The following is a 57,671-nucleotide window of genomic DNA, read 5'->3' on the forward strand; positions in this document are numbered from 1 at the left end:
GGTGGATACATCGTCGCTCCTCCATCGCGCCATTGGACGGGCGCCAGATACTGTTTTGCCGATCCGGACGTGCCCATCGGCGTTGCGCCGGACTGGCTGCTGGCGCGCGCCCTGGCGCCGCCACCTCAGAACCGGGAACGCAAACAACCTAACTCACTCCCAAAGGAGCGACGAGGGTTCTCTGGCTTCGATCACGCTACGGATAATGGATGGGACCGCCTGACCGCTGCGGACGCCGAAGAGGCGCTCAGGTGCCTGAACCCAGATACCGGTTACGATGAATGGGTCGGAATCGGGATGGCGCTCCATCACGGCGACTTTGCATTCGATCTCTGGGACAGTTGGTCCACTCGAGGCAACAAATACAAGCCCAATGAGTGCCGTCAGAAGTGGGACAGCTTTTCGCCCGATGGCGGCATCACCATGGGGACACTTATCCACCTCGCCAAGAACTGCGGATGGGACTATCAGCCGCGTTCCAAGCTTGCCTCAGTGTCCGTGCCCCCCGCCTTCCCAAAAGTCTCTGGAACGGCGGACGAAGCTCATCGAACGATCAGACATGCAATCGGCGGATTCTGGTCGGTCGTCGCGAACCACTGGCAACACGAGACAGATCGGTTGGCCGGTGTAAGGTTCGCGGTCAATGGCGTCGAGACCGAGGTACCATTGCCTGAGGCGATCGCGCCGATCCACGTGATCCAAGGTGCACTTGCCTCTGGAAAGTCGCACGCTATTCGTGAAGAGGCCGTCGACTATCTATCCACAAACAGAGATGCGATTGGCGTCATCGCCGTGCCGGCACACAAGTTGCTCGACGAATACGAGGAACGGCTGGCCATGGCAAAAACAAGGAGCGTTCGCGTCGCCGTCTTTCGTGGCATCGAACGGCCGGACCCTCAGCAGCCAGGCTTGACGATGTGTTGGCGTCTCGACGCTGCCAGGACCTGGACGGCGTGCGGCGCGCCGCTTAAGCAGCTCTGCAAGAATTGCCCCTCAAACGGCAAATGCGGGACATCCAAACAACGTGAAAGAGAAGCCGACTTATGGCTCATGCCTTCCAATATGATCTTTGGCGGGCTGCCGGAGACGATCCACAGAGAACGTTTGAAATGGCTCGTGGTCGACGAAGATCCATCTCCCTTCGCGGTCAGGGGTGTAGCACGGGCTGGCACAGGCGACGGCGACCCAGACAACCGTGAATTGCTTGTCGCATCGGAGGCGCTCGAAGCTAGGCAGATCCCAAACGACGACGGCGAGGGAATAAATCCCATTGCGTCCCTGGAATACGCGGCTGCGGCAAAGGCCCTTGAGAAGGTAATGGGACCGAAACGCCTCAGCGTCCATGCGCTTCGCCAGGCAGGGATGACTGAAGACCTTGCTGCAGCGGCAGTAGGGTACACTTGGCGACTTCGATCCCGACCCCAAGCTGACGGTGGACTTGATGATGAGGTCATCATCGCTGTAGCGCGAGCCGTCGAGCACGACAACGCTACAGTTCGGAAATTGGGTGCCCTCTGGATGGCGATAAGACGGGCCTTGGCTGAAGACCTGACCAATGTGCCTGGTGTGCACTTGACCAAAATTCAAACCGAAGGTGGCAAGGTGCCAGCCCTCGAGTTGTCTGTCCGCCGGAATATCGGCCGCGGCTGGCTGGTCCCTACTCTATTGTTGGACGCAACCGCCGACCCCGAAATCGTCGAAGCCGCTTTTCAGGCTCGGCCAACTTCGTGGGCGGTGGCAGTGGCTGCCTTGCCTGAGAGCGTCTCGGTACGGCAGATATCCGATACCTCGTTCGGAAAATCGATGCTTTTTCCGGACACCTCAATGGGCCGCTCAGCGGTCAATGCGGCGACGAACAATGTTCAGAAGCTCCTTTGGTACATCGAGGCTCGAGCAGGCGTGTTTCGGGGCATGGGCGCCCAGCTCGAAGATGGTATGCGGCCGGATGTCCTTGTGGTCGGTCAGAAGGAACTGGTTCGTCGACTGCGATGCCAGAACCTGCCAGAGAATGTCGAGACAGCTCACTTCGGCAACCTGGCGGGCCTCGATCGATGGAAGGGTGTTCGATGCCTCATTGTTGTGGGCCGTCGAATGATCCCGCCCAATGAGGTCGAGAAGCTCGCCGAAGTTCTTGGAACACGTGATGTTGTCCCCAACGAGCGTTGGTACCCAACGAGGCCGCTCGGCCTGCGTCGACGGGCTTCCGATATCGGCACGGCGGAAAAGGTCGAGCGTCATTCAGACAAGCTCGCGGAGGCGCTTCGCTTTCGCGCGGCCGAGGGAGAGATCATCCAGGCGATCGGTCGGGCGCGAGGCATTCGCCGCAACGCTGCCACCCCTCTCCAGATCGACATTCTGGGACGTGCGCCTCTACCTGGAATCGAAGTGGATGAGGTACTGCATTGGACCGAAGCGCTGCCCACTGTTGCCGAGCATCTCTGGGCACGATGTTGTCTTCGGATCGATCGCCAAGCCTATCACGGCAAGGCCGATCTTGTAGCGGCCCTGCTACCCGACCGTTTCACGGATGCAAAGGCAGTCAGAAGCTGGTGTTCTGAGCATCGTGACCGCTCACTGTCGGAATCCTCTATAGATACTATTATAGAGAAATCTGACAGTGAGAGGCGTTGGTACGGGCAACTCAGGTTGCCCGGTACCAGATATGCTGTGAAGGCTTGTCGATACTCTGGTGGACATGACTTGCCGGTCCCAATGGTGGTGCAGCGTTCAGAGCGGAGAGGAAAGACCATTCTAACGCGCGGAAACTGGATCGTAGAGTCGGAGTGTTGACGGCGGTGTTTTGTCTGTCTGCCGATCAGCTTTTTTTGGGGCTATCGGACATGCCACTGTGACGTCGGGTGCAATATGACATCATTCTAGCGGATAATTGTTCAACGATAACAATCCCCTATACAGACACGGGAAAAAGCGAGACGCGCCCAAGAAGGTTAATTATTAATAGCGCTGTGTGACATGGGCATGCATCAGTGATGGACGAGATCACCAAATATCTGAAACAGAGCGGGCCGAGCCTTAGCAGCGAGGTCAGCGATCACCTTGCCAAGACGCTTCGGATCAGCGGCGACGCAGCGCGAAAGCGCGTCTCGCGCTTGCCGGAAGGCGTCAAGCGCCTTGGCTTCATCATGTTCCCGCGTAAGGCCCGATTCATCTATCACGAGCAGCAGTTCAGGTCGGAGCTGTATTGGGAACGGCTGATCGCAGCGCTCCAGCAAACCAACTCCGCCTATGGTTATGCGATCGCCGGCCTGCGGCTCCGCAGCGGCATCGTGCCGGAGGCGCACTTCAAGATCATGTGCGGCGCTCCGGTCCGACAGGCAAAGCACCTCTCACCAGAGACGGTTTTTGAACGTTTGGACAAAGCGGGTCTGCTCCAAAAAATCGATGTGCCGGGGCTCGGTTCTTGCATCTGCTTGGCACAATACGACGGCCGCTATGATGAGCTCGCGCTTCGCGTGCGCGCGCGCCTTATCACCGAGGGCATCCTTCTTACCGCTATTCGCGGTTGGGTCCGGAAGCTCGGCCTCGTTAGCTACGAGCGGGTCGCCACACGCGATAATGCGAGCGTACCGATGGTTGGTACCTTCGCGTGGGACATGACCGCGCCGTCGTATCTCGGCCCGATGTCGCGCATCGGTCGAGATGGCGCGGTGAAGCCGGGATTTCTGGCGTGCGATGTGTTGCTGGAAAGTGAAGTCGATAAGGCGGGCATCGCTCCCTTCGTCCGCAAATGCGTCACGTTGCGCAAGCTGCGCAATGTGGGTCCATGCCTCCAAATGTTCGTAGCGGAACGCTACTCAAACGACGCATTCCTAGCCCTCAAGCGAAACGGCATCATACCGGCAACGCCGCGCACCCTATTTGGTGACGAGGTGGCGGAAGCCCTGTCGCAGGTCAGGTCAGTCCTAATCGAAGCCGCCCGGTATGCGATCGATCCGGTAAAGCTCGACGAACTGTTCAAACGCCTCGGAAAGATTGAGGGTGCTGCGATCCAGTTACGCGGTACGCTGCTGGAATTCATGGCGGCGGGATATTTTAACCGGCTCGTCGACCACGTGTGGATGAACCGGATCTTCAAGATCGAAGGGCAATCGGCCGAGGCGGATGTCGTTGCCGTCGCTGAGGGCGAGTCTGTCACCTTCGTGGAGTGCAAGGGGTATAGCCCTTACGCCACGATACCCGACGCGCTTGTAAAGAAATGGCTCCAGAAGAGCATTCCGATATTCTATAAGTCGGCGCTTGCGCACCCCGATTGGCGGGGTCTTGATATAAAGTTCGAGTTCTGGGTCACCGGCCAGCTGTCACCTGAAGCGGAGGCGATGCTTGCCAAGGCCGCAGCCACCATCAAGAAGAGCCGTTACAAAGTGCAGCTTCTTCGGGCGGATGACATCTTGACCAACTTCAAATCGCCCAGGGATCGTTCGCTAGCTGTGGCGTTGCGAAACCACTTCATGCGACCGCCAGCCGAGGACGAATATGTCGAGTTGGCGTCTCCACCACAGGATGAAGACTGGTCATTCATCATCGAGCGGATCCAATAGTGGATCCCGTGACCGACGCTACAAACAAGATGAGGAAGACACCTCTCGCAGCGCGATTCACGAAGCAGCTCATTCGGGTGAACGACCAGATTTGCTTTGCTGCGCTCCAGCAGTGGGACTCAGCGAACCGGCTTGAGACGCTTGCGAAGGACCGCCCGAAGGCTTTTTCAACGGAAGTCTTCGAGGACAATCCTTACGCGAAGTCGATCTATCGCCGTGCCATGGACCTTCCAGAGCTATCGCGTGACGCTCAGGCAATGGCTCTGCAAACCGGTGTTGTGGCCTCCGTCGAGTACGTCCTTGCCTACATGCAGGACGTGCAGGATCTCCGGGAAGTTCTGGTCGGCGAAACGGGAGAACCCATCCACGAGGATGCTAAAGAGGAGCAACTGCGCCAAAAGATTGAACGATGGCGAGGGAAGCCGCCTACCAGCAATTACTTCCGAACGCTGGGTTACTTTCGGCATCTGCGAAACCACTACGCGCATGTGAACGAGAAGCCGACTCAGGCATTCCAGACCTACATCAGGTCATACGGCACGCCGCTGAATACCTTCTGGGACAATAGCGTGACCGACCTTCACGGGGTAGACTTCAAGTCCCTTGCAATGACCGACCTCACGCCGGAGCTCGCCTTCGGGATCATGAACCTTCTGCGTGTTTGCCTGCGTCACGTGGACGACATGGTCGCCGATACCGTGTCTCTTGCCGACACAGTGCGGTGTATTGTCATGCAGATTCGGTTGGAACCGCGCAACCGCGAGCTACCGCGTGCTCGGCTTGTTTCTAAAGTGACGGCCCGCCTGAAGATGGATTGGGGCCGTGAGGGCGATGCAATTCAGATCGAAAAAGCTATTGAGACAGTTCTCGCCGACCTCAAAACCTAGCCATCCTTGGAGTGGAGGATGGGTTCGTCAGCGTTCTCGCTCTTGGTCGATGCGGTCCGTGTCAGGGCGTAACGTCCACTATTGGCACACCTCCGCACGCCCGTCCCCTGCGGGCAATGGCAACCGACCCTTGAAGCGGTCACTTCACCGGTGAGCATCGGCTCTCGACGCGCCCGGGCATCCGCGAGTTCCCGCCTCGGCAACCACCGATGGCCCACAGCAGGCACTCAGCTGCTACTTTGATCTCTGGATCTGGTGCCAGTTGATTTATTTTGTTGAGGGTCATAGGGGTCGGGGAAGCTGCCAATGTACTTGCAGAATGTGAAGCTCGCGAACTTCCGTTCGTTTGATCAATGTGAGATCGAACTTCAAAAGGATCTGACTGTTTTCGTCGGAGAGAATAACGGGGGTAAGAGCAACGCTATCGACTCGATCCGATTGGTGACGGCCCCGCTCGGTGGCCGGCGCGAGATCTACTGCGAAACAACAGACGTGCGTTTCCAGAGCGCGAACGACCAATTCGAGCTAGAAGCGCATTTTTCAGACCTATCGACCGGTCAGCAGGGTCGTTTTATCAGCGCTGCCACAAACGCAACGCTGAGTCGGGCATCGTTCGGATTGCGCTTCGACGGAAGCCAGGACGGTGCGAGGCCTGTATTCTGGGCCGGCAAGGAAGGCAATGCTCCGGAGCCAGGCTGCCATGACATGGTGCGACATGTCTATTTGCCGCCGCTGCGCGACGCGAAGCGGGCACTGGCATCAGGCAACCCGACAAGGATCATGGCGCTGCTGAAGCACTTTCTAGGTGACACGACCCCGAACGATCTCGCCAAAGAACTCGCGCGGACGCAAGCTCACGACGTGCTCACGAAGGTAGACAGTGCTGTCGAGAAGGGGCTTACAGAACTCACCTCCGGGATACGTCGTCAGACGGCTTCATTGGGCTTTGCAACCGACGAAGCGCTTATCGAGATTGCGCGAGACCTGCGCTTCAAACTCGCCGACCACGGCGTCAATCCGGAGGATTTGCGTTATTCCGGCCTCGGGTACGCCAATCTGCTGTTCATGGCGATCACTGCTGTTGAACTGGAAGAGGTCCGTACTGCCGATCTGACGCTTTTCCTAGTAGAGGAACCTGAGTCGCATCTGCATCCCCAGCTTCAGGCTGCAGTTCTCGGCTTTCTGCGTGACCGGGCCGAAGACTCACGAAAGCACGCGCCTGCTGATCACGGACCCGCTGGCGAACTACAGGTAGTTGTGGCCACGCATTCTCCCAACTTGTCGGCATGGGTCAGCAGTGATCGGCTCGTGGTTTTCCGATCACACATGGCGGAAGCTGGGGAGGTTTCGGAGGGAGACGTGCCGGCCGAACCATATGCCGCCGATGCCACAGTGTTTGAAAAGGCCCAAAGGCCAGACTATTCCGCCACTGAGGACGACGAGGCGGAGAGCATACCGGCCACTGGTACCGCCGCCCTCCCACTGCGTCGCTCGACCCACTGTATCGCGCTAGCGCGGATGGATCTCGACCTGCTTGAGCGGCGCAAGGTGGACCGCTATCTCGACGTGACGAGAGCGGCGCTGTTGTTCGGGGGACGAGTCTTCCTTGTGGAGGGCATAGCAGAAGCTCTTTTGCTGCCTGCCATCGCAGAACATCGCACACTCAAGGGCCAGCCCGATAAGCTGCGGCTATTCCGCTCGACAGTCTTTGTGCCGATCGACGGCGTGGATTTCAGCCCCTACGCGACCCTTTTGCTCACGGCTGTAAATGATGTGCGGGTTGCCGATCAAGTCGTCATCATGACTGATGGCGATAAGGGTATCGGTGCTGAAGAGGAGAAACAGGAAGAGGCTGTGAAAACCCAGGACGGGGGTGGTGACGATGGCGAACCGAGGCAGGCTAGCTTTGAACCAGATCCACTACCCGCCGCCACTGGCGAGGAGGAAATGCCGCCGACGTCCCCAGCGATTCCCGGCGAACGGCGCAAGGCAGAGCTTAAGGCGCTGGCAAAACGCCTAGGTGCCGAACAGCATCTCGCGGTGCTGACCAGCACTTATTCGCTGGAGACGGAGTTGCTGGAGGCTGGCAACGAGGCGATCTTGCGCAAAGCCTACCTGACCTTGCACCAGCGCTCCGCGAGTAAATGGGACAGCGCTGTCGCGCTCTCAGGCGACGAGCGGGCAACCGCAATCCATGATATATTCAAGACAACACGCAAGGGCGATTTTGCACAAGTGCTCGCGAGGCTGATCGAGGACGGCGAAGACTTTTCGGTTCCTCGCTATATCGCGGATGCCATCGAAGCAGTGGTGGTGCCGTGACCGCCCCGTACATGCCAACCGACCAGCAACGCGACGTAATTGGCCACCAAGGTTCTGCCTTCGTGACAGCATGCCCGGGCGCAGGCAAGACGCGGACTATGGTTGAACGGGCGCGCCGACTGACCGACAGCCCGGAAGACAGGCGCGGCGTAGCCTTTCTATCCTTCACAAACGCAGCCATTGACGAACTTGAGGAGCGCCTCCGCGCTTTCGGCTCACTGCCGTCGCCCTTGTTCCCAAGCTTCATCGGAACCTTCGACCGTTTTCTATGGCAGTTCCTGATTGCTCCGTTTGGCATTCCAGGTAGCACGGCGACTCCGCGCCTGGTGCCTGACAAGGACGATTGGGAAGTGAAGCCGTACGGCAAGGCACAATCCCTGCATCTGAAATGCTTCGATCGGGCGACCGGCAGTGTGGTTGCTGCATTTGCCAAGGGTGAAGGCTTCGATGTCTCAGCGCGCGACATCAGCCCCTATGAGACGCGCGCGCGCAACATTATCAGTGTTGCGCGTGCAATAGGGCATGTCGATTTTGAGGATGTACGCATTTGCGTCCGGGAACACCTTGCGGACCCGGCCTTCTCCGCGCGCGTCGGCGCCGCCCTTGGCGCGCGATTCCGGGAGATCGTTGTCGATGAGGCGCAGGACTGCAATCCCGCTGATCTCGCGATTGTTAGCTGGTTGCGAAAATCGAGCATTGTCGTGAAGGTGATATGTGACCCGCACCAGTCGATTTATAAGTTCCGCGGCGGCGTGACGGATGAGCTGCTGAGGTTCGCCGATACATTTGTCGCGGAAGATCGGCTGCCAATGAGCGGGAATTTCAGATCGACGCCAGCGATATGCGCTGCAATCGCCGCGCTTCGTCCGCCCGGCGCTCGTACTGAACCCGACAAACCCCTTGGCCGGTATAAGGAGGATCGAACGCCGGTTCACTTGCTCTCCTACAGCGGAAGCGGGGTGTCCGCCAGAATCGGCCCCAAATTCAGCGAACTGGTGCGACCGTTTGGAATACCGTTTGATCAGACACCAGTCCTAGCTTCGACACGGGCGAGTGCCGCTAAGGCGATAGGTCAGCCCACCTTGAAGGCGACTACCCACAAGACACTGCTGCTGGCGCAAGTCGCTATGAACTATCATTTCGCGTTCGCGGCCGGAAACCGCCGCGAGGCCTTGATTGCGCTTCACCGGATTACTTTGGTGGTGCAAGGGCACATCAATAGCGCTGGCGACTATCATACTTACATCGCGGACAATGGGTTGGAGGACGGGCGGTGGCGACCGGCTATCATTGCCGTAGCAAATGGACTTCGTTTTGATCCTGCGGACGCGCCTGATCAATGGCTGGCGAAAGCGCGCGCTTTGGTGGGACGGGATGTCGTCAAAGGTCTGAACATTAACCAGCGTTTGAAGTCACACGGAGATCTTGCCGCAGCTTTGTCGGGGGCACCGCCGGAAGCGTCGCCTCCGCGCACGATTCACTCGGCGAAGGGGGCGGAGTTCCCCGCGGTCTGCGTGGTGATGACGAGCCAGACTGCTGGCAAAATCATGGACTATCTTGAGGGAAGGACGACAAATAGCGCGGACGAGGATGCGCGGAAGATCTACGTGGCCGCCTCACGTGCCGAGCGTCTTCTTGCGCTTGCTGTTCCTAGAAGCAGTGCCTCCCGGATGCGGGCACTCCTCGCCGGTACGGGCTGTAAAGTTCAATTACACGAAATCTAGCTGCTAACGACAGTTTTGCGCGGCGCCGTTTTCACGTTCCGGCTCGAAGTAGACCAATACTGCAGGGAACATCCGCTCCTGACGCTATGCGGTCCATCTTATCCGGCCCTACACATCGACCCCATAGTGTCTTCCCCCCTCGGTGATCTGCGCCACCGCGTCCCGCTTGAAATCGTCGCTGAAATTGGCTTTGCCCATCATGGCCTCCTTGCCTCAAAATTAGGGAAGAAGGCGTCTACGAATCCAGGGGCTATCCAAGCCCCCGTCGGACTCAAGCCAGGATATGATGAGGCCAGAGGCAAAGCTGATGCCGCCCAACCAGCCGTACATCTTCCTTACGCGCCAATTCCATCGCATCTTCCGTGAAGCCGAATGCGTTCGTAATCACGACGAGCTGGGGGTTTGGCTTCCCCCATTCATAGCGTGCGCGAACGACCTGCCGAACAGCCTGCGCCCCGATAAGCTTGACCGGGCTGGTCGTATGCTTGGCCTGCGCGATGGCCCAGTTGTCCTTCCGGACGCGATGCTCAAGCATCACGTCTGCGCCACCTTCCATCGATCGGTGTGTCAGGCTGGCGTGCCATTCCTTGCCGTTCTTGGCTTGGTCCTGAACCCAGTACTCGAACATCTGCCAGTCCCGATCATCGACTACCGGATAGTCGACTGCGTCGGTCCCGTCGATACCGGATAGCAGGGCGCCGAGGTCGTTGTCGTCCTGTGTCGGTGGCCAGATAATCGCGCGCGAGAGCGACATCTTCCGCTTCATCAACTCGTTGAGTACGCAATCGAAAGACTGGTTCTGGCGAGCGGGGTGAACTGCCAGCGGGAGGTGCACTGTTACGTCACGCGACTGTCCGATGCGATAGATCCTGTCATTACACTGCTCCTCGACGGCCGGATTCCACCAGCGACTGAGGTGGATCACATGCGTGGCTGCCGTGAGCGTGAGTCCGACACCAGCGGCCTTCGGTCCGAGCACCATCACATCGAAGCCTTCATCCTTCACCAGATGATGCTGGAACGCCTCCACATTACGCTGTCGTCTGGCCACTGGAGTCTGGCCATTGATGATCCGGACCTCGCGCAGGCCATACCGGGCACGCAGCAATTCGGCGACGAAGTACTGCATTTCATGGTCTTCGATGAAGATGAGCGCGCGCTCGCCGTCGTTATGAATACTGTCGAGAATCTCGAGCGCCGTCTTCAAGCGCGCGGACTCGCCGACGTAGGCGTCCGGGTCCGCAGAAGCCGCTCGCGGCGACCTTGGGTGAAGCGAGACCCCACGAATATGGTGCAGTAGCTTAAGCGCATTGCCACGCGCGCCGTCCCGCAACTTCTCGCGCGCCTCTTCGTAGACCTCCGCCTGGATATCGGGCATTTCCCCAGGGTAGAGGCGATAGTCCTTGCGCGGCAGGTCGCCGATGCAGTCTTCCTTTACCCGTCGTAGACCCAAAGGTGGAAGCTCGCGAGCTTCCCTCGTTCGAATCGGCCTGAACAGCCTTGCGTGGAGCTCTGTCATCGCCTCTTTGGTGATCGTCCTGTAGCTAGCTGCGAACTGCTTCATCGAGCCAAGGCGCAAGGGGGCCAGCACGTCGACAATGGCCCAGAGGTCCAGGATATGGTTCTCGATTGGCGTGCCAGTCAGGCCGATACGGAAATCGGCCTTCACCGCCCTGGCCGCGTTGGCGTTGATGGTCTGAACGTTCTTGATCTTCTGGATTTCGTCAAAGATCACGACCGAGAAGGGCAATGCATGAAAGCTGTGCTGGTAGTTCGCCAAAGTCTCATAGCTGGTCAGGATCCACCAACGGTCTCCATGGCCCTTGGCAATGTCAGCATTGATTGCGGCAAAATCGAGCTTCCCGACGCCATCCGTCAGGTCGGTCCCGGACAGCCCCCCCTTCTTTAAATGCCGCAAGGAACTGCCATAGGCCGGCATGAGCATGCCGAGCGTGTCGCTGGCCAAGTGAGTCGCTGCCTCCCGCTCCCAGGTGCGCAAAAGGCCGGTCGGCGCGACCACCAGGATGGGTAGTCGCCGCCCGCCCGGCCCCCTTCGTTGAACCGACCGCAACCATGCGAGGAACGCCAAAGTCTGGAAGGTCTTGCCTAGCCCCTGATCGTCTGCGTTGAGAATGCCCGGCATACCGGCGCGCCACGCGGCGATCTGCCAGGCGATGCCTTCCACCTGGTGGACCATCGGTGAGGTTAGAACGGTTTCCGGCAGACCGTCTCCGTCGGGCGCGTGGCGTGGCGGTGTTGCCGGCGACCAGTCCTCCTCGACGAAGTTCTCGTGTACCTTAACGACGATCTTGTCCGATGGCGTCGGAGACGGGGGTTCCGGGCGCGGTTGCGACTCCGGAGGCATCTCGCGTTCGCGCACCTGCCGCTCGAGATCTTCGATGGACTGTTGTGTGGCAGGCACCGCCTTGCCATCGATCTCGACGCTGGCGCGCCCTTCGTCGATCGCCGCTTGCAGCTTCTTCCGCTCGGCAGGGGCACTGGACTCAGTGACATTAACCCAGGTACCGGCGAGATTGACGGCAAAGGATTCAGGCAGCCAGACATTCGAGACCTTGGGAAGGAACTCCAGCTCCGGCTTCGTCCACGCGCCAGATCCGATGGCCCTGTCCGCGTATTCCAGAGTCTCCTGAAACAGGCCATCCATGGCTGTTTCAACGCTCTCGTCGATCTGCATCGCGGTAGTCGGATCGTCGTCGTTGGCTTCTCGTTTCGACCCCAGCGCCTCACGGATTGCAGGTTTGGGATTGGCGAAGAAGGCCTTTCGCTCCTCCACGGGCGCTTCCTGCTTGTCGCGAACCACCTGAAGAACCGACGCCAGGTCGTCGTCCAGCAGAACGTACTGGCCGCGCCCGACCACATATGTGCGCTTTACCCGGTCAAAGGCCCTGAAGCCGCGTTCGGGATCGCTCCGGAACGCACCCGCCTGTTCCACGCCAAGAAGGCCGTCCCGCTCGCTGATCTCCAGTCCTGTCTCGCGCCGGGCATCGATCGTGGCGGTGTCGAACAGCACCGGATCGAACTGGAACTCCTCATCGCCTGAGCGCAGAGAAAGTGAGAATGCGGCAGCGGTGTAAATCCGGGCTTCCTGAAGTGCCGCTGCCATGCGCACGTGATCGGCGGCGCTCGGTTCTATCGCGATGTCGCCGCTGGTTTCCGGATCGAGCGTCGCCCGAAACCGCGCCAGTGCGGCCCAGTGTTCCGGCAGGTCGAGCGCACCTGCCTCGAAACTGTCGCATAGCTCAAGTGCCGAGAAGATCGGCTCCGGGATCCGAAAGGTCCCGCCTGCGGCCGTCAGGAAGGCACCGTTTCGGCGCGTCGTGACAAGCCGGCCGCCCTCCATCCAGTCCCCAACCAGACGAAAGCTGTCCTTGCCGATTACGCCGCGGGTGTCGGCATGGAAAGCGTACGGTACCGTTTCAGGCAGTCCTAGCTGGCGCGCCGCATTGACACCCAAGGCAGCAATCGCGGCATGATCGGCAACGATACGGTCATCTTCGAACCGGACAGCGCCATCCCGCTCCTCGCCGATGTGGCGCAGTTCGGCGATGGCCGTCGCCAGTGCGTGGTCTTCGTAGGTCCAGCTGTCAGTCGGCAGGACAATCGGTTCGTCCCGGCGAATCCTGAACCAACGCTTCGCCCCTTCGGTGCGAGCCATGAAGACAACGGGATCGGTCAGACTTGCTGCTACTTGGACCATTCAGCAATCCTTCTCCCAACCTTGTATTGCCAGGGGCCGCGATGAACGATCGCTTCAACGTTCCGGCGATCTCTCTGAGTCCGCCGAATTTCATCGCAATCGTATGCCTCCTGATATGGGGCTACAGGATCACCAGAATCCCTCGAAAAAATATGTACCTTGAAATTGTGCGAACCTTCTACAATCCACAGGCCACTGTCCTTGACAAAGAGAAGGCATTTTTCCTTGTCACTTGAGTTTCGAGACTTGTTTTCTGCCCACGCAAGCGAGATCTCTCCTCTACTCTCTGCATCAAGTCTATTTGCAACAGTTTCGCCCAATGGGCTGAGCGCGAACCACGCTTCCTGAATGTAGCCCTTCTCCAGCCGATCCAGCCAGAATGGCCCTCGATCCTTCCACATGTGACTGCCAGCGACCTGATCGATGATCCGGAAGAAGGTTCGGATCGTCTTGCCGGTAAGCCAGCGCAACATGACGTCGCTGGCGCGCTCCGAAATTCGGCTACAGGCTCCCCAGGCACCAGCTCTCAGGATTCGTGGATCTTGGAAAGCCTCGACGAGCCGATGTTCCAGAAGATCCCGGACTTCTGCCGGAGGTTCCTGCTCGATCCAAGGCGTCAGCATTGCAGCAATGGCTTCTCCGGCCCCGGTCAGCATCGGCTCCCTGCCCTCAGGCGCGATCCAGTCAAGCAACAAGCGATAGGCTTCTACGTCACCAGCCTGCAGCCTTCGATCCAGATGACGAATGAAGTCCCTGTGCACCTCTTGCATAAGACTGAGACCATGTGGGGCCGGCATGCCGAGGCCGCGAATTGTCTCGTAGGGGCTGTCGCTCTCAATCAGGGCGGCGCGAAGCCTTCCGACGACCTCGTCAGGATTGAACAGGGCGTAGGTCGTGGCGAGCTCGTGGAACCAGTCTTGCGGCACCGTCTTCCGTTGCAAGAGACGGTGGCCCAGCTCGACGGTGAATGTGGAATCTCGGTCCCAGCTGTCAACATAGGCCCGGGCTGCCGCGGCGATGAAGATCGGCTGTTCTCCGCGCCGAACCTCCTGGAAGAGGAGGTCGAGAACGGGCCTGTATTGCGTCTGCTTCCAGAATGATTTTCGCGTGTCACCGATGGCACGGATACCATCGCAAAGGTCGCTCCAGTAGCAGTCTCTCCAGTCGTCTCGCTCGATGCGCGCGAGCAGCCCTCGTACAATGTCTTCCGGGTCGCCGGGGAGATCGCGTCCAGCCACATCGGGCCATCGGTCGCGAATGGCTTTCGCCGCCCGGTTCACGGCCACCGGCTCAGATGCGATCCTGGGTAGTGCTACGGTTCGCCGGACGGAATCAAGGAGGACTTCCGACAGGTGAGTCTCCTTATTCATCGTCGATCGTCCTACCTGCGCTGTTGCGGAGTGCATCCTTGATCTTGTCGATTTCATCGACGCTTCGGGGCAACTGCAAGATTAGCCTCAGGTCGATACGTCGGTTCCTCCGATTGTTGTCGGTCTCGCTGGCGCCCGGAAGCCTTGGAAGCTGTCGCAGTTCGCCATAGCCGGCAAAGGACATCACTGGGTGTCCGGACAAGTTGCGAAATTTCATGAGCCGCCGGTCGTTGCTCCCGATCATGACACGGAACATTTCTGCAGCCCGCCGGGCGGAGAGGTCGTAATTATCGATCAGTTCGCCACGACCGCTGACGGGCACAACGTCGGTATGACCCTCGATCTGGACAGTCTCGATCAGTACGCTGTTTCGGTTCTTCTCCGGGTCGAAGTGGCCTCCCTCCCCAACTGCATAGGGTGGCAGCACAGCGATCAGCGCTTCGGCGATGGCGGTGGCGATATTGTATGCGGTACCTTCGGGGTCGGTTGTCACGCGCCACTGGCCGGAGGCGAACAGTTCGTCGGCCGACAGGCGGATCAGGCCGCTGTCCTGATCGATCGAGACCTTGATGCCGGTCTTTTCCTCGATCCGTTTCTTCAGTTCTGACAGCAACAGGTTTCGCTGATCCGTTGCCTGCCTCAGATATTCCGATAAGGGATCCGGTACCTGCAATTCCCTGATCTGCGTCTCGAGTTTCTCGATTTTTCGATTTGCGTCGGCGAGCAGTCGTTCGAGCTCGGCAATTCGCCTGTCGCGCTTCTCCACCAATTCCTCGAGGTCTGCGATCCGGACGCGGAGCGTGTCCGCTTCCCGACGAGCCTCGTCCCTCTCGGCCGTCAGTTGGCCGACAACACGCACGTGCTCCTCCAGTGGAATGGTTTGATCTGAGCGGAACTGTGTCGCGAAGAATGCCAGCAGGATGAGCAGGATGAACAGAAACGAGACCGACAGATCGGTCATCGAGACGAAGACGGATTCGCCTTCCTCTTCCTGTCGTCGCGTCCGTCCGCTCAGGATGGCCATGGTGCGCGACTACCTATTCGGCCCGCGATAGGGCTCGATCTGCTCGACTACGGCGCGCAGCGTCGTCAACGCCTCGGCCGTTTGCGTATTGAGCGTTTCGGCGAAACTACCGATCTCCTGCACGCTTTGCTGAACCTGGTTGCGGATCTCTTCGAAGGCGCGGCCCAACGCGCTGTCTATGTCCTGGTAGCGATTGACGATGTTGCTGAAGTCGTCGACAGCGGTTTCGAGCGAATCGATAGCCTGGTGCATCGCGCGCTGCGGTTCCTGGACACCCTGAACTGCCAACTCCATCGCATTGGCTGCGGCTTCGATCATCCGCACGAGTTCACGGTTTGAGGCCTCGATCCGGCCAGCGGCCTCTGCCATCGGACTGGTTGCGCGCGCCAAGTCTTCCGTCGTCTTCGAAATCTCGGCATTGGCCAGTTCGATTGCGCCCGCGCTATTCGAGACCGCATCGGCGTGGCGCTGGCTTTGGGTGGTGGCGCCCTGGATCGCCTCGCGCCAGCGATTCAAGCCGACCTGCAATTCCTCAATAGGCGTCAGCAGATCGCCCCGGAAGGCCTCGGCGAAGCGGCCAGTCTGTCCCTCGATATCGGACATGGCCTTAGTCAGACCGTCGACGAGGCCCGCAAGTCCCTCGCCCATCGCCGCGGTCGCGCTTTCACCAGCCTGGCGCACCGTCTTGTCGGCTTCGTCAGCTGAGGCCGCGCCAGCCTGTCGGATTGTCTCCGCAATCTCTGACGCGGCTCCTTGCAGGGTCTGCGCGGACCGCTCGAGGGTTTCGCCACCGCGTTCCGTGTTCTGCTGGATTGCCTGCAGGGCCGTGTCCATTCGCGACAGCAGACGTTCCGTCCCATCGTTCAGAACCTGTGTGGCACCCTCTGTCGACGCTGCCATCTGACTGCGTAGCTCACCTATCTGTTGCGCTAGCGCGGCTACCGCCGCGTCGACCTGCCCGGCCATGGTGTTGGAGGAGTTGTCCATCCGCTCGGTCATGACGGAGAGAGACTGGCCGACCTTGTCCATGGTCCTGCCCATCTCTTCCAGGGAGTCCCTCATGCCCGCGGTCAACTGACCGCTCAGGCCATCCGCAATGTCCTTTGTGGTACTGCCGAGGTTCTGCTCCAGACGCTCCATGATCGGCTGCATGGAATTCTGGATGGCTGTCGGCACCCCCTCGTTCAGGGTCTGGAGGCCGACTGTCAGGCTGTTCTCCATCGACGCCAGGCGTTCGGTTTGTTGCTCGGCAGCGGTCTGCAGCGGGCGACCAAGCTGTGCCACCAGTTCCGGCAAGAGACCCTTCAACTGCTCGGTCTGCCGCTCCTGCTGGGTAAGCATCATTGCCAGCAGGCTTTCGGGCGTGCGGAACAGGACACGTTTCTCAATCGAATTGCAAAGTCTCAACAAGCGATCGTCGATCTTGCCGGTACGGCCCCGAAGTTCGACAGTGAACAAGATTGAGCAAAGCAAACCAGTGAGCGACATGATGAACTTTGCGCTAGCGACGGACAGGAGGTCAGTGAGGGCTCCTGTGGTTCCGGCCTCGGAGCCATCCGTAGCCGACCGCAAAGTCTCCGAGGCGGTATCGAGCGCCGCGACGAGACCAAGAAAAGTTAAGAACAAGCCAACTGAAACAAACAGCGCCGGCACATGTCGCCAGAAGCCGTCTTCAATCCCGAGATCTTCACGATTGAAATAGGATGATGGACGGACCGAATTGTAAATTCGTTCATTGGCCGAAGACTCCTCTAGAGTCTCTGCATATTCGCGCCAAGCAGTACCAAGCCGGCTTGCGGGCTCATTCAGACTCCGATTCTCCAGAGCATGCAATTCAGAAGAAAGATCAATGTAGCTCCGCTGGAAGGCAACTGCGTCCGGTGCGCGCTCAACAATTTCAGAGAAAACCTTGATGGCCTTCAAGATATTACGGGTTTTGAAGTAGTAGCGAATACCTACAAAGGCCAACGCGATGACCAGCGCTACGCAAACGAGGCCCGGGGCGTATTCCTGCCGCAACAGGCTTGCGAACAGAAGAACGCCTTGGCCGACAACCGTTCCGAAAGCCTGCGCATTTTCCCAGACGGGTCCCCACATGCCGCGCCATACCCCCAAAAAGTCAGGTGAAAAACTACGAACGAGCTGATCTAACCCCGAGCATTGGAACCAACTTTACGGCGAGTGATCCATGCTGCAACACCCAATGGTCGATTGAGCTTTATTGCCTCCCATCGCGCACGGCATACCCCTTCGCAATTGACGGTCTTCCCTCACACCACTGCAAGGAAGTAGCATCCCCTTGCGGTTGCAGAGCTGGGAGTATGCTCGCGACCGCAAGGGAGAGGGCGTGGCAGATTCATTTTTCGAGAAGCCGATCCTGAACTCGCCCTATGGCTATCCGGGGCGGCACTGGGAACTCGACGACGATGGTCAGCCGACCAATCGGATCATCGACACACGTCGCCATTCCGAACTGATCACGCCGGTCCCCCAGTCCAAGAAGGGCAAGAAGTCGTCCAGGGCCGGCCAGGGTGATCTGCTGACCGAGGCGGACGGGCAGGAATACGTCCTCAAGCCGATCGTCAACCGGATCCGCGCCGAGGTCGATGTCTGGCGGCGGCTGCCGAGCGAGAGCCAGTGGCGCGTGACGCCGCATACGGCCCGCCTGCTGCGCCACTGGCGGGAGCATCAGTTCAACGACGTGCGCCCGTTCTTCTGCCAGGTGGAGGCGGCAGAGACGGCGATCTGGCTGGCCGAGGTGGCGAGCCGGGAGCGTCCGGCCCATTTCGCGCTGAACCACCTCCAGGATGCCAACGGCGACGCCAATCCGGAACTCTTCCGCATCGCGCTGAAGCTGGCGACGGGCGCCGGCAAGACCACGGTCATGGCCATGCTGATCGCCTGGCAGACGATCAACGCCGTCCGCATGCCGGGCAGCAACCGCTTCTCCCGAAGCTTCCTGATCGTCGCGCCGGGCATCACCATCCGCGACCGCCTGCGCGTGCTACTGCCCAATGACCCTGAGAACTACTACCGCACTCGGGAACTGGTGCCCCAGGACATGCTCGACGATGTGCTGAAGGCGAAGATCGTCGTGACCAACTACCACGCCTTCAAGCACCGTGTGACCACCGACGTCGCCCGCGGCACCCAGAAGGCGATCGAGGGCCGCGACGGGAAGATGGCGCTGCTGGAGACCGACGGGCAGATGCTCCGCCGGGTCATGCCGGAACTGATGCACGACAAGGCCATCGTCGTGATCAACGACGAGGCGCATCACTGCTACCGCGAGCGGCCGCTTTCCGCCGAGGAAAAACTCAAGGGCGACGAGAAGAAGGAGGCGGACGAGAACAACGCCGCCGCTCGGCTCTGGATATCAGGGCTCGAGGCCATACGCCGCCATCGCGGCATGGGCATCCGGACGGTCTACGACCTGTCGGCGACCCCCTTCTTCCTGAGGGGCTCGGGCTACCGCGAGGGCACGCTGTTCCCGTGGACGGTCAGCGACTTCTCGCTGGTCGACGCCATCGAAAGCGGCATCGTCAAACTGCCGCGGGTGCCCATCGCCGACAACATCCCCGGCGGGGACATGCCGCAGTACCGCAACCTCTGGGACACGATCGGCAAGAAGATGCCGAAGAAGGGGTTGTTGAAGGGCGGCAAGCCTGTCGACTCCCATTCCATTCCGATCCAGCTCCAGACGGCTCTGGAGGCGCTCTACGGGCACTACGAGAAGGTCTTCGATCTGTGGGAAGACAACGACATCGGCGTGCCGCCGGTGTTCATCGTCGTCTGCAACAACACCACGACGTCGAAGCTGGTGCACGACTACATCTCCGGCTTCTTCCGGCACCACGACGACGAGAGCCGGACCTTCGAACAGGGCCGACTGAAACTCTTCCGCAATTACGACGACAACGGCGAAAGACTGGCGCGGCCGCGGACACTGCTGATCGACAGCGCCCAGCTGGAATCCGGCGAGGCGCTGGACCGGAACTTCCGCGAGATCGCGACGGACGAGATCGATCGCTTCCGCGACGACATAGTCCAGCGGACGGGAGACCGCAACGCCGCCGACAACATCACCGACCAGGATCTGCTGCGCGAGGTCATGAACACCGTCGGCAAGAAGGGCCGTCTGGGCGAGTCGATACGCTGCGTGGTCTCGGTGTCGATGCTGACCGAGGGCTGGGACGCCAACACGGTGACCCACATCCTTGGCGTCCGCGCCTTCGGCACGCAGCTCCTCTGCGAGCAGGTGGTGGGCCGAGGACTGCGGCGGCAGTCCTATGACGTCGACCCGGATACGGGCCTGTTCGACGCCGAGTATGCCGACATCCTGGGCATCCCGTTCGACTTCACGGCGCAGCCGGTGGTCGCGCCGCCAAAGCCGCCGAAGAAGACCACCAACATCCGCGCCGTCCGGCCCGAGCGCGATCACCTGGAGATCCGCTTCCCGCGTGTCCGCGGCTATCGCGTCGATCTGCCGCCGGAGAAGCTGGTCCCGAAGTTCACCGCAGAGTCGAAGCTCGTTCTCACGCCCGATCTCGTCGGCGCGACGAAGACGGTCAACAGCGGCCTGATCGGGGAGAAGGCGCAGCTCTCGGTCGAGCATCTGAGGGACACGCGGCCCTCGTCCATCGTCTACAACCTCACCCACCACCTGCTGCTGCACAAGTATCGCGACGCCGGGGGCGACGCGAAACTGCACCTGTTCGGACAGCTGAAACGCATCGCCCGCGTCTGGATCGACCAGTGCCTGGAATGCAAGGGCGGCACCTTCCCGGCCCAGCTGATGTACCGGGAGATCGCCGACATGGCGGCGTGCCGGATCGCCGACGCCGTGACGGCCCAGATGCTGGACCAACGACCGGTGCGGGCGATCCTCGACCCGTTCAACCCGGCCGGCTCGACCATGCACGTCAACTTCAACTCCTCCAGCGACAAGCTCTGGCCGACCAACCTCGACAAGTCCCACGTCAACTACGTGGTCTGGGACAGTACCTGGGAGGAACAGTTCTGCCGCGTCGCGGAGCAGCACCCCCGCGTGATGGCCTATGTGAAGAACCAGGGACTGGGGCTGGAGGTGCCCTACCGCTACGGCTCCGGCCAGCGCACCTACATCCCGGATTTCGTCGTCCGCATCGACGACGGCCGCGGTGCGGACGACCCGCTGAACCTAGTGGTGGAGATCTCCGGCTATCCGAAGGGCGACAAGGCCGAGAAGGTCTCCACGATGAACACCTACTGGGTGCCCGGCGTGAACAATCTGGGCAGCCACGGCCGCTGGGCCTTCGCCGAGTTCACCGAGGTCTTCGAAATCGACGACGCCTTCGACCGGCTGATCGAGGGCTTCGTGAGGGAGTCGGCCGCGGCATGACGGAACTCGGCGAACTGCGCGAAGTCGGCCTGCGCGAGGCCTGGGAGCATGAGGCGCACAGCTTCACGCCCTGGCTCTGCGACAATCTCGGCGCGCTGGGGGACGAGGTCGGCCTGACGCTGGAACTGGTCCGCCGCGAGGCGCCGGTGCAGCAATACTCCGCCGACATTCTCGCCCGCAGCGCCGCCGACGACAGTCTGGTCCTGATCGAGAACCAGCTCGAAGGCTCCGACCACCGCCATCTCGGCCAGATCATGACCTATCTCGCCGGTCTCGACGCGCAGACCGTCATCTGGGTCGCCGCCCGCTTCGAGGAGCCGCACGTTTCGGCGATCAAGTGGCTGAACGAGCACACGCCGGAGCCTTTCGCCTTCTTCGCTGTCCAGGTGAAGGTCGTCCGCATCGGCGACAGCCTGCCGGCGCCGCTGTTCGACGTGCTGGTCCGTCCCAACCACTGGGAGCGGCGTCTGCAGGCGGAGGCGGCCGAAGCCCCCACCGAGCTCGGACAGTTCCGCCGGGACTTCTGGACCCATGTCATCGAACGCCACCCCGAAGCCTGGGAGGGGGTCCTGCCCTCGGCGTCGTCCAGCAGGCACTGGTGGGACGATCACTGGGAAGTGTTCATCGCATTGTTCGTGTCGAAGCAGCGTGTGGGCGTCTTCCTGCGCGGCCGCCGCGGTGCACGCGCGGAGGAGACCGCCGCCTTCCTCGAACCTCACGCCGAATGGCTCGCGTCGCGGCTCGGCGTCGACATGGGGGGCGAGGGTCGCCAGCAGTTCTTCACCACCCGCCTCGAAGCCGACGTCACCGACCGGACCCAATGGGACAGGCTGGCCGACTGGCTGACCGCGACCGCGGAACGCTACTGGCCGGTGGTCGAGGAACTCCATGCCGACGATGCAAATTCGGGAGGCGAATCCCGATGAAATTTTCCGTGGATGTTTTCCGAGGCCGCTTTTCGCCAACCATTTTCGCAATCAAAAAAATTGCCAATTTGGCGACCGAATCCTATATACAATCTGTATCCGCCCCTTGGCAGTACGCCGTTCCCCATAGCTATCCTGGGATCGGCCGACCCCCTGGGGCTTTTTTGTGCCGGCGCCGCCCATGACGAAGGCGGCAATCCTGATCGACGGCGGATACTTCCTGGCGCGCTTGCCAAGCGTCCGGAAAACAGTCGACCCGAACGATCCCGCACAAGTAGCTGACGCCATCGAGCACCTGGTGCGCAGTCATCTCAGACAGCTCAACAAGGTTGCGCGTCAGCCCCATGATTTCGCCTTGCTTTACCGCTGCTTCTATTACGACGCGATTCCATATGACAGGAAGGCCCATCTTCCCGTAAGCGGCCGGGGAATTGACTACGCCAGGAGCGCCCAGGCCATTTTCCGGCGCGAATTGTTCGAGGCGCTGAGGCGGAAGCGCAATTTTGCCATTCGGCTGGGTTCGGTTATGCGCGAGCGATCATGGGTGATGGACGAGAACGTCCAGAAGGATCTGATTGCGGGAAAAATCGGCGTGGATGATCTGACCGACGATCACTTCTACGCGGGCCTTCGTCAGAAAGGCGTCGACATGCGCATCGGACTCGATATCGCCTCGCTCACTCTCAAGAAACAGGTCGACACGATCATCCTTGTCGCTGGGGATTCGGATTTCGTGCCCGCGGCGAAGCTGGCGCGGCGTGAAGGCGTGCAGATCATTCTGGATCCGCTCTGGCGTAGTGTGACGCCGGACCTCTTCGAGCACATCGACTATTTGCGAAGTGGGGTCCCCCGTCCTGGGGCGCGTGCCGAGGGATTCAACGAAGATGACGAAGGTGAGGACGTCGATGGCGCGTAAGCCGAAGGGGCCGAAGGAAGTCGAGGCGCAGAAATACCCGCACAAGCGGGTCAACGTGCCGACGGCGGAGCTGGAGAGCGCGGCCGAGCGCGTCATCGACCGCGACGTCCGCGCGGCGTTCGAGCGCCGCGACCCGGACCTGGACCCGCAGCTGGTCTGGCGCGGCAAGGACATCGCCGACTGGTCCGACCTGGTGGTCCCGGCGCCGCCGCTCTACATCCAGGAGAAGGTGCACCCGAAGGTCATCGTCGATGACCTGATGCGCCAGTCGAAGGCGCGCCGCCCGGAACGGGACGACGACGCGCCCGACCTGTTCGCCGATTTCAACGGCGTGCCGAAGGACGCCCAGGCCGAGTTCTACGCCCACCCCCAGAACTGGTCCAACCGCATGATCCTGGGCGACAGCCTGCAGGTCATGGCCTCCCTGGCCGAGCGCGAGGGGCTGCGGGGCAAGGTGCAGTGCATCTACATCGACCCGCCCTATGGCATAAAATTCAACTCCAACTTCCAGTGGTCGACGACCACGACGGACGTTCGAGACGGCAAGGCCGACCACATCACCCGGGAACCCGAGCAGGTGAAGGCCTTCCGCGACACCTGGCGCGACGGCATTCATTCCTACCTGACCTATCTCCGCGACCGGCTGACCGCCGCGCGCGACCTGCTGACCGAGTCCGGTTCCGTCTTCGTCCAGATCGGCGACGAGAACGTCCACCGGGTCCGCGCCCTGATGGACGAGGTGTTTGGGACGGATAACTTCGTCTCAGAGATCGTGTTTGCAAAGACAACTGGCCAGTCTTCCAATGAGATTGCTGGAGTAGCTGACTACATTATTTGGTATTCCAAAACGCGCGATAAGCTCAAGTATCGCGGCATATTTAATGAAAAGGTTGAGGGCGAAGTTGGCGGCACCCGCTACGCTGTATCAAAAAAACGATCTGAAAAAGGTGATGATCGACTTACAACTTCAAGCGATTTGACCAGTCAAAGTCCCGGAACTAGGTACCCGGTTCAATTCGATGGAGGCGAATTTTTTCCTGTCGGCTACTGGAAAACAGAGGAAGCTTCGATGCCGCGCCTTTTGAAAGCGGACCGGATCGAGCAAATGGGAAAGACGCTTAGGTACACGCGGTTCTTGGACGACTACCCTGTCAATCCTATAAACAACCTCTGGACGAACATTGGTGGCGTCCAAAGTAGAGCCGATCCGAAAATCTATGTGGTTCAGACATCAACCACGGCGATTCAACGCTGCATCCTGATGACCACCGATCCGGGCGATCTGGTGCTGGATCCGACCTGCGGTTCGGGCACGACGGCGACGGTGGCGGAGCAGTGGGGGCGGCGCTGGATCACCGTCGACACCTCCCGCGTCGCCCTGGCGCTGGCCCGGGCGCGGATCATGGGCGCGCGCTATCCCTACTACCTGCTGGCCGACAGCGCCGCCGGCCGGCAGAAGGAAGCCGAGGTCACGCGGAAGCCGCCGCGCGCCGGCGCCACCAGCGGCGACATCCGCCAGGGCTTCGTCTATGAGCGCGTGCCCCACATCACGCTGAAGGCCATCGCCAACAACGCCGAAATCGACGTCATCTGGGAGCGGTTGCAGCCCGCCGTCGAGGCGGCGCTGGCGGACCTCAACCGCGCGCTGGCCGGCCATGCGGAACCCTTCGAGGTGACCGCGGGGGGCCGCAAGGGGCAAATGATCGACTTCACCGCCGGCCCCGAAGCGACGGTCGAGATGCCCTCGGGCGAGAGGGCGCCGGCCGCCGGCTTCATGGAATGGGAGGTCCCGCGGGAGGCGCCGGCCGGCTGGCCCGGGGCCGCGGTGCAGGCGCTGGCGGCCTTCTGGGACGCCCGCATCGCGCGGCAGCGGGAGATCGACGCCTCCATCGCCGCCGCGGCCGACCACGAATATCTCTATGACCGCCCCTACCAGGACACTGGCAAGGTGCGCGTCGCCGGCCCCTTCACCGTGGAGAGCCTGTCGCCCCACCGCACTGTCGCCGTGGACGAGGACGACGAGCTGATCGGCCTGGACGAGGACCCGGCCGACCCGCCGGCGCCGGATGCGTCGAACGACTTCGCCGCCGTCATCCTGGACAACCTGAAGACCGCGGGGGTGCAGTTCACCGACCGCGCCAACCGCATCCGCTTCACCTCGCTGCAGCCCCGGCCCGGCGACTATGTCTGCGCCCGCGCCACCTACGAGGACGAGGACGGCGCCGAGCAGCAGGCGGGCGTCTTCATCGGCCCGGAGTTCGGCACCGTCGGCCGCCAGGACCTGGTGCTGGCCGCGCGGGAGACCGCGGACCTCGGCTATGACGTGCTGATCGCCTGCGCCTTCTCCTTCGACGCCCATTCGTCGGAGTTCGCCAAGCTGGGGGGCGTGCCGGTGCTGAAGGCCCGGATGAACGCCGACCTGCACATGGCCGAGGACTTCCGCAAGACCGACAAGGCCAACCTGTTCGTCGTCTTCGGCGAGCCGGACATCGAGATCATGGAGGCGGCGGACGACCGGGTCCGCGTGAAGATCCGCGGCATCGACGTCTTCAAGCCGCAGACCGGCGAGGTCGAGAGCGGCGGGCCGGAAAGCATCGCCTGCTGGTTCATCGACACGAACTACGACGACGAGAGCTTTTTCGTCCGCCACGCCTATTTCCTGGGCGCCGCCGCCGACCCCTACAAGGCGCTGAAGACGACGCTGAAGGCGGAGATCGACGCGGAAGCCTGGGCCAGCCTGAACAGCGACACCTCCCGGCCCTTCGACAAGCCCGCGACGGGCCGCATCGCGGTGAAGGTGATCAACCACCTCGGCGACGAGGTGATGAAGGTCTACGGAGTGGGGTGAATGGCGGGGGAGCCTGCAATCATAGCGAAGACGCGGGTAATAGGGACGAGGCCCATTTGATCATGATCGAGACAAGATTCTTGTCGGAAGCCGAACGGCGGGAAGCGCCGCGCCTTCCAATCGTGCTTCCGGATTTCCCCGACCGCTCACCGCCGTTCTCGACCGGCGAGCAGACCGAAGTCTTCACGCCCGACGCCCTCAAGAAAGTTTCCGCAACGGACTCGGCCCGGACGGACCGGTTCATCAAGCTGGTCTTTGCGATCTCGCACAGGATCGGCGGGCCGGTGCCCTTTGCCTTCCACACGGCCGACGGTCGGTACCGTTCACTCGATGCGGGGTGTGTCGGCTATTGCGTCAATGAGAGAAACCCACGACTGAATGTCGAGACGGGAAGCGATGGTTTCATCGTCAGCGTGATGCCGACAGCCCGCTGCGCGGAAATTTATGAGTTGGTACTGGCAAGGTTGCTCTCAGAGATCGACCCCGGCGCCCAATGAACTTCCGCATCGCCGATAGTTTTACCGCGGCGCTGGGGCGGTTGCCGAACGAGGCGCAGAAGCAGGTGAAGCTGACGGTCTTCGACCTGCAGACCAATCCCGGCCATCCGGGACTGAAGTTCCACAAGCTGAGCAAGGCGCGCGACCCGGGCTTCCGCTCGGTCCGGGTCAGCCGCGACCTCCGCCTGATCGTGCATCAGAGCGGTTCCGGCCTGCTGCTCTGCCACGTCGACCGTCACGACGCCGCCTATCAGTGGGCCGAGCGGCGGCGGATCGAGCGCCACCCCAGAACCGGCGCGGCCCAGCTCGTCGAGATCGAGGAAGTCAGCCGTCAGGAGACGGTCGAAGCCGATGCCGGCGCAGCGCAGGCTACGACGGCCGGCCCGGCGCTTTTCGGGGAACGCTCCGACGACGAACTGCTGTCATGGGGCGTGCCGTCCGACTGGCTCGGGCGGGTGCTGGCGGTCGACGAGGACGGCCTGTTCGACCTGCTGGAGCACCTGCCGGCCGAGGCGGCGGAAGCGCTGCTGAGCCTCGCCGCCGGCGAGACGCCCGAGGCCGCGCCGGAAACGGCTGCCGACGCGGACCCCTTCGAGCATCCCGACGCCCAGCGCCGCTTCCGCGCCTTCACCGGCCGCGACGAGCTTGAGCGGGCGCTGGACTTCCCCTGGGAGAAGTGGACCGTCTTTCTGCATCCGGCGCAGCGGCGTTTTGCCGTCGACAACTATGGCGGGCCGGCCCGGGTGGCGGGCTCCGCGGGGACGGGCAAGACGGTGGTCGCGCTGCACCGCGCCGTCCATCTGGCCCGCCGCGACCCCGGGGCCCGGGTCCTGCTCACGACGTTCAACGGCGCGCTGGCACGGCATCTCCGGCTGAAGCTGGACCGGCTCGCCGGCCTGGAGAGCGAGGCCGGCCGGCGGATCACGGTGAAACCGGTGCGCGCCGTCGCCCACGACCTGCACACCGAATTGCTGGGGCAGCCGAACATGGCGCCGGCCAGCGTGCAGCGCGCGCTCGTCCGGGAGGCGCTGAAGGGGCTCGACGGCGCGGGCTTCACCGAGGCTTTCGCCTATGCCGAGTGGCGCGAGGTCGCCGACGCCTGGCAACTGGCCGACTGGGACGCCTATCGCGATGTGCCGCGCCTCGGCCGCAAGACCCGGCTCGGCCAACGCCAGCGCGAAGCCCTCTGGTCGGTCATGAAGCATGTCCGGGCCGGACTGGCGCAGCGCAATATGACGACATGGCCGGCCATGTTCGGGCGGGTGACGGCGGCGCTGCAGAAGCGCAGCGCGCAGCCGTTCGCCCATGCGGTCGTCGACGAGGCGCAGGACGTGAGCGTCGCCGAGCTCCGCTTCCTCGCGGCGCTGACCGGCGGCGCGCCGGACGGTCTCTTCTTCGCTGGCGATCTGGGCCAGCGCATCTTCCGCCAGCCGTTCTCGTGGAAGCGGCTCGGCGTCGATGTACGCGGCCGCTCGCACACGCTCCGCATCAACTACCGCACCAGCCAGCAGATCCGGGCCGCGGCCGACCGGCTGCTGCCGGCGTCGATCAGCGACGTGGACGGCAATTCGGAAGACCGCCGCGGCGCCCTCTCGCTCTTCGACGGGCCGCCGCCGGAGATCGAGGTGCTGGACAGCGCCGGCGACGAGATGGCGCACGTGGCGGCCTGGTTGAAAGCGCGGCTGGCCGAGGGTGTGGCGCCGGAGGAGATCGGCCTATTCGTCCGCTCTGAGGCCGAGCTCGACCGCGCCAGGGCCGCGGCGAAGGCTGCGGGCCTCGGATGGCTCAACATCTCCGACGAGCAGGCGCTGGGCGACGGGCTGGTCTCGATCGGCGACATGCACAGGGCCAAGGGGCTGGAGTTCCGCGCCGTCGCTGTGATGGCCTGCGACGAAGACGTCATCCCCTCGGAAGCGCGCATCGCCGCCATCGGCGACGAGGCCGACCTGCAGGAGGTCTACGACACCGAGCGTCATCTGCTCTATGTCGCCGCGACCAGGGCGCGGGACCACCTGCTGATCACGGGCGTCGATCCGGCCTCCGAGTTCCTGGATGATCTGGACTGAAGGGAAGGCGATGGCCGGATTCTACCTGATCGACCACCACCGGGGCCTTCTGTCGCTCGAACGGGAGGAACTGCTGCGCGAGGCCGAACTGCATGCTTTGCTGGAGCGCCATCCGCAATTGCTGACGGGCGTCCCCGGCTCGGAACTGCCCGAGGAGCCCTATCTGCTTGTGAAGTCGGAGTTCGCCATCGCCGACAGCGAAGCCGGCCAGGACCGCTGGTCGCTCGACATCATGCTGCTCGCCCGTGACGGCACGCCGACGATGGTCGAGGTCAAGCGCGCGGGCGACGCGCGACTGCGCCGCGAGGTCGTCGCCCAGATGCTGGATTATGCCGCCAACGGCATGAACGCGATGACGGCGGAGAGCCTGCGGGCCGCTTTCGAAACGAGCCGCGATGGTGCCGCGGACGATCTGGCGGGCTTCCTTGGCGGCGATGCGGCCTCGGACGATTTCTGGATGCGCGTCCGCGAAAAGCTGGACGCCCGTGACCTGCGGCTGATCTTCGCCGCCAACCGCATCCCTTCGGAACTGCGGACCATCGTCGAGTTCCTGAACGAGCAGATGTCGACCGTCGAAGTGCTGGCGGTCGAAGTCCGCCAATACGTCTCCGGCGATCTCCGCATGGTTTCCTCGGAACTCGTTGGCGACACGGCGCGCGCGGCTCAGCGGAAGGGCTCGACGCCGGTCGGACCGAGATGGACCGAGGATGCGTTCTTCGAGGCGGTGCGCGCGCGGGTTGGAGGTGGGGCGGCCGGCCTGCAGGCGGACCTGCTCCACTGGGCCAGGGAGCATGGATGCCCTGTAGGGGCCGGCCGTCAGCCCCATGGCGGCCTGCATCTGCGTGTGCCCTCTTGTCCGCCGGAGACCCTGCTGAGTCTGGGTGCGGATGGGCGCATCGCCTTCGCCTTCCCCAGCATTGCCGGCGCCATCGGACGCGAGATCGGCGATATCCGGAACGAGGTGGCTTCGATTCCCGGGCTCCGGCTTTCGCCTGCCGAGAAATATCCGAGCGCCGATGTCCTGGATCTCGCCGACGACGGTCGGATGTCCGCCCTGAAGCGGATTCTCGAAAATTGGGTCGCACTCGACCGCGAGCGCAATCAGGGAAGCGGGTAGCGCATGGTGGACCTGAGCGACCTGCTCCGCCTGGAGGGCCTTGAGCCGAAGGACGTTCTGGTCCTGCGCCACCGTCCCCCCGAGCCCGAGCTCGCCCGCGTGCTGCCCTGGCTCGCCGACCAGCGTCCTGACCTGTTCAACGCCTACCAGTCGACGCAGAACCCGCGGGCCGAAAGCGCCCTGTCGAACGCCGTCTACGTGGCGGCGTTCGTCGTGCTGGACGATGGACGGGTCGTATTTGCGGGACTGTATCGAAATGCTGGTTGGTCGCCGATGGACCGGGACGCCTTCCGGGCGCTCGACGCCCACAGGGAACTCGCGCGCTTCGGCATGACCGGCTTCGCGGAGGCGGATGCGGGCGAGACCGTCAGGCGCTTCGATCTTCGTCTCACCGAGACATTCGCCGACTGGAAGGGGCGGCTGATCATCGACTGGCCGCCTCCGCCGATCGCCTGGCACCGCTGGGCCGACCGCAACGTCTTCAGGGTTCGCGCCATTCTGGAAGAGTCGGCCCTGAACCCGCCCATGCCCGACTGGCGCGAACTGGTACTGGGCTGGGAGGAGCTCGACGTGCTTCCGGCGCGCTGGCGCAGCGCACTTACCCAGTGGCGGGGCATCTACCAGATCTACGATGCCTCGGACGGCATGCGCTATGTCGGCGCCGCCTATGGCGGGGAAAACATCCTGGGACGCTGGCAGAACTACGCCGCCAGCGGCCACGGCGACAACCTGCTCCTGAAGGCGCGTGATCCCCACCAATTCCGGTTCAGCATCCTGGAGCGCGTCTCGCCGGACATGATGCCCGACGACGTGATCCGCCTGGAGGCCACCTGGAAGCGACGGCTTCACACCCGCGATCCGGCAGGCCTGAACAGCAACTAGGAGAGCAGCATGACCAGCCCGATGCCGACGATGGCGGCCTATGAGCGGGCGCTTCTGGAACGTCTCTGGGCCTATGCCGACGGGCATCTGGCCGGTCACCTCGACGGCGGGCGGCGGGAGGGTCGGCCGCCGGTGCTGGCGAAGGGCCGGGAGGCGCTGAACGTCGTCGTCCCTGATGTTTCGGAGGCAGAAGCCGTCAGAGCGCTCATGCCGGGAAAGGAGCGCCACCTGCACTATGGCAGCATGAAGAGCTCCCAGGCGCTCGCTCAGAGCATATTTGGCCTGCTGCTGATACGCGGACGCCTGGACCTCCTCGCGGGCCTTGAGGCCGAATGCGGCCGTCCGGCGTTCTTCGCCGATGCAAGCGGCTGGACGGGGCGCCTGGAGCACGAGGTCGAGTCATTGGAGGAACGACGCAAGACCAGCGTCGATGTCTGGCTGAAGGGGCCCGAGGGCGCTCGCGTCGCCGTCGAGTGCAAGTTCGCGGAGAACGAGTTCGGCCGCTGCTCCAGACCGCGGCTGCGCCCGGGCGACTCCGGCTACCCCGAGCAGTTGTGCGACGGCTCCTACAGCGTCCAGCGGGGACGGACGACCCGCTGCAGCCTTTCCGAGATCGGCATTCGCTACTGGGATTACCTGCCGGCGCTCTTCGACTGGCCGGCCGACGTCGATCACGCACTCTGTCCGTTCGGCGAGACCTATCAGATCGGGCGCAATGCACTTGCGGCCACGGTCGGCGACGATGAGAGCGTCGATCCCGGCCGCGGCCATGTCCTGATAGTCTACGATGCCCGCAACCCGGCCTTCGCCGACAACGGCCGTTCGGACCGGCAATGGCGCATGGCGCTGGACGCCTGCCGCGTGCCGGGCCTGCTGCGTCGCGTGACCTGGCAGCGCATCCTCGGGGTCCTGGCCGCGGACGCGTCGATGACGAGGCTTCTCGTCGCGCTGGAGGCCAAGTACGGGCTGTTCCCGGATACGCGCGGGATGACTGCCGCGAGCCGGGAAACAATACCGCGCGATTGATTCGATTATCCGGAAAACCGCAGACTTTCCGACACGACGGAGTTGAGCGGGCATGGTCAGGGTGCACTGAACGCGTGGGATCAAGCCCTGCTGGCCCTGTGCGGGACATCTACCGTAGCGAATTGGCACGCGTTGGTTCAGTCTCGTCCGACGCTCGTGACCGCCGCCGGCAGGGCGGCTGACAATCTCGGCTATCTCCTGAAGGTAGGGAGGGGCCGTCGTTCGGGACGGCCCTTCTCGCCTTAGGCATGGTTGTGTTTGCGCGCGCAACCACCACCAGTTAGCGTTATTCGACGTTCTGCGACGCGGTGGGGGATGTTGTGAGCGACGATCAGGTCTACAGAGTACTCGGGTTCAGCTTCATGGCCATCGGGTCAGGCCTAATGTTTCTCGTTGGGGCCGTCCAGTCCAGACAGCGCGCGCTTTTCAACATTCGCCTTCACCAGACGTTGTTGAGCCGCTGGGCATTGATTGCCATGTGGATGGGCGCCCTCTCAATGGGGATCGGCTGGTATCTTGACCACCACATATGAGTTCGTGGTCTTGAGGCGGGCCGGTCGATCTAGTACACACTTTCCCTCGCCCCGCTCTTTTCGCTACAATTCATCGATTGCGTCGAGAATCCGTCGCAAGGTCCCGGCGCCGACATCATCGCCGCGCGCGTTCCCGAGGGTTCCAAGCGTTGGAGTCAATCCATTCGATGTTGATATTTCCGACGTTTCTTGAAAATAATTAATTGATATAGAAAAGTTACTTTCCAAATCGGAGATATGTCGAAGTATGGAACATTTTATTATTTACATGGCTAGAATTTATAGGAATCAGCGAAAAATAACCAGTACAATTTCCGTATCACTGCTTTTTATATTTATTGGAACCAAAATCACTGTCGTATTGACGGCCAAGGACCGCGAAATATGTGCGGGGCTAAATCGCTTTCTGAGCAATATAAAGGTGGATGAAATTCTAAAAACGGATCGTGACGAGGTGGCTATTTTGAGTAAGCCAGAATCAAGTTATTCTAATGTGGAATACTGGTATTGTCTATTTAATATCTCACTAACATTATTTATAATTTTGAATATAATTTCTATTGCAGCACTTATAGCAGTGACGGTGCATGCCTTCAATCGATCCAAACCGATGGCACTCGGTATTCGAGGTTTTGCGACGATCTTAGTTGCTGTAGCCGCCTGGGTTTCCAGTGCCTCAATGTTCCTTGCAGACATAGATGTCGCAGAAAGCGCAATCTATGCTTGGATGACATTCGACAACTGGGGAATACCTGTGCTGATAGGCGCAACAGCATTTGCGTATATGTTGCTTATAGGCACAATTTGCGACCGTATAGAATTAACTTACCGGTCAGATGGGACCAATCGTTAACGCGGAGGCTGATGATGCAGCGTGATATTGGAGAGTTCCTGGACCACTGCAAATCACGGTGACCTTAGTGGTGTGACCGAGGCGGATGGGTCCATGATGGGGATTTCATCTCATCGCGGCGCATGCGAACCGGGACATCCATCACGCTCGACGCGACCGCGCGGCGCAAGCTCTTAGGCCATCGCCGCGGGCGGCAACGCGCCGCAGAAGCACCTCTGGCGCGTCCTGATCGCCCTGCTGAGCGCGGACGGTTTCGGGCACGAACGCGATCATGGCTGCGACATTCCGGCCGGCAAGGTGGTGCAGGTGATCCTCGACAACTACGCCGCCCACAAGCATGCGAATGTCCGCGCCTGGCTCGACCGACATCCGCGCTGGACCTTCCACTTCACGCCGACGTTCAGTTCCTGGCTGAACGCCGTGGAGGGCTTCTTCGCCAAGCTGTCCCGGCAACGCCCTGAAAACGGCGTCTTCTGCTCCGTCGCCGAGCTGCAGGCCGCCATCAACCGCTTCGTCGCCGAGCACAACCAGAGCCCGAAGCCCTTCGTCTGGTGAGCCGACCTCAATGCCATCATCGCCGCGCGTTCCCGCATCAGAGAGGCTCCGCGAGCGGCGCTCTCGCAAACCACCGACCCATCAGCTATCAAACGGAAGGACTCTCGTTCTGAACGAGGGAGCCAAGCGGCTCAGACCAAGGATAAGGAAGGATCGCCGGCAACGGATATTTTTCGATTGGTCGGGATCCCCTAGGAACCGTATATCAAATTGAAATGAACTAAGGTGGGCTCCTGCCCGACTGGGTGTTCGAGGAAGGATCGACGGATGAAAAAGATCGAACGCGACCCGGCGCTGCAGGTGACGCTGGACCGGGCGTACGCCGCCCTCGGCCCGCGCGCCGCACGGACGGACGGGTCGAACTCACCCACTAGGGCGACATCGGAGGACTCGAGCAGCTCAACCCCGAGCGGGAGTTCAGCTCCAGCGTCGGACGGCGAGGCGAGTATCTCAGCAAGAGAGGCATCGATGGCGATGACGGAGAAGGAAGCCCAGGATCGAATGATGGCCCTGGCCAGACGCTTCAGCAAGGAGCGCAGGGAGGCTCAGTGGGTTCGTCCCGAGCGGGACGAGTACCCGGACGAGGAGGCCTGGGAGGAAGCGTTGGCCGGCTGGAGACGGCGTATGCAGCGAGCGATGGGACCGACCTCGAAGGCCTCCCCGGTCCCGTCTGGGTCGAAGGCTTCGGGGACGTCGACTTCCACGGATACGGAGTAGCCCAGCGTCTCGCCGAGAGCTATGCAGAGGCTCATGACATCGACTACATGCCGCGCGTCTCAGATCTTCGGAACGCCATCGCCGACGTAATCAACGCCAGCAACCCGCACGAATGTGCCAACAACTTCACAGCAACAGGCTACGAAGCCGAGCGATCGGAATGTCTGCTGGCTGATCCTGTTCGCTCGCCCGACCCCAATACGACACTCAATTGATGGGTCAATTGATGGGTAGAAGCCTGACAATGCTGACAAATGATGACTTTTCAATGAGAAATGGCGGAGAGGATGGGATTCGAACCCACGAGGGAGGATTAGTCCCTACTCCCTTAGCAGGGGAGCGCCTTCGACCACTCGGCCACCTCTCCGCCGCCGGGTATAAAGCGCGAGGGCAGGCCAACGCAACCCGCTTGGCGCAGCCCGGCCCGGCGGACAACCGCATCCGCCGCCGAGGGCAGCTCTGTGACCGGTCGGGGGCCTTGTGCGCCGGAACCGCACAGCCCGGTTCATCGGGCTCTGCTGGCCCCCATATCGATCTCCATCAAGCCTGTAGCGTACCTGTCAAGCACAGGAACAGGGCAAGAGCCGGATCGAACCGGCCAGACATGGAGTCCGACAATGAGAAAGATCGCCACTGGACTGATCGCGGCCGCCGGAATCGTCGCGGCCTCGACCACGGCCAACGCCCAGTTGCTGTGCGGCGAACGCGAGAACGTGGTCGAGAAGCTGTCCCGCGGCTATCAGGAGAAACCTGTCGCCATGGGACTGACCTCCTCCGGCGCGGTGGTCGAGATCCTGTCTTCCGGCGAGAACGGCCAGACCTGGACCATGATCGCCACCCGCCCCGACGGCGTGTCCTGCGTCATGGCTACCGGCGAAAGCTGGCAGCCCGTCGAGAGCGAACTCGCCATGAACGAGGAGTCCCTGTAACGCCGGGGACCGCCGCGCGGGTCAGGTCCGCCGCTGTTCCAGCGCAATCCCGGCGGCGTAGAGCTTGTCGATGGCCTCGTCATCCAGACCCGCTTCCCTGAGGATGTCGCGGCCCTGTTCGCCGAAACCGGGCGGAATGCGCCGTACCTGACCCGGCGTCCGGGAAAGCTTCACCGGGATGCCGGTGCCGGTATAGGCGCCGCTCCGCACAACCATCTCCCGCGCGAGCGTTTGCGGGTGTTCGGCGACATCGGGCACCGTCAGCGCCGCCCCCGCGGGCACCCCGTTGCGCATCAGCGTTGTCGCCAGTTCCTCGCCGTCCCATTCCGCGATCAGCGGTATCAGGATGGCGTTCAGCGTCTCGCGATGGCCCGAACGCTCCGCGTTGCTGCCGAAGCGCGGATCGCCGGCCACGTCGGGCCGGCCCAGCACGTCCATCAGGCGGCGGAACTGCCGGTCATTGCCGACCGCCAGAAACACGTCGCGCCCCTTCGTCCTGTAGAGGTCGTAAGGAAAGACGTTGGGATGGCCGTTGCCGGTCAGCTTCGGCGCGTTGCCGGACTGATAGAAGTTCGGCGCATGCGGGTGCTGCAGCGCGAAACCGCAGTCGTAGAGCGTCGCCTCGATGGACTGGCCCCGGCCGGAGCGTTCGCGTTCGTAGAGTGCGGAGAGAATGCCGATGGCGGCATAGAGACCGGTGCCGAGATCCACCAGCGGAATGCCGAGGCGCATCGCCCCGGATTCGGGCGAGCCGTTGACCGACAGCAGCCCGGCCCAGGCCTGGATCGCCGCATCGTAGCCCGGCTGGCCACCGAAAGGGCCGTTGCCGCCGAATCCGGAGATCTGGCAATGCACCAGCTTCGGAAAGCGCTCGGCCAGCACCTCGCGGTAGCCCAGGCCCCATTTCTCCAGGCTGCCCGGCTTGAAGTTCTCGATCAGGACGTCGGCGCCTTCCAGCAGGGTGAACAGTACCTCCCGCCCCTCCGGCTTGCCGAGATCGAGGCCGAGCGATCGCTTGTTGCGGTTGACGCCGGAGAAATAGGCCGAGAGACCGGCCTTGAACGGCGGGCCCCAGTCCCGGGTCTCGTCGCCCTGCGGCGGTTCCAGCTTGATCACGTCCGCGCCGTGATCGGCCAGGATCTGGGTGCAGTAGGGTCCGCCCAGCACGCGGGTCAGGTCGATGACTTTCAGGCCGTCCAGCGCGCCCATGCGTTCCTCCAGCGTTCGATGCTCCGTCGGCCCCGGATGGCCGCGCCGTCAGTCCCGCGGCAGTTGGTGCTTGGTGACCTTGCCGGTGGCGTTGTGCGGCAGTTCGTCCATGAAGCGGACCGACTTCGGCACCTTGAACTTCGCCAGGTTGTCGCGGCAATGGCCGATGATGGCGTCTTCGGTCAGGTTCGAACCCTCCCGGGTGACCACGAAGGCGCGTCCGACCTCCCCCCAGCGGTCGTCCGCCACCCCGATCACCGCGGTCTCGGCGACGCCGTCCAGCCTGTAGATCACGTTCTCGATCTCGGCCGGATAGACGTTCTCGCCGCCGGAGATGAACATGTCCTTGTAGCGGTCGACGATGGTGACGAAGCCTTCCTCGTCCATGCAGGCGGCGTCGCCGGTATGGAACCAGCCGTCGGTGAACTCGGTCGCGTTGGCGTCGGGCCGGTTCCAGTAACCCGGCGTGACCGTCGGCCCCTTGATCCAGAGCTCGCCGTTGACGCCGGCGGGGACGTCCCGGCCCTGCTCGTCCACCACACGCACCGAGGTGTGCATCACCGCCTGCCCGGCCGAGCCGATCTTCTCCATGGCCCGATGCCTGGGCAGCAGCGTACCCAGCGTGCAGGTCTCCGTCATGCCCCAGCCGTTCTGCAGGATGATCCCCCGCTCGGCATAGGTCTCCAGCAGGCTCTGCGGGCAGGCCGCGCCGCCGATCCCGAGGCAGACGATACGAGAGAGATCGGCCGATCCGAACGCCTCGAGCTGCGACGCGAAGAGGAAGTTGGTGGGCACGCCGAAAGCGTGGCTGACGCCCAGCTCCGGATCCGAAAGCACGTTCAGGAAGTCCAGCGGATCGAAAGTGCGCATCACGACATTGGTGGCGCCGATGTGGAAGTTGGGATTGGCGAAGAGCTGCAGCCCGCCGACGTGGAACAGCGGCAGGAAGACCAGCCCGACCGAGCGGCAGGTCAGTTCGCACTTCATCGCGGCGTTCACGGCGTTGAAGAAGGCCTGGCCATGGGTGATGCGCGCGCCCTTCGGCCGTCCCGTGGTGCCGGAGGTGTAGACCAGCGCCCAGGTATCATCGTGGATCAGGGGCTCGATCGGGCACTTGCCGCGAGTCGCGGCGAGCCCCTTTTCGTAGTCGCTGGGTTCGCCGTCGGCGCACTGGACCAGATGCGGCGTGCCGACCGTCTTCGTGACCGCGCGGGCGGCATCCATGAACTCGGCGCCGGCGATCAGCGCCCGGGGGTCGGCGTCGCCGACGATGAACTCCAGCTCCGGTACGGCGAGGCGCCAGTTCAGCGGCAGGAAGATCGCACCGATCCGGCGGCAGGCGAACTCCACCTCGAAGTGGTCCGACGAATTGTGGGCCAGCATCGCCACCCTGCCGCCCTTGCCGACGCCCAGGCCGTCGCGCAGGTAGAGCGCGCAGGCGTCCACCCTGGCGTCGAAGTCCCGGTAGGTCTGCCGCCGCCCGGAATACAGGTCGATGACGGCCATCGCCTCGGGCGTGACCCCTGCGTGGTGGGAAATCCAGTCATAGACGGGCAGGGTCATCGGTCAGGCTCCACAGCTGGCGCGCAGCATGTTCATGACCAGTTCGAGCATGTTGGCCCGCACCTCGGCGTCGGAAAGCCGCCCGCCGGGCCGGTGCCATGTGTACATCCAGGAGATCATGCCACCGAGCGCCAGCGTCGCCATGCCGACGTCGCGCACGCGGAACTGGCCCTTGTCGACCCCTTCCTGGATGAGCGCCGCCAGCTTCGTGTCGAACTCCGCGCGCATGTCGTCGATCTTCCGCGCCGATTCCTCGGGGACGTACTGCTGTTCGCGGAAGTAGACGGCGACATTGGCGCGATGGTCGATCAGCACCTGCACGAATTCCTCGACGGCGTCGGCCAGACGCATCTTCGGATCGCCCTCGCGGTCATGCGCCCTGGTGATCGCTTCCAGCGACCTGGCCGTGCCGCGCTCGGAAATCTCGCCCAGCAGCGCCGCCTTGTTCTCGAAGTGGGAGTAGATGAAGGGCTTGGTGACCTCCAGACGCTTGGCCACGGCGTCGAGCGTCGTCCCCTGGTAGCCTCTCTCGAAGAAGAGCTGGCGCGCCTCTTCCAGAATACGCTCGCGCTTGAGCCGCGCGATCTCCTCCCGCATCGCGGACCGCATTCGCAATCTCCCCGCCTCTGACGGCTTTGCGCCGTCCTTCTTGAACAATCCGCCCCCCACCAACCCACGGCGGCAACGAAGTAGGCCGGGATACTAACAGGTACGTACCGAAACCGAACCCCGTTCTTTACGAATTCGTGTCGTAGAGTCCCTCATCCCGCATGGCGCGGTAGGCGGACACCGTCGTCTCCGCCAGACGTTCGATGTCCCCGTCCGTGGTGGCCGTGGACAGACATCCCAGCCCATAGCCGGAGGCGAAAATACCGCCGCCGATCAGGTGGCGGTGCAGCGCGGGAATCCGTTCCGCCTCCTGCCCCTGCGGATAGGCGTCGCGATAGGTCTCCATCCGCCGGCCGTGGAGATGCAGGCGGAACAGCGACCCCCCGCCGGTCACCTGTCCCGGCACATTGGCGATGCGGATCGCCTCGCGCAGCATCTCCCGGCAACGCTCGCCCTTCGCGTTCAGCGCCTCGACGGCTTCCTGCGTCCAGTCGGCCATGGCCGCGCGGCCCGCCGCCATGGTCATCGGGTTGGCGTTGAAGGTGCCGCCGTGAGGCAGCGGGGCCTTGGCGCCGCTGACCTCGAAAACGCTCATGTGCTCCCGGTCCCCGGCGACGGCGCCAACCGCCAGACCGCCACCGATGATCTTGCCCAGCGCTGTGAAATCGGGACGGATGCCCATCAGCGACTGGGTGCCGCCGTGGGCCTGGCGGAAGGCGATCACCTCGTCGAAGATCAGCAGCGCGCCGGTGCGGGCGCGGAACCGGGTCAGCACGTCCAGAAAGGCCTGGCTGGGGGGCAGCAGGCCGATCTGCGTCGACACCGGATCGAACAGGATGCCGGCCAGCTCGTCGGCGTACTCATTCAGGATCGCTTCCGCCCGCTCCGGGTCGTTGAACGGAATGACGACCACGTCGGAAAGGACGCCCTGCGGCGTGCCGCGGCTGTAGGCCACGCTCCGGGGTTTCTCGGCCGCGCCCCAGCTCTCGGGACCGGCGCCCAGGCTCACCTCGGCGAAGTCGTATGAGCCGTGATAGGCGCCCTCGCATTTGGCGATCCGGGGACGTCCGGTATAGGCCCGCGCCGCCTTGATCGCGTTCATCACCGCTTCCGAGCCCGAATTGCAGAACCGGATCATGTCCCAGCCCTCGACCCGCGCCGTCAGCGTCTCGGCCAGTTCGATCTCCGCTTCCGTGGCGAAGGAGAACGCGGTGCCGCGCGCCGCCTGTTCCTGCAACGCGGCGACAACGCCCGCATGGGCGTGGCCGTGGATCAGGGAAGTGAAATTGTTGTTGAAGTCGATCAGTTCGTTGCCGTCGACATCGACCACCTTCGAGCCATGGCCTTCCTTTACGTAAATTGCGTGCGGCGTGAGACGTGTCGTGGAGCGGCTGCCGCCGTCGGGCAACACCTGCATGGCGCGCTGGGTCAGCTTCGCGGAGCGCGATTCGGGATCGGGAAACATGGCGGCGACCTCCCCTTTTACCACGGTCGAGCACGGCGCTTGCAGCCGTCTCGGCCCGCCCCCGGACTCGATCCCGGGGTCCAGCCGGCATTGCCGCATTACTGCGTTCCGGGATCAAGTCCCGCAACGACAGAAGGCACTGCATTGAAGTCGGAACGGCCGCGCGCGACACTGGCGGCCATGCGAGGGGGGAGGACAGGCTTGAAGGACAACAGCATTCGACCGCCATGGCGCATCGGCGTCGATGTCGGCGGCACGTTCACGGACATGGCGCTGGTGGACGCCGCAGGCGCGCTGCGCGTCTTCAAGTCGCCCTCGGTGCCGAGCGACCCGGCCGCCGGGGTCATCGGCGTGCTGGAACACGCCGCCGGGGAACTTGGCGGGCCGCTGGGAGAGCTGCTCGCCGGCTGCCGGCTGTTCGTCCACGGCTCCACCATCGCCACCAACACGATCCTGGAAAGGAAGGGCGCCCGGATCGGCATGATCGTCAGCGACGGGCTGCGCGACGCCCTGGAGATCCGCCGCGGCTTCCGCGCCGACCAGTGGGACCACCGCGCGCCCAACCCGCCGGTGCTGGCGCCGCGTTTTCTCCGGCGCCCGGTCAAGGCGCGGCTCGACAAGGACGGCCGCATCGACACCCCTCTGGACGAGGACGATGTCAGGGCCGCGGCCGAGGTCTTCGCGCGCGAAGGCGTCGAGAGCGTCGCCGTCTGCCTGCACAACGCCTATGCCGACGGCGTGCAGGAGCGGCGGGTCGCGGAACTGCTGGCCGACCGCTGGAGCGGCGAGCGGATGTCGCTGTCCCACGTGGTCAACCCGGTGGTTGGCGAATACGAACGCGGCTCGACGGTCGCCATGAACGCCTATGTAGCCCCGAAGGTCGTCGGTTACCTGCAGCGCCTCAACGACCGCCTGCTGGATCTCGGGCTGCCAAACCCGATCCTGCTGGTGCAGTCGAACGGCGGCGTCGTATCCGTGCGGGAGGCGGCGGAGCGTCCCGTCAATCTGACGCTTTCCGGACCCGCTGCCGGCGTCGGCGCGCTGAAACTCTACCGCCAGCTCACGGGTCTCGATGACCTGGTGGCCATGGAAATCGGCGGCACCAGTTGCGACGTCACCCTGATGGCGGGCGGCGAAGCCCCGGTTTCCGACCAGCTCGAGATCGACGGCTATCACCTGGCAACGCCCGCGATCGACATTCACACTGTTGGCGCGGGCGGCGGGACGCTGGCCGGCGTCGACAACGGCGGCATGCTCCGCGTGGGCCCGGAGGGGGCCGGCGCGGACCCGGGGCCCGCGGCCTACGGCAAGGGCAACGACCGCCCGACGGCGACCGATGCGCATCTGGCGCTGGGCCGGCTGCGTCCCGGGCCGATGGGCGGCGGCGCGGTCTCCCTCGACCCCGACCGCGCCCGGCTGGCCATCGAGACCCATGTCGCGAAGCCGCTCGGCCTGTCGATCGAGGACGCGGCGATCGGCATCCTGCGCCTGCTGGAGCAGAACCTGCTGCACGCGGTCGAGCGGCTGTCGGTCGAGCGCGGCTACGATCCCAAGGCGTTCACGCTCGTCGCCGCGGGCGGCGCGGGCCCGATGCACGGCGCGGCCGTGGCCAGGACGCTGGGCTGCCGACGGGTCTTCGCGCCGCAGCAGGCCGGCGCCTTCTGTGCGCTCGGCATGCTCTGGTCGGACGTTCGTCTCGATTCTCTTCGGGTCATGGACGGCGATCTCGACGCCACGCCGGACGCCGAACTGGAGGCAGGTTTCGCGCCGCTGCTGGAGGAGGGCCGCGCCGCACTGGCCAGGGAAGGCTTCGAGGGCGCGGCGGCGGATCTGCAGCGCGTGCTCGACCTCCGCTACAAGGGCCAGCAATGGTCTCTGCGCACCGCCATCGACGGCTTCGACCGTGCAGCGATCCGGCGCGCCTTCGAGGCCGACCACGCCCGCCGCTTCGGCCATATCCAGCCCGGCGGCACGATCCTGATCACGGCGCTGCGGCTGGTCGCGACGGGCCGCATCGACCGTCAGCCCCCTGCCCCGGCGAAAGTCGCCTCGGGCAAGCCCCCCGAGCCGACCGACCGCCGACGGTGTTTTGTCGACGCACGCACAGGATGGCGGGACGTCCCGGTCTACCGCGCCGAAGACATGACACCCGGCTCGACGATCGAAGGCCCGCTGATCGTCGAAGCGCCGACCACCACCATCCTGGCCGGCGACGGCGACCGCGTCAGCGTCGACGCCCATGGCCACTACATGATCGAGATCGGAGAGAACCGATGAGCATCGATCCCGTCACGCTCGCGCTGGTGCAGAACCGGCTGGATCACATCTCACGCCAGATGGGCTTCGTCATGACCCGCACGGCGCGCAGCCCGATCTTCAACCAGAGCCACGACTTCTCCTGCTTCATCGCCGACGCCGCCGGCACGCTGATCAGCCAGGCCGACGGCATCCCGATCCACACCGGTGGCGGCGGCTTCACCGTGCGGGCGCTGATCGAGGCGTTCGAGGGGCGCATCCGCCCCGATGATGTCTTTCTCTCCAACGACCCCTATGTCGCCGGGGGCAATCACCTGCCCGACTGGGTGATCTCCCGGCCGGTCTTCGTCGAGGGCGAACTGGCGGCCTGGGCCTGTAATCGGGCCCACCAGTCGGACATCGGCGGCGGCGCCGCCGGCACCTACAACCCGGAGGCGACGGAGATCTTCCACGAAGGGCTGCGCCTGCCGCCGCTCCGGCTGATCGAGAAGGGCGAGACCCGTGACGATCTCTGGGCACTGCTGCTGCTCAACAGCCGCACGCCGGAACTGATGGACGGCGACCTGCGCGCCATGATCGGCTCAACGCGGATCGGCGCGGAGCGGATCGAGGAGCTGCTGCGCGACCTGGGCCGGGCCGAGGGCGCGGGCTATTTCGATGCGCTGCTGGACTATGCCGACATGCGGTTCCGGGAAGCCTGCGCGGAGATCCCGCACGGCCGCTACGAGGCCGAGGAGATCACCGACAATGACTGCTTCGAGAAGCGCGATATCCATATCCGGGTCCGCATCGACCGGACGGCCGACGGACTGACCGTCGACTTCACCGGCACCGACCCGCAGATGAAGGGGTTCAAGAACTCCTCGATCGCCAACACCTACTCTGCGGTCTACATGGCGCTTTCGTCCTTTTTCGATCCCGATCTGCCGCGCAACGAAGGCGCCTTTCGCTCGGTGAAGATCGTCGCGCCGCTCGGCACGGTGGTGAACCCGCGCCCGCCGGCGCCGATGACCATGTGCACGGTCTTCGTCGCCCACGAAATCGTCCACGCCATCTGGAAGGCGCTGGGCGACGCCGTGCCGTCCCGGGCCTGCGCCGGCTGGGGCAAGACCATCCATAACATCACCTCGGGCCGGGCGCCCGGCAGCACCGAGCCCTTCGTGATGTACAACTGGGCCGCCAACGCCGCCGGCGGCGCGGTCCGGGGCCGCGACGGCTTCAACCAGATCGGGCTGCTGATCGCGCTGGGCGGGCTGCACCTGCCCAATGCCGAGACCTACGAACGGATCTATCCGGTGCGCATCCTGCAGCAGGAATTCCGCACCGACGGCGGCGGCGCCGGCGAATTCCGCGGCGGCACCGGCGTGGACTACCGCGTCGAGACCCTGACCGCGGCGACCTACTCGTTCCGGGGCGAGGGAATCGGCCAGGTCTCCGGCTTCGGCATCAAGGGCGGCGGCGGCGGACTGACCGGCTCGATGACCCTCCACCCCGCCGGGGATGAGGATTTCGAGGCGCCGCAATACGGCGTCCGCCACTTCCCGCCGGCCCTGCTGGAAGCCCATTCGCCCGGCGGCGGCGGCTATGGCGATCCGCGGAAGCGGTCCGTCGAGGCGGTGCTGCGCGACGTGATGGACGGCGTGGTCAGCCCGGAAGCGGCCGAGCGGGCCTACGGCGTCGCCATCGCCCCGGACGGCCGCTCGGTCGACGTCCGGCGGACCACCGAGTTGCGCGGCGCGGCCTGACCTCAGTCGTCCTCGAAGATCTGGAACGGCGTGCGCATGCGGACGCCCCAGAATTCGTAGATCAGGTAGTAGCGCTGGCCGACCGTCAGATCGTTGGAGCGCAGCATGATCGAGTTGCCGCCCTTCAACGTACCGCCGGCTTCGATCACGGTTTCCACGGTCTCGCCCTTGCAGTCCGGCTCGACGCCGTAGAGCACCGGGTCGTTGTTCGGCAGGGCGATGATCCAGTTGTGGACGGCGCATTCCGCCGGCGCGCGCAGGATCAGATCCTCCGCGCCGGTATTGGTGATGGCCAGATCGACGTGCATGCGCGCCGAGGCGCCGCCCTGCGGCAGGCGGATGCGGCGCTCGACCGCGATCTCGCCGGTCAGGAATTCGTCGGTTTCGGCGACCCGGGCCGCCCTGGCGTCTGTCATGGCGGCCGTGGCGACGGCGAGACCGAGCAGGCAGGGCGCAAGAAGGCGACGGATCATGACGTGCTCCATGGGTGTGTCGGTTTCGTCCTGAAGTGTGGGGGGGCGGCGCGTTGCCGGCAAGTGACCGCCGCAACCATTGCCGCAGTATTGCGGCCCGAAGCCCCAGGCGGCACTCTCGCCGCGAACCGGTTCCGACATGGAGGGGGAGCGCGTGACCCGACTATTGCTGCTCGCGGGCAAGCAGAGCATGAAGAAGGCTGATTTTCTGGCCGGACGCCTTGAAACCGACTGGCGCATCGAAGCCTGCGATCCGGCCGCGGACCGGGCGGCTTTCGAGCGGCTGGCGCCGGAGGCGGAGGCCATCGTGGGCGGCTACATCGCCAGGCCGTGGCCGGCGACGCCCAGACTGAAGCTCTACCAGATACCCTTCACCGGCCATGACTTCCTGGAACCGGAGGTTCTCCCCGCAGGCTGCCGCGTCTGCAACACCTATGAACACGAAACCTCGATCGCGGAGTACATCCTGCTGGCCATGCTGGAATGGGAGATCGGCCTGTCGAAGACCGCCGCCCGGTTCCGCGAGAGAAGCTGGGACGGCAAGGGACCGGCCGAGGGGCCGGTGCATGGCGAGGTGCGCGGCAAGACCGTCGGCATCGTGGGCTACGGCCATATCGGGCGCGAGGTCGCGATCCGCGCCCGCGCTTTCGGCATGAACGTGATCGGCATCGGCCGGCGCGAGCAGCCGACGCCGGACCTGCTCGACTGGTACGGCACGACCATGGAGATCGACCGGCTGATGGCGGAGGCGGACTACGTGGTCGTCGCCTGCCCGCTGAACGAAGCCACGCGGGGCCTGCTCGACGCCGACCGCCTCGGCGCGATGAAGCCGACAGGGGTCGTCATCAATGTCGGACGGGGCGCGATCATCGACGAGGACGCAATCTACGACGCCCTGAAGAACGGCCGCATCGGCGGCGCGGTGATCGACGTGTGGTGGCGCTATCCCGGACGGGACGAACCGAATCCCCGGCCCTCGCGCCATCCGTTGCACGAACTCGACAACGTCATCATGACGCCGCACAACTCCGGCTGGACGCAGGAGCAGATCGACCGGCGCTGGGTCTTCGTCGCCTCGAACCTGGACAGGATCGCCCGCGGCGAGCCGCCGGAGAACGTGGTCATGACGATCTGAAAGGGCGCACGACTCCCGGCCCGGCGCGGTACGGCCACCGCGCCGGCGCACCCCCGGAGCCGGAATGGCGGGGGGCGGCCGAAGCCGCCCCGCCCCTCACTTGACGATTTCGACGACCTTCACGTCGAAGGTCAGGTCCTGGCCGGCCAGGGGATGATTGGCGTCCAGGGTGACGGTGCTGTCATCGAAATCGGCGACGGTCAGCGCGATCACCTGCCCCTGACGGTCCGTGGCCTGGAGCTGCGCGCCGACCTGCAGGTCGATCTCGTCGGGCACCTGTTCCCGGTCCACCTTGTGCAGCAGATTCGGATCGTGCGGGCCATAGCCTTCCTCGGGCGGAACGGTCACGGTTCTGGAGTCGCCTTCCTCCATGCCCACGACGGCATTCTCGAATCCCGAAATCACCTGGCCGGATCCCACCGTGAGCTCGATCGGCTCGCGGTCCAGGGAACTGTCGAACTTGCGACCGTCCTCCAGAGATCCTTCATAGTGCACTCGGACGGTATCGCCGGTCTTTACCTCAGCCATGTGCGATGCCCTTTCCTTGGTAGTTGCGCCGGCTGGGAAGCCCGGTCCCGGTATCGCCGGAAAAAGCCAACGGCACATCTCGTTCCAGCGGGATTGAGACGTGCCGTTCAGCCAGTTCAGAGATTTCGCGGGATGGTCGGCGGGGACCGCCGGCATCGTCCCCTGGTCGTGTCAGTCGACGATCAGTCGATCACCTTCAGATCCTGTGCGGACATTCGGTTGTCACGGCCCTTCGCGAGCTCGTACTCAAGCTTCTGACCGTCACGAAGACCATCGAGGCCCGCGCGCTCGGCGGCGGAGATGTGCACGAACACATCCTGCGACCCGTCCTCCGGAGCAATGAAGCCATAGCCCTTGACGGTGTTGAACCATTTCACAGTTCCGATCGGCATAGTCAGTTCACCCAGTCTCATGGATCACCGGAAAACAGCTCCGGCGTTTGGTCGGTTATTCCAGGAACGTCACCGAGTAGTCTGGCTCATGCATGTGGCAGGTCCATTACCCGGCGAGAGGTTCGTGCCAAAACCTTCTAAAACCTAGGCGACGCAAGGCTGTTGTCAATGCCGGACTGCGTCGGACGCATGAATCCGCAGCGTCTGTCACAACCACTTGCAAGCCGGAAAAATCGGCGTATATGGCGCCGTCAAGCTGCACGGATCCACAGACGCTCACGGCAGCGAAACCGTTTGAGCGCAAGGAGAGACCGTCCGTGTCCAGCTCCCCTACCCGCCGTGGCGTCACGGCGAAATCCCCTTCGCAGCCTCAGGGCCGCGGCGCGCGCGCGCGGACCTTTCTCGGTCCGATCGCGGACCTGGAAAGCCATCTCCCCGCCGAGTGGTGGCGCGACCTGTTCGACGACATCTACCTGAAGACCGACGGCGACGTGGTGGAGAACGCCGCGGCCACGACCGCCGAGATCGACCTGCTGCTCTCGGCCACGGGCGTCGGCGTCTCGGACCGCGTGCTCGATCTGTGCTGCGGCCAGGGCCGCCACGCCATCGAGCTGGCCCGGCGCGGATTCCGCCATATCACGGGCGTCGATCGCTCCCATTACCTGATCCGTCTGGCGCGCCAGCGCGCCGAGGCCGCCACGCTGCCGATCCAGTTCCGGGAGGGCGACGCGCGCCAGCTTCGCGTGGCCGAGATGAGCCAGGACCTGGTGATGCTGATGGGCAATTCCTTCGGCTACTTCGCCAGCGAGGACGACGACCTGAAGGTGCTGAAGCGCGCGCTGCGCGCCCTGGCGCCCGGCGGGCGCGTCTATCTGGACCTCACGGACGGCGACTGGATTCGGGAGCACTTCGAGAAGCGATCCTGGGAATGGATCGACCAGAACCATTTCGTCTGCCGCGAGCGCGGCCTCTCCGCCGACGGCAGCCGGCTGATCAGCCGCGAGGTGGTGGTCCACGACGAACGCGGCGTACTTGCCGACCAGTTCTACGCCGAACGGCTCTACAACCGCGCCGGCATCGCCGCGCTGCTGGAAAGGGCGGGCTTCGGCGACGTCCGCTTCCACGGCCGCCTGTCGGGCAGTTCGGAGCGCAATCAGGACCTCGGCATGATGGCCCACCGGGAGATCGTCACGGCAATTGCGCCGCGGCGGCAACCGACCCGGCGCAAGCGCGACCGGGCGCTGGAAGTCGCCGTCCTGCTCGGCGACCCCGCCCTGCCGGATCCGGTGAAGCTGAACGGACGTTTCAATACCGAGGACTTCGCGACCGTCGACCGGCTGAAGAATGCGCTGGCGGAGCTGGAGGGCTACCGCTTCAGCTATCTGGACAACCACGCCGCCTTCGACACCGCGCTGGAGGCCGCCCAGTGCGATCTGGTGCTGAACCTGTGCGACGAGGGCTGGAACAACGACGCCTTCCAGGAGCTGCACGTGCCGGCGCGCCTCGATCTGCTGAAGCTGCCCTATACGGGAGCGGGTCCGGCCTGTCTCGCCGCCTGCTACGACAAGGCGCTGGTCCGCGCGGTCGCGGCCTCTCTCGATATCCCGGTGCCGGCAGAGACCTATCTCCGGCCCGGCGACCAGGCCGCCAACCTGCCCGGCATCTTCCCGGCGATCCTGAAACCCAATTTCGGCGACAGTTCCATCGGCATCACGAAGGACGCCATCGTCCACGATACCACGGGCCTGATCCAGCGCCTCGACACGCTGAAGCGGGAGTTCGGCGAACGCCCCATCCTCATCCAGGAGTTCCTGACCGGAACCGAGTACACCGTCGGCCTGATCGGCAACCCGGGCGGCGAGTTCCATGTGCTGCCGGTGCTGGAAGTGGACTACGGGCGCCTCGACCAGGGTCTGCCGCGGATTCTGGGCTATGAGTCGAAGTACGAGCCCGACTCGCCCTACTGGAACGACATCCGCTATGTGGGCGCGCGGCTTTCCGCCGACGACCAGCGCGCGCTGGTGAGCCATGCCAGCCGGCTGTTCGATCGGCTGGGCTGCCGCGACTACGCCCGCTTCGACTTCCGCGCCGACGCCGCCGGCCAGATCCGGCTGCTGGAGGTCAATCCCAATCCGGGCTGGTGCTGGGACGGGAAGATGAACCTCGCTGCGGGCCTGGAGGGACTGCGCTATTCGGAGTTCCTCGCCCGCATCCTCGAGGCGGCCTGCCAGCGGCTGGGGATCGAAGCCGTCGAACCCCGGCAGACCAGGGCGCGGCGGGCCTGAAACCGGTTCAGGCCGCGGCGGCGTCGTGGACGGCCACGGCGTCGCTGCAGCGGTTGCACAGCGCACCCTCCTCGGGGACTTCCTCCAGCACCATCCAGCAGCGCCCGCACTTGGCGCCGGTGGCCCGGCGCGGGCTCACGGCCACGCCGTCGACGTCTTCCAGGCGGAAGGCGTCGGCCGGCGCCGGGTCGGTGGAGACCGCCGCGCCCGAGGTGATGAACAGGCCCGCCATGTTCAGATCCTCCAGCTTCGCAGCGTCGTCCGCGGACAGGTAGACGACCGGCGAGGCCTGCAGGCTGGCGCCGATGCGCTTCTCGCGCCGTTCCACCTCCAGCGCGCCGGTGACGACGCGGCGGATCTCGAAGATGCGGTTCCATTTCTCCGCTAGCGCGTCGTCCAGCCATTCGGCGGGCACTTCCGGGAAAAGCTTCAGGTGAACGCTGTCGTTCTCGTCCGGATAGCGCGACTGCCAGGCTTCCTCCGCAGTGAAGGCGAGGATCGGCGCGAACCAGGTCACCAGGCAGTGATAGAGCCGGTCGAGCACCGTGCGCGTGGCGCGGCGGCGGATCGAATCCGGGCGGTCGCAATAGAGCACGTCCTTGCGGATGTCGAAGTAGAACGACGACAACTCGATGGCACAGAAATTGTGCAGCGCGACGAAGACGTCGTGGAAATCGTAGACCGCCAGCGCCTCCCGCACCGTCCGGTCCATCACCGCCAGACGATGCAGCAGGTAGCGGTCCAGTTCCGGCATCTCCGCCGGGGCCAGACGCTCGCTCTCGTCGAAGTCATGCAGATTGCCCAGCAGGAAGCGCAACGTGTTGCGCAGCCGGCGGTACGAATCGGCGGTCGCCTTCAGGATGCCGGGGCCGAACCGCAGATCCTCGGTATAGTCGGCGGCAGCCACCCAGAGCCGCAGGATGTCGGCGCCGTACTGGCCGAACACGTCCTTCGGCCCCAGCGCGTTGCCGGACGACTTCGACATCTTCTCGGCTTTCTCGTCGAGGATGAAGCCGTGGGTCAGCACCGCGTCATAGGGCGCGCGGCCGCGCGTACCGCAGCTTTCCAGCAGCGACGAGTGGAACCAGCCGCGATGCTGGTCCGTGCCCTCCAGATAGAGGTCGGCCGGCCATTTCAGGTCGTCGCGCATCTCCAGGCAGAAGGCGTGCGTTGTGCCTGAATCGAACCAGACGTCCAGGATGTCGCTGGCCTTCTCGTAGTCGGCGGCGCTGTAATCGTCGCCCAGGAAGAAGGCCGCGTCATTGCCGAACCAGGCGTCGCAGCCTTCGGCCTGGATCGCCTCGAGAATCCTTTCGTTGACCTTTTCGTCACGTAACGGCTCGCCAGTGCGCTTGTCCACGAAGACGGTGATCGGCACGCCCCAGACGCGCTGGCGCGAGAGCAGCCAGTCCGGCCGGTTCTCGATCATACCGTTCAGCCGGCGCTGGCCGGACTTCGGATAGAACGCGGTCTCCGAGATCGCCTTCAGCGCCTTCTCCCGGATGCCGGTCTTCTCCATGGAGATGAACCACTGCGGCGCGTTACGGAAGATCAGCGGCGCCTTGGAGCGCCAGCTGTGCGGATAGGAGTGGGTGATCCTGCCGTGCGCCAGCAGGCCGCCATGCCCGGTCAGCGTCTCGATCATCGGACCGTCGACCTTGAAGACATGGGTTCCGGCGAAGTGCGGCACGTGGGGATAGTAAAGGCCGTCCTCCGCAACGGTATCAGGCACTTCGACGCCGTTTTCGACACCAAGCTCGAAGTCTTCTGCGCCATGGCCCGGCGCGATGTGGACGAAACCGGTGCCCTGATCGGTGGTGACGTAGTCCGCCGGCAGCAGCCGGTCCTCGTAGGTGTAGCCCAGATCGCTCAGCGGATGGCGGCAGACGGTGCCGGCCGGTTTCGTGACCTGCGCCACCTTCGTCCAGCTCTCGATGCCGGCGGCCTCGCGCACGCTCTCCGCCAGCGCGTCGGCCAGCGCCAGCTTCTCGCCCACCTTCGCCAGCGAGCCTTCCGCCACGGCCTCCACCTGATAGACGCCGTAGTCGATCGCCTCGCCATAGGCGAGCGCGCGGTTGCCCGGGATCGTCCAGGGCGTGGTGGTCCAGATCACGACCGAGGCGCCTTCCAGCGCCGGATCCTCGGTCCGGATCACGGGGAAGCGCACCCAGATCGTCGTCGAGGTGTGGTCGTGGTACTCGATCTCCGCCTCGGCCAGACTGGTCTTTTCGACCACCGACCACATCACCGCCTTGGAGCCCTTGTAGAGGCTGCCGTCCATCAGGAACTTGAGCAGTTCGGCCACGGTAACGGCCTCGGACTTGTAGTCCATCGTCAGATAGGGCCGCTCCCAGTCGCCGAAGACGCCGAGGCGCTTGAAGCCCTCGCGCTGCACGTCGATCCAGTGATCGGCGAACTCGCGGCATTCGCGGCGGAACTCGTTGACCGGCACCTCGTCCTTGTTGCGGCCGGCCTTGCGGTATTTTTCCTCTATCTTCCACTCGATGGGCAGGCCGTGGCAGTCCCAGCCGGGGACGTAGTTGGCGTCATAGCCCATCATCTGCCTGGAGCGGTTGATGACGTCCTTCAGCACCTTGTTGAGGACGTGGCCCATGTGGATGTCGCCATTGGCGTAGGGCGGACCGTCGTGGAGGATGAACTTCTCGCGGCCCTTCGAGGTCTCGCGCAGCTTCTTCCAGATCTCCATCCGCTCCCAGCGCTCGAGCATCTCCGGCTCCTTCTGGGGCAGGCCGGCGCGCATGGGGAAGTCGGTCTTCGGCAGGAAGACGGTGTCTTTGTAGTCTCGGGTCATGATCGGAGCCCCTGGCTCAATATCGGCAATACGGATCGGAAAAGGCGGCGGCATCCCGGCCCCGGCGTCACAGGACCGGGCAGGTAATTCGATCGATCGTCCGTATCTGGCGGCTGCCGGTGCGCATGGGCCGCGCTTATAGCGCCGGGCTCAGGCCTTGTCGAGAAGGCCCGCCGACAGCCCGTCGAGGATCGGGCAGTCGGGCCGGTGATCGCCGGAGCAGCAGTCGGCGAGATGCTTCAGTTCGTCGTGCAGCTTCTGCAGTTCCGCCATCTTGGCCTCGATCTCGGCGATGCGCTCCAGCGCGATGGCCTTGACGTCGGCGCTGGCGCGGCTGCGGTCCTCGTAGAGCGCCAGCAGCTCCCGGCAGTCCTCGATGGAGAAGCCGAAGCTGCGCGCGCGCTGGACGAAGCGGAGCTTGCTCACTTCCGGCGGGCCATAGTCGCGGTAGCCGTTCTCGCGCCGCGCCGACGGGCCGACGAGCCCGATGTCGGCGTAGTAACGCACCGTCTTGGTGGGAAGCCCGGCCGCCCGGGCCGCGTCGCCTATGTTCATTGCCTTGCCGTCCTCGATGTCGCATGTCTCACGCGGGGATTTACTTCCGCGCCGTTTGCGCCTACTTCGCACCATCATGATCCGTGTGGACACCCACAAGCCGACCACCAAAACGACCCGCTGCGGCGGGGCGCGGTCGGCTGCGCGTACGGTCTGAGATACCGTCCAGCCGACCCGGCCCCGCCAGAGCGCGGGGCGGTCCGACGTATCCGGCCCTTCCCGCGCCTCCCCCGACACAAGGAGACGCTTTTCAGATGAACCCTGTCATTCCCTTCGCCCGTCCGCCCCATGTCGGCATCGTCGGCGCCACCGGCCTGGTGGGCCAGATGATGCGCGAACTCCTGGCCGAGCGGAACTTCGAGCTCGCCTCGCTGCGCCTCTTCGCCTCCGCCCGCTCCGCCGGCAAGACGATTTCGTGGGGCGGCGAGCAGATCACGGTCGAGGACGCCGCCACGGCGGATTTCGCCGGCCTCGACATCGTCTTCTTTTCCGCCGGCGGCGCCACCTCGAAGGAACTGGCGCCGAAGGCCGCCGCCGCCGGCGCCATTGTCATCGACAATTCCTCGGCCTGGCGCGGCGACCCGGAGGTGCCCCTGGTGGTGGCCGAGGTCAATCCGCACGCGCTGGATACGCTGCCGAAGGGCATCATCGCCAACCCCAACTGCACCACGATGGCGGCCATGCCGGCGCTGAAGCCGCTGCATGCCGCGGCCGGGCTCAAGCGCCTGATCGCCAGCACCTACCAGGCCGTCTCCGGCGCGGGCGTGGCAGGGATCGACGAACTCAACGAGCAGATCCAGGCCGCCGGCGCGGACGCCGCGAAGCTGGCCTATGACGGCCACGCCCTCGACCTGCCGGAGCCCCGGAAGTGGGCCGTGCCCATCGCCTTCAACGCCGTGCCGCTGAACTACAAGCTGGTCGAGGACGGCTATTCCGAGGAAGAGATCAAGCTGCGCGACGAGACCCGGAAGATCCTGGAACTCCCGGACCTGCCCGTCAGCGGCACCTGCGTGCGTATCCCCGTCTTCACCGGTCACGCGCTGTCGATCAATGCCGAATTCGAGCGTCCGATCGACGTGGAAAAGGCCGTGGCACTGCTGAAGGACGCGCCGGGCGTGGTGCTCAGCGAGGTGCCCAATCCGCTGGAATCGGCGGGCCAGGACCCTGTCTTCGTCGGCCGTATCCGCCGCGATCCCACCGTGGAGAACGGTCTCGCGCTGTTCGTCGCCGGCGACAACCTGCGCAAGGGCGCCGCCCTCAACGCCATCCAGATCGCCGAGGTGCTCTGCAAGGTCGAGGCCTGACATCACCGCATCAGAGCTTCAGCGCCCGCAGCCTGAGGGCATTGGAGATGACCGAGACCGACGACAGGCTCATGGCCGCCGCCGCGATCATCGGCGACAGCAGCGTGCCGGTCAGCGGGTAGAGGATGCCCGCCGCGATCGGCACGCCGGCGGCGTTGTAGATGAAGGCGAAGAACAGGTTCTGGCGGATATTGGAAATGGTGGCCCGGGCGAGCCGATGCGCCCGGACGACACCCGTCAGATCGCCCTTCACCAGCGTGAAGCCGGCGCTCTCGACGGCGACGTCGGCGCCCGTGCCCATGGCGATGCCGACCTCGGCCGCCGCCAGCGCCGGCGCGTCGTTGACGCCGTCGCCGGCCATGGCGACCCGCCGGCCCCGGCCATGCAGCTCGTCCACCAGCGCCTTCTTGTCTTCCGGCAGCACGTCGGCGCGCACCTCGTCGATGCCGAGTTCGGACCCAACGGCCTTGGCCGTCCGCGCGTTGTCGCCGGTGGCCATGATGATTTCCAGGCCGGCTTCCCGTAGTTGCCGGATGGCGTCCTTCGCATTGGCCTTGATCGGATCGGCCACGGCGACAAGACCGGCGAGCCCGCCATCGGCGGCGACATACATCACGGTGCGGCCCGCATCGCGCAGGTCGTCGCCCGTCGCCTGCCAGGCGCCGACGTCGATGCCGGCGTCGTCCATCATGGCGCGGTTGCCGAGCAGGACTTCCCGCCCCCCGACAACGCCCTTCACGCCCTTGCCGGTGACGGCCTCGAAGTCTGACGTCGCGCCGGCCGCCACGCCGCGTTTCTCGGCACCTTTCATGACCGCTTCGGCCAGCGGATGCTCGGAGCCCTTCTCCAGGGCGGCAGCCAGACCCAGGACGTCCGCTTCCGACCAGCCATCCGCGGCGACGACGTCGGTCAGCTCCGGCCGCCCCTCGGTCAGCGTACCCGTCTTGTCCACCACCAGCGTGTCGACGCGGGCGAAGCGTTCCAGCGCCTCGGCATCGCGGACCAGCACGCCCGCCTGGGCGCCGCGGCCGGTGGCCGTCATGATCGACATGGGCGTGGCCAGGCCCAGCGCGCATGGACAGGCAATGATGAGAACGGAGACGGCTGCCACCAGGGCGTAGACCATGGCCGGCGAAGGACCGAACACCGACCAGACGATGAAAGCGACGATCGCCACGAGAACCACGGCCGGCACGAACCATGAGGCGACCCTGTCCGCCAGCCCCTGGATCGGCGCCCGCGAGCGCTGGGCCTGGGCGACCATGTCGACGATGCGCGACAGCATGGTGTCGGCGCCGACCCGCTCGGCCCGGATCACCAGTCCGCCGTTGCGGTTCAGCGTGCCGCCGGTGACGGTATCGCCTTCGGTCTTCTCCACGGGGACCGGCTCTCCGGAGATCATGCTTTCGTCAACCGCCGAGCGCCCTTCCAGCACAACGCCGTCGACGGGCACGCTTTCGCCCGGACGGACGCGCAGCCGGTCGCCTTCCAGGATGTTCTCCAGCGGAACCTCGCGCTCGGTCCCGTTCTCGTTGATCCGCCGCGCGGTCTTCGGCGCCAGGTCGAGCAGCGCACGGATCGCGCTGCCGGTCCGCTCCCGGGCCCGCAGTTCCAGCACCTGACCCAGGAAGACCAGCGCGATGATCACGGCCGCAGCCTCGAAGTAGACAGGGACGGTGCCGTCGGCGCGGACGAAAGACGGCGGGAAGATTCCCGGCGCGACGGCCGCGACGACGCTGTAGGCATAGGCCGCGCCCGTGCCGATGGCGATCAGCGTCCACATGTTGGGACTGCGGTTGACGATCGAGTTCCAGCCCCGCTTGAAGAAAGGCAGCGCAGCCCAGAGCACGACCGGCGTCGCCAGCGCCAGCTCGAGCCAGATCGCCGGACGCTCGCCCAGCCAGTGGCGGAAGGGTAGCCCCAACATGTGGCTCATCGCGAGAACGAAGATCGGCACAGCAAGCGCCGCGCTGACGATGAAGCGCCTGGTGAAGTCCACCAGTTCCGGGTTGGGCCCGTCGTCGGGCACCCCCATGGGCTCCAGCGCCATGCCGCATTTGGGGCAATCGCCGGGATGATCCTGCACGATCTCCGGGTGCATCGGACAGGTGTACTGCGTGCCTTTCGGCGCGGCCTTCGGGCGGCGCTTGTGCGCGCCGGTCAGGTAGAACTCGGGGTCCGCCTCGAAGCGGTCGTGACAGCGCCGCCCACAGAAGTGATAGGTCTCACCCTCATGGACGAGGCTGGGCTTGCCAGCGGCTGTGTCGACCGACATGCCGCAGACCGGATCGGTCACGACGTCACCCGATGCGGCGGCGTGGGCATGATGTGCGTGGCTGCTCATGGAATTCCAACCTTGGAAGGGCGTCCTGGCCGCCTCAGTAGCGGGCGTAGACCTCGCGGCTCTCGCCCGTGAAAAGGATCACCGAATAGGGATCGTTGCCCCCGCCCTGCTCCATGCCGGGGGAACCGACGGGCATGCCGGGCACGGCGAGACCGCGCGCCGCAGGCTTCTCTTCCAACAGCCGCTTGACCTCCCGCGCAGGCACATGGCCCTCGATGACATAGCCGCCCACGCCGGCGGTGTGGCAGGAGGCCAGATCGTGATCGACACCGAACATGCGCTTCGCCGGCTCGAGATCTTCCATCTCGATAACCTTCACGTCGAAGCCATGGCGGCGCATGTGCTCCACCCATTTGGCGCAACAGCCGCACTAGGGCGACTTGTAGACGGTCATGGTTGGCGCGGCGGCGTGCGCATCGTGGGGAGCGGCGAACATGCCGCCCGCGAAGAGCACAGACAGCGCCACCAGCAGCGTGGCAAGGGAACGGCGGAGGGATCGGACGGGCATGAAGGCATTCTCCACTGGCAGGCGAAGCGCGGGACAGATCCCGCAATTCTCAAGATGGTGTTTCCAGTAACTGGAAGGTCAAGCGGATTCCCCGGCGCCCGCGAAGGCGCCGGGGAAATGGCCGGTCAGAACATGAAGCGCGTGCCGATGACGAAGAAGACGGTGCCGGCCTCTTCGCCATCCGCCCGCGCAAGATCGGCGGTTTCGCCGAACTTCCGTTCGTAGTGGACGCCGACATAGGGCGAGACGAGCCGGTCCACCAGGTCGTAGCTGATGCGTCCACCCACCTCGAGGGTCGGACCGAACGCGCCCTGCCCCGCCGCCGCGTCATCGGTGAACGGCAGATCGATTTCGATCGACGGTACGAAGACGATCCGGTTGGTGATCAGCCCCTCGTACTCCACCTCGAACCGGAAGGACGGATGGTCCGAGACGAACAGATCCGCGTCGACCTCGAACCACTGCCGGGTCAGACCGTGCAGACCGATCACGCCGTGGAGCCGGTTCGGGCCCTTGGGCGTATCGAGCCGCACGCCGGCGACGGCGTCGAAGAAATCCGTCACCGGCGTCTGAAGCCGAAGCTGGTTCTCCAGCGTCTCGAAGGCTTCTTCGCCCGTGGCGTATTCCCCTTCGCTGCGCCAGACGACCTTCAACTCGTCGCTGCCGGCCAGCACGTCGAAATCCCACGCGGCAACGTCCGAACCCTCATCGACCCGGTATTCGGCCTGTTCGACCTGAATGCCCCAGATCAGCGGTTCCGCCTCGGCGGCAGGCACGGCCAGGACGGCCGGGACCAGCGCCCCGGTCAGTCTTTTCCAGAATGTGCGCATGGTTCAGCCGCGCTCCCTTGCATCCAGTTCCGCGGCCTTGTCCTGCGGAGCGCCCTCGACGATGACCTTCCGGAACATGCCGGCGTCGGCGTGATAGGACAGGTGGCAGTGGAACGCCCACTGACCCGGCGCGTCGACCTCGGTCTCCATGTAGACCGTGGTCCCCGGCGCCACGCTGATGACGTGCTTGACCGGGTTCCATTCGCCGCTGCCGTTGTCGAGGATCGACCACATGCCGTGCAGGTGCATGGGATGGGTCATCATGGTCGTGTTGACGAACCTGAAGCGCACACGCTCGCCGTACTGCAGCCGGATCGGCTCGGCGTCGGCGTATTTCACGCCGTTGATGGACCACATGTAGCGCTCCATGTTGCCCGTCAGCTTCAATTCGATCTCCCGCGTGGCCGGACGATGCGGATAGAGCGGCGTCCGTGCCTTCAGATCGGCATAGGACAGAAACCGTCCGCCGTCCGCCGCCTCGGGCATGAGGCCGCTGCCGGGCGCGTAGAAGGGATCGGGACCCCGCCGCGGCTCGGTTTCACCATGGCCCATCGCGGCGTGATCCATCTTGGAGTGGTCCGTCGCTTCCGGCTTCGGCGGTTCGTGGCCCATCGCGGCGTGATCCATTTTCGAATGGTCCGTCGCTTCCGCCTTCGGCGGCTCATGCCCCATGGCTGCGTGGTCCATCTCACCATGTTCGCCATGTGCCATGCCCATATCGGCCATGGTCAGCAGGGGCGCGTCGCGCAGCGCCGGCACCTCGGCCGCCATGCCTTCCCTGGGCGCGAGCGTCCCCCGGCCATAGGCCG

General features: G+C 64.1%; 40 protein-coding genes, 1 tRNA gene and 2 pseudogenes (2 of these 43 only partly in view). 23 read left to right on the forward strand and 20 right to left on the reverse strand.

Going from position 1 to position 57,671, the window contains the following annotated elements; genetic code table 11:
* The 6 genes and pseudogenes from CWC60_RS24410 to CWC60_RS15050 form a co-directional block, all read left to right on the forward strand.
* A pseudogene (locus tag CWC60_RS24410) lies at positions 1-84 on the forward strand (bifunctional DNA primase/polymerase) (its annotated part extends 534 nt beyond the left edge of the window); the annotation flags it as partial.
* A 135-nt stretch (positions 85-219) separates the two neighbouring features.
* Positions 220-2,790 (forward strand): PriCT-2 domain-containing protein, encoded by a 2,571-nt coding sequence (locus CWC60_RS15030; protein ID WP_420891161.1) that lies wholly within the window; start codon positions 220-222, stop codon positions 2,788-2,790.
* Positions 2,791-2,990: 200 nt separating this feature from the next.
* On the forward strand, positions 2,991-4,559 hold the full coding sequence (locus CWC60_RS15035; protein WP_109794757.1) for a hypothetical protein: 1,569 nt from the start codon (positions 2,991-2,993) through the stop codon (positions 4,557-4,559).
* A gap of 77 nt (positions 4,560-4,636) precedes the next feature.
* Positions 4,637-5,446, forward strand: a complete 810-nt coding sequence (locus CWC60_RS15040) for a hypothetical protein (protein WP_125182797.1) — start codon at positions 4,637-4,639, stop codon at positions 5,444-5,446.
* Positions 5,447-5,752: 306 nt separating this feature from the next.
* Complete coding sequence (locus tag CWC60_RS15045; RefSeq protein ID WP_109794759.1) at positions 5,753-7,768, forward strand: ATP-dependent nuclease; 2,016 nt, start codon at positions 5,753-5,755, stop codon at positions 7,766-7,768.
* 11 nt (positions 7,769-7,779) lie between these two features.
* Complete coding sequence (locus tag CWC60_RS15050) at positions 7,780-9,492, forward strand: UvrD-helicase domain-containing protein (RefSeq protein ID WP_109794804.1); 1,713 nt, start codon at positions 7,780-7,782, stop codon at positions 9,490-9,492.
* A gap of 271 nt (positions 9,493-9,763) precedes the next feature.
* On the opposite strand, the gene CWC60_RS15055 is transcribed toward CWC60_RS15050, so the two are convergent.
* Genes CWC60_RS15055 through CWC60_RS15070 form a run of 4 tightly spaced genes read right to left on the reverse strand, consistent with a single transcriptional unit; the run spans position 9,764 to position 17,701 of the window.
* Entirely contained in the window at positions 9,764-13,210 is a 3,447-nt protein-coding gene (locus CWC60_RS15055) for an SNF2-related protein (protein WP_109794760.1), read from the reverse strand.
* Positions 13,198-14,580 carry an EH signature domain-containing protein gene (locus tag CWC60_RS15060; RefSeq protein WP_164516570.1) on the reverse strand — a complete coding sequence of 461 codons (1,383 nt, stop codon included), beginning with the start codon at positions 14,578-14,580 and terminating at the stop codon, positions 13,198-13,200. The genes CWC60_RS15055 and CWC60_RS15060 overlap by 13 nt, the downstream gene beginning before the upstream one ends.
* Positions 14,573-15,604, reverse strand: a complete 1,032-nt coding sequence (locus CWC60_RS15065; RefSeq protein ID WP_109794762.1) for a hypothetical protein — start codon at positions 15,602-15,604, stop codon at positions 14,573-14,575. Before CWC60_RS15065 ends, CWC60_RS15060 begins: the two co-directional genes overlap by 8 nt.
* 9 nt (positions 15,605-15,613) lie before the next feature.
* Positions 15,614-17,701 carry a hypothetical protein gene (locus CWC60_RS15070; protein ID WP_109794763.1) on the reverse strand — a complete coding sequence of 696 codons (2,088 nt, stop codon included), beginning with the start codon at positions 17,699-17,701 and terminating at the stop codon, positions 15,614-15,616.
* A gap of 250 nt (positions 17,702-17,951) precedes the next feature.
* On the opposite strand from CWC60_RS15070, the gene CWC60_RS15075 reads away from it, so the two are divergent.
* The 11 genes and pseudogenes from CWC60_RS15075 to CWC60_RS15125 form a co-directional block, all read left to right on the forward strand.
* Positions 17,952-20,984 (forward strand): BPTD_3080 family restriction endonuclease, encoded by a 3,033-nt coding sequence (locus CWC60_RS15075; protein WP_109794764.1) that lies wholly within the window; start codon positions 17,952-17,954, stop codon positions 20,982-20,984.
* Positions 20,981-21,910 (forward strand): hypothetical protein, encoded by a 930-nt coding sequence (locus CWC60_RS15080; protein WP_109794765.1) that lies wholly within the window; start codon positions 20,981-20,983, stop codon positions 21,908-21,910. The genes CWC60_RS15075 and CWC60_RS15080 overlap by 4 nt, the downstream gene beginning before the upstream one ends.
* 181 nt (positions 21,911-22,091) lie before the next feature.
* Positions 22,092-22,826, forward strand: coding sequence for an NYN domain-containing protein (locus tag CWC60_RS15085; RefSeq protein WP_109794766.1), 735 nt, complete (start codon positions 22,092-22,094; stop codon positions 22,824-22,826).
* A complete protein-coding gene (locus CWC60_RS15090; RefSeq protein ID WP_109794767.1) occupies positions 22,816-25,674 on the forward strand; it encodes a site-specific DNA-methyltransferase in 2,859 nt (952 codons plus the stop codon). The genes CWC60_RS15085 and CWC60_RS15090 overlap by 11 nt, the downstream gene beginning before the upstream one ends.
* A gap of 56 nt (positions 25,675-25,730) precedes the next feature.
* Entirely contained in the window at positions 25,731-26,171 is a 441-nt protein-coding gene (locus CWC60_RS15095; RefSeq protein ID WP_109794768.1) for a hypothetical protein, read from the forward strand.
* Complete coding sequence (locus tag CWC60_RS15100; protein ID WP_109794769.1) at positions 26,168-28,237, forward strand: 3'-5' exonuclease; 2,070 nt, start codon at positions 26,168-26,170, stop codon at positions 28,235-28,237. The genes CWC60_RS15095 and CWC60_RS15100 overlap by 4 nt, the downstream gene beginning before the upstream one ends.
* A 10-nt stretch (positions 28,238-28,247) precedes the next feature.
* Positions 28,248-29,354 (forward strand): hypothetical protein, encoded by a 1,107-nt coding sequence (locus CWC60_RS15105; protein WP_109796406.1) that lies wholly within the window; start codon positions 28,248-28,250, stop codon positions 29,352-29,354.
* A 3-nt stretch (positions 29,355-29,357) separates the two neighbouring features.
* A complete protein-coding gene (locus CWC60_RS15110; protein WP_109794771.1) occupies positions 29,358-30,236 on the forward strand; it encodes a GIY-YIG nuclease family protein in 879 nt (292 codons plus the stop codon).
* A 9-nt stretch (positions 30,237-30,245) separates the two neighbouring features.
* Complete coding sequence (locus tag CWC60_RS15115; protein ID WP_109794772.1) at positions 30,246-31,262, forward strand: PGN_0703 family putative restriction endonuclease; 1,017 nt, start codon at positions 30,246-30,248, stop codon at positions 31,260-31,262.
* Between the two features lie 780 nt (positions 31,263-32,042).
* Positions 32,043-32,648: a hypothetical protein gene (locus CWC60_RS23305; protein WP_125182798.1), complete on the forward strand. Its 606-nt coding sequence runs from the start codon at positions 32,043-32,045 to the stop codon at positions 32,646-32,648.
* Between the two features lie 282 nt (positions 32,649-32,930).
* Positions 32,931-33,200 (forward strand): annotated as a pseudogene (locus CWC60_RS15125) (transposase); the annotation flags it as partial.
* 548 nt (positions 33,201-33,748) lie between these two features.
* Here the strand turns inward: CWC60_RS15125 and CWC60_RS23310 are convergent.
* Together CWC60_RS23310 and CWC60_RS15135 are read right to left on the reverse strand one after the other, a co-directional pair.
* Entirely contained in the window at positions 33,749-33,955 is a 207-nt protein-coding gene (locus CWC60_RS23310; RefSeq protein ID WP_125182799.1) for a hypothetical protein, read from the reverse strand.
* A 241-nt stretch (positions 33,956-34,196) separates the two neighbouring features.
* Positions 34,197-34,287, reverse strand: a tRNA-Ser gene (locus CWC60_RS15135).
* Positions 34,288-34,537: 250 nt separating this feature from the next.
* On the opposite strand from CWC60_RS15135, the gene CWC60_RS15140 reads away from it, so the two are divergent.
* Complete coding sequence (locus CWC60_RS15140) at positions 34,538-34,849, forward strand: hypothetical protein (protein ID WP_109794775.1); 312 nt, start codon at positions 34,538-34,540, stop codon at positions 34,847-34,849.
* Positions 34,850-34,870: 21 nt separating this feature from the next.
* Here CWC60_RS15140 and CWC60_RS15145 read toward each other — a convergent pair whose 3' ends face one another.
* The 4 genes from CWC60_RS15145 to CWC60_RS15160 form a co-directional block, all read right to left on the reverse strand.
* The gene (locus tag CWC60_RS15145) at positions 34,871-36,058 is read right to left on the reverse strand and encodes a CaiB/BaiF CoA transferase family protein (RefSeq protein WP_109794776.1); all 1,188 of its coding nucleotides are present in this window, start codon (positions 36,056-36,058) and stop codon (positions 34,871-34,873) included.
* Positions 36,059-36,106: 48 nt separating this feature from the next.
* Positions 36,107-37,621 (reverse strand): acyl-CoA synthetase, encoded by a 1,515-nt coding sequence (locus CWC60_RS15150; RefSeq protein ID WP_109794777.1) that lies wholly within the window; start codon positions 37,619-37,621, stop codon positions 36,107-36,109.
* Between the two features lie 3 nt (positions 37,622-37,624).
* On the reverse strand, positions 37,625-38,230 hold the full coding sequence (locus CWC60_RS15155; RefSeq protein ID WP_109794778.1) for a TetR/AcrR family transcriptional regulator: 606 nt from the start codon (positions 38,228-38,230) through the stop codon (positions 37,625-37,627).
* A gap of 127 nt (positions 38,231-38,357) precedes the next feature.
* Entirely contained in the window at positions 38,358-39,695 is a 1,338-nt protein-coding gene (locus CWC60_RS15160; RefSeq protein WP_109794779.1) for an aspartate aminotransferase family protein, read from the reverse strand.
* Between the two features lie 201 nt (positions 39,696-39,896).
* Between CWC60_RS15160 and CWC60_RS15165 the strand changes: the two genes are divergently transcribed.
* Both CWC60_RS15165 and CWC60_RS15170 read left to right on the forward strand, forming a co-directional pair.
* On the forward strand, positions 39,897-41,972 hold the full coding sequence (locus tag CWC60_RS15165; protein WP_206419953.1) for a hydantoinase/oxoprolinase family protein: 2,076 nt from the start codon (positions 39,897-39,899) through the stop codon (positions 41,970-41,972).
* The gene (locus CWC60_RS15170) at positions 41,969-43,696 is read left to right on the forward strand and encodes a hydantoinase B/oxoprolinase family protein (protein WP_109794780.1); all 1,728 of its coding nucleotides are present in this window, start codon (positions 41,969-41,971) and stop codon (positions 43,694-43,696) included. The genes CWC60_RS15165 and CWC60_RS15170 overlap by 4 nt, the downstream gene beginning before the upstream one ends.
* 2 nt (positions 43,697-43,698) lie before the next feature.
* On the opposite strand, the gene CWC60_RS15175 is transcribed toward CWC60_RS15170, so the two are convergent.
* On the reverse strand, positions 43,699-44,169 hold the full coding sequence (locus CWC60_RS15175) for a hypothetical protein (protein WP_109796408.1): 471 nt from the start codon (positions 44,167-44,169) through the stop codon (positions 43,699-43,701).
* A 154-nt stretch (positions 44,170-44,323) separates the two neighbouring features.
* Here CWC60_RS15175 and CWC60_RS15180 point away from each other — a divergent pair, with 154 nt between their 5' ends.
* The gene (locus CWC60_RS15180) at positions 44,324-45,304 is read left to right on the forward strand and encodes a 2-hydroxyacid dehydrogenase (RefSeq protein WP_164516571.1); all 981 of its coding nucleotides are present in this window, start codon (positions 44,324-44,326) and stop codon (positions 45,302-45,304) included.
* A gap of 96 nt (positions 45,305-45,400) precedes the next feature.
* Here CWC60_RS15180 and CWC60_RS15185 read toward each other — a convergent pair whose 3' ends face one another.
* Both CWC60_RS15185 and CWC60_RS15190 read right to left on the reverse strand, forming a co-directional pair.
* Positions 45,401-45,832 carry an FKBP-type peptidyl-prolyl cis-trans isomerase gene (locus CWC60_RS15185; protein WP_109794783.1) on the reverse strand — a complete coding sequence of 144 codons (432 nt, stop codon included), beginning with the start codon at positions 45,830-45,832 and terminating at the stop codon, positions 45,401-45,403.
* 182 nt (positions 45,833-46,014) lie between these two features.
* The gene (locus CWC60_RS15190; protein WP_109794784.1) at positions 46,015-46,224 is read right to left on the reverse strand and encodes a cold-shock protein; all 210 of its coding nucleotides are present in this window, start codon (positions 46,222-46,224) and stop codon (positions 46,015-46,017) included.
* A gap of 317 nt (positions 46,225-46,541) precedes the next feature.
* Here CWC60_RS15190 and CWC60_RS15195 point away from each other — a divergent pair, with 317 nt between their 5' ends.
* A complete protein-coding gene (locus CWC60_RS15195) occupies positions 46,542-48,509 on the forward strand; it encodes a methyltransferase domain-containing protein (protein ID WP_206419954.1) in 1,968 nt (655 codons plus the stop codon).
* Between the two features lie 7 nt (positions 48,510-48,516).
* Here CWC60_RS15195 and ileS read toward each other — a convergent pair whose 3' ends face one another.
* Both ileS and cueR read right to left on the reverse strand, forming a co-directional pair.
* Positions 48,517-51,321 (reverse strand): isoleucine--tRNA ligase, encoded by a 2,805-nt coding sequence (gene ileS, locus CWC60_RS15200; RefSeq protein WP_109794786.1) that lies wholly within the window; start codon positions 51,319-51,321, stop codon positions 48,517-48,519.
* A gap of 150 nt (positions 51,322-51,471) precedes the next feature.
* Positions 51,472-51,876, reverse strand: coding sequence for a Cu(I)-responsive transcriptional regulator (gene cueR, locus CWC60_RS15205; RefSeq protein WP_109794787.1), 405 nt, complete (start codon positions 51,874-51,876; stop codon positions 51,472-51,474).
* 254 nt (positions 51,877-52,130) lie between these two features.
* Here cueR and CWC60_RS15210 point away from each other — a divergent pair, with 254 nt between their 5' ends.
* The gene (locus CWC60_RS15210) at positions 52,131-53,180 is read left to right on the forward strand and encodes an aspartate-semialdehyde dehydrogenase (protein ID WP_109794788.1); all 1,050 of its coding nucleotides are present in this window, start codon (positions 52,131-52,133) and stop codon (positions 53,178-53,180) included.
* 10 nt (positions 53,181-53,190) lie between these two features.
* On the opposite strand, the gene CWC60_RS15215 is transcribed toward CWC60_RS15210, so the two are convergent.
* The 5 genes from CWC60_RS15215 to CWC60_RS15230 form a co-directional block, all read right to left on the reverse strand.
* Complete coding sequence (locus CWC60_RS15215; RefSeq protein ID WP_109794789.1) at positions 53,191-55,524, reverse strand: heavy metal translocating P-type ATPase; 2,334 nt, start codon at positions 55,522-55,524, stop codon at positions 53,191-53,193.
* A 34-nt stretch (positions 55,525-55,558) separates the two neighbouring features.
* Positions 55,559-55,864, reverse strand: coding sequence for a DUF411 domain-containing protein (locus CWC60_RS23920; RefSeq protein ID WP_206419955.1), 306 nt, complete (start codon positions 55,862-55,864; stop codon positions 55,559-55,561).
* Between the two features lie 30 nt (positions 55,865-55,894).
* Positions 55,895-56,032, reverse strand: coding sequence for a hypothetical protein (locus CWC60_RS23925; protein WP_206419956.1), 138 nt, complete (start codon positions 56,030-56,032; stop codon positions 55,895-55,897).
* A 125-nt stretch (positions 56,033-56,157) separates the two neighbouring features.
* Complete coding sequence (locus CWC60_RS15225; protein WP_109794790.1) at positions 56,158-56,862, reverse strand: copper resistance protein B; 705 nt, start codon at positions 56,860-56,862, stop codon at positions 56,158-56,160.
* A gap of 3 nt (positions 56,863-56,865) precedes the next feature.
* A protein-coding gene (locus CWC60_RS15230) for a copper resistance system multicopper oxidase (RefSeq protein ID WP_109794791.1) crosses the window boundary here: on the reverse strand, positions 56,866-57,671 show its 3' portion. The gene runs 949 nt beyond the window's last position; the window shows 806 of its 1,755 coding nt (coding positions 950-1,755); its start codon lies off the right edge, out of view — the gene reads right to left on this strand; the stop codon is at positions 56,866-56,868.

This window comes from Minwuia thermotolerans (genome assembly GCF_002924445.1).
GTDB lineage: Bacteria > Pseudomonadota > Alphaproteobacteria > Minwuiales > Minwuiaceae > Minwuia > Minwuia thermotolerans.

What these genes read in the sequence shown, in the direction of transcription:
- CWC60_RS15035 (WP_109794757.1), top strand. Translation starts at nt 2,991, where the DNA reads ATGGACGAGATCACCAAATATCTGAAACAGAGCGGGCCGAGCCTTAGC.
- CWC60_RS15045 (WP_109794759.1), top strand. Translation starts at nt 5,753, where the DNA reads ATGTACTTGCAGAATGTGAAGCTCGCGAACTTCCGTTCGTTTGATCAA.
- CWC60_RS15050 (WP_109794804.1), top strand. Translation starts at nt 7,780, where the DNA reads ATGCCAACCGACCAGCAACGCGACGTAATTGGCCACCAAGGTTCTGCC.
- CWC60_RS15055 (WP_109794760.1), bottom strand. Translation starts at nt 13,210, where the DNA reads ATGGTCCAAGTAGCAGCAAGTCTGACCGATCCCGTTGTCTTCATGGCT.
- CWC60_RS15060 (WP_164516570.1), bottom strand. Translation starts at nt 14,580, where the DNA reads ATGAATAAGGAGACTCACCTGTCGGAAGTCCTCCTTGATTCCGTCCGG.
- CWC60_RS15065 (WP_109794762.1), bottom strand. Translation starts at nt 15,604, where the DNA reads ATGGCCATCCTGAGCGGACGGACGCGACGACAGGAAGAGGAAGGCGAA.
- CWC60_RS15070 (WP_109794763.1), bottom strand. Translation starts at nt 17,701, where the DNA reads ATGTGGGGACCCGTCTGGGAAAATGCGCAGGCTTTCGGAACGGTTGTC.
- CWC60_RS15080 (WP_109794765.1), top strand. Translation starts at nt 20,981, where the DNA reads ATGACGGAACTCGGCGAACTGCGCGAAGTCGGCCTGCGCGAGGCCTGG.
- CWC60_RS15085 (WP_109794766.1), top strand. Translation starts at nt 22,092, where the DNA reads ATGACGAAGGCGGCAATCCTGATCGACGGCGGATACTTCCTGGCGCGC.
- CWC60_RS15090 (WP_109794767.1), top strand. Translation starts at nt 22,816, where the DNA reads ATGGCGCGTAAGCCGAAGGGGCCGAAGGAAGTCGAGGCGCAGAAATAC.
- CWC60_RS15100 (WP_109794769.1), top strand. Translation starts at nt 26,168, where the DNA reads ATGAACTTCCGCATCGCCGATAGTTTTACCGCGGCGCTGGGGCGGTTG.
- CWC60_RS15105 (WP_109796406.1), top strand. Translation starts at nt 28,248, where the DNA reads ATGGCCGGATTCTACCTGATCGACCACCACCGGGGCCTTCTGTCGCTC.
- CWC60_RS15110 (WP_109794771.1), top strand. Translation starts at nt 29,358, where the DNA reads ATGGTGGACCTGAGCGACCTGCTCCGCCTGGAGGGCCTTGAGCCGAAG.
- CWC60_RS15115 (WP_109794772.1), top strand. Translation starts at nt 30,246, where the DNA reads ATGACCAGCCCGATGCCGACGATGGCGGCCTATGAGCGGGCGCTTCTG.
- CWC60_RS23305 (WP_125182798.1), top strand. Translation starts at nt 32,043, where the DNA reads ATGGAACATTTTATTATTTACATGGCTAGAATTTATAGGAATCAGCGA.
- CWC60_RS23310 (WP_125182799.1), bottom strand. Translation starts at nt 33,955, where the DNA reads ATGAGCCTCTGCATAGCTCTCGGCGAGACGCTGGGCTACTCCGTATCC.
- CWC60_RS15140 (WP_109794775.1), top strand. Translation starts at nt 34,538, where the DNA reads ATGAGAAAGATCGCCACTGGACTGATCGCGGCCGCCGGAATCGTCGCG.
- CWC60_RS15145 (WP_109794776.1), bottom strand. Translation starts at nt 36,058, where the DNA reads ATGGGCGCGCTGGACGGCCTGAAAGTCATCGACCTGACCCGCGTGCTG.
- CWC60_RS15150 (WP_109794777.1), bottom strand. Translation starts at nt 37,621, where the DNA reads ATGACCCTGCCCGTCTATGACTGGATTTCCCACCACGCAGGGGTCACG.
- CWC60_RS15155 (WP_109794778.1), bottom strand. Translation starts at nt 38,230, where the DNA reads ATGCGGTCCGCGATGCGGGAGGAGATCGCGCGGCTCAAGCGCGAGCGT.
- CWC60_RS15160 (WP_109794779.1), bottom strand. Translation starts at nt 39,695, where the DNA reads ATGTTTCCCGATCCCGAATCGCGCTCCGCGAAGCTGACCCAGCGCGCC.
- CWC60_RS15170 (WP_109794780.1), top strand. Translation starts at nt 41,969, where the DNA reads ATGAGCATCGATCCCGTCACGCTCGCGCTGGTGCAGAACCGGCTGGAT.
- CWC60_RS15175 (WP_109796408.1), bottom strand. Translation starts at nt 44,169, where the DNA reads ATGATCCGTCGCCTTCTTGCGCCCTGCCTGCTCGGTCTCGCCGTCGCC.
- CWC60_RS15185 (WP_109794783.1), bottom strand. Translation starts at nt 45,832, where the DNA reads ATGGCTGAGGTAAAGACCGGCGATACCGTCCGAGTGCACTATGAAGGA.
- CWC60_RS15190 (WP_109794784.1), bottom strand. Translation starts at nt 46,224, where the DNA reads ATGCCGATCGGAACTGTGAAATGGTTCAACACCGTCAAGGGCTATGGC.
- ileS (WP_109794786.1), bottom strand. Translation starts at nt 51,321, where the DNA reads ATGACCCGAGACTACAAAGACACCGTCTTCCTGCCGAAGACCGACTTC.
- cueR (WP_109794787.1), bottom strand. Translation starts at nt 51,876, where the DNA reads ATGAACATAGGCGACGCGGCCCGGGCGGCCGGGCTTCCCACCAAGACG.
- CWC60_RS15210 (WP_109794788.1), top strand. Translation starts at nt 52,131, where the DNA reads ATGAACCCTGTCATTCCCTTCGCCCGTCCGCCCCATGTCGGCATCGTC.
- CWC60_RS15215 (WP_109794789.1), bottom strand. Translation starts at nt 55,524, where the DNA reads ATGAGCAGCCACGCACATCATGCCCACGCCGCCGCATCGGGTGACGTC.
- CWC60_RS23920 (WP_206419955.1), bottom strand. Translation starts at nt 55,864, where the DNA reads ATGCGCCGCCATGGCTTCGACGTGAAGGTTATCGAGATGGAAGATCTC.
- CWC60_RS23925 (WP_206419956.1), bottom strand. Translation starts at nt 56,032, where the DNA reads ATGCCCGTCCGATCCCTCCGCCGTTCCCTTGCCACGCTGCTGGTGGCG.
- CWC60_RS15225 (WP_109794790.1), bottom strand. Translation starts at nt 56,862, where the DNA reads ATGCGCACATTCTGGAAAAGACTGACCGGGGCGCTGGTCCCGGCCGTC.